Below are 57,671 nucleotides of genomic sequence, written 5' to 3'. Positions count from 1 at the left end.
GAAATACCTTGAACACCTTGACGTAATACGTTATCAGCTTCACGGAATGCTTCTAACATTGGCGTATTTTTATCAACAATCTCTAATAAGCGATCGTTTGGAATTACAATAAGAGTATCTACATTTTCTTTAAATGCTGCAATACCAGATGCTGCTTGCGTCGCACGCTTACGTCCTTCAAAAGTAAATGGACGTGTTACAACACCAACTGTTAAAGCACCTAATTCTTTTGCAACTTGAGCAACAACTGGAGCTGCACCAGTTCCAGTTCCACCGCCCATACCGGCAGTTACGAAGACCATATCCGCACCACGAAGTGCTTCTTGGATCTGTTCTTTACTTTCTTCTGCAGCTTTTTTCCCTACTTCAGGGTTTGCGCCTGCACCAAGTCCACGCGTTAATTTTCCACCAATTTGCATTTTTGTTTCAGCTTTTGATAGATTTAATGCTTGTGCATCAGTGTTCACAGCGATAAAGTCTACACCTTGTACACCGTGTTCAATCATACGGTTTACAGCATTGTTTCCGCCACCGCCGACACCGATAACTTTTATATTCGCTAATTGATCTTGAGTAGTATCAAACTCTAACATGTCGAAATCCCCCTAGAACCTCATTTTTCGTGTCCAATTTTAATCCCATAAATAACGGAATACACGTTTTACTTTTGACATCATGCGGTCATCATTTTGATTATTATTGTTTTGATTACGAGTTTTTTGTTTCGCGGGTTGCTGTTGTACCGGCGTTGGTGCTGGTGCTGGTACTGGTTCAAAATGCTCTTGCTTTTCCTGCACATTTTTCCCACGTAATTTAGCTTTTTGATAAGAATGTTTAATTAATCCAACTCCACTTGTATATTGGGGCTCACGCACACCAATATAATCAGGAGTTGCTACACGAACATTTTCATGTAAAATATCATATGCAAGATCAAGAACACCTGGCATAGAAGCAATTCCGCCAGTTAGTACATAACCAGAAGCCACTTGCTTTACTCCTAACTTACGCACTTCATCTTGAACAAACATTAAAATTTCCTCTACACGAGCCTCTATTATATCCGATAATTCCAACTGAGAATATTGTTCTGTTTGATCACTTCCCATAATAGGAACCGTAAACATCTCTTCTTCAGATGCTGTATCATAAAAAGCATGTCCATATTTCAACTTAATTTGATCTGCATTTTCTGTTGAAGTTTTCAACCCAATCGCAATATCTTTCGTTATATGGTCTCCACCTAATGGTAATACGCTCGTCGCTTGTAACTCTCCATCTTTAAAAATAGATAAAGTTGTAGATCCTCCCCCCATATCAACAAGGGCTACTCCTCTATTTTTTTCATCTGAAGATATAGCAACTGTTGCAGCCGCTAAAGGTTGAAGACAAATATCAACAATTTCAAGACCTGCTTTTTCTACACAACGAAGTAGGTTATGTAGTAAAGTTCTCGAGCCTGTAATAAGTGTACCTTCCATTTCTAATCTTACACCGATCATCCCGCGTGGATCGTTAATCTCGTCAAGACCGTCTACGATGAACTGTCGAGGTACCACATCAATAAACTCACGCTCTGGAGCAATTGACACAACTTGTGCTGCATCTAGAACGCGTAAGACATCTTCATTCCCGATTTCACGATCTTCATTTGAAACAGCGACTACTCCGTGACAAGGAAGTAGCTGTACCTGGTTTGCATTGACACCTACTACAACTTGCTCAATGTGGATTCCCACCATGCGCTCAGCTTGTTCAATTGCTTTTTTAATTGATCGAACAGTCTCGTCTATATCAACTATCGATCCCTTCTTTAAACCATTTGATTTTACATTTCCAACACCAATAATGTTTAAGCTGTCATTAACCATTTCACCAATGATGACTTTAACATTGGATGTACCGATGTCAAGACTAACATATATTTCATTGCTGTTCATTCTTTGGCACCTCCTTCTTTATTTATACCATACAACTCAATATATGGAACAACAATCGCAACTTTACTATTTATAAGAAAAATATTCAACGTCTTTATACGTTTCCCTTTTTTAACCCTATATTTTTCTTATTTTTATTTAGCATTCAATTAAGAATATCGCAGTAAACTATGAATAACTGCTTATCTTGAAATAATTCTATTTCCAGTGTAAAGTTTACCGCCAAGTATAAGTCTACACTAAGATGTACTCATAGAAAAGTGAAACTTGTACCAATACTAGTATGAATCTAAGAATTTTTACATATTTTTCATCAAATGAACCATTCTTCTAAATTCGTATACATATAATAGAACATTCGTTTCGTTTTTTCTGCTATAAGCAACGAAAACTACCATTCTATTCTTTTTTGTCTTCCGCACCTAATTCTTTCGTATATGCACCTACTTCTAAGTCAATTAATACCTTCTTACCTGGCTCAATTGTTTTTAAAATAAGTGGATAGGCTTCCATACGTTTTGCGAAATTTTGAATCGTAGTGCTCACTTCATAACCTTCATTCATATATAAAGTAAGATGATCTTCATTCGCATTCGTTGGTGAATAGCGAATCTCCGAAATAGATTTTAAAATAGCTGGTGTTAATTTTTCTAGTTCAGCGATTAACTCCTTCATTTTCTCTTCTTTAAAAGGTTCGAAAATCGGTGCTGCAACAGGAAGTTTTCCATTAGGTAGTACATCAAGCGTTTTTCCATTTTCTAATAACGGTTGTAGTTTTCCCTCTTTATTTATATAACCAATCGTTAAATATTCTTCGATATGAATATCAATCTTGTTTGGAAAACGTTTTTTTACATTTACTGCTTTAATTTCTTTTCGCTTCGTTAAGTTTTCTTCAGCTTTATGTGCTGTCACTCGGAAATAACTTGTATCATATGTCACGCCTGAATCCTTCATTACTTGCTCATCCGTCATATAGTGATTTCCAAACACACTAATCTTTTTTATATTACTAAGCGGAGACCGAAAATAAATTAAAAAGAGCACTAATAAAAATAAAATTGATATGTATAAAATCAATCGATGATTAACATTTTTTTTGTTTTTTTTCTTTTGATTTTTCAATTTTGGTACACGATCTTGTAGTTTAATCACTTTACTATTATTCATGTACGATCCCCCTATGTAACATAAAGAACGGCATGTTCCTCATGCCGTTCTTATCTTCTTATTATAACATAAATGATAATGAGCGGAACGAATAACCGTTATCTTCCAATGATTTCTACTTCTGTGTGCATATCTACATCAAATTTATCCTTAATTGTATGTTTTATTAATTCAATTAAAGACAATACATCTTGCGCTGAAGCTCCCCCGGTATTAACAATAAAATTGCCATGCATTTCAGAAATTTGAGCTCCACCAATCCTATAACCACGAAGCCCTGCTTTTTCTACTAAATCTCCTGCAAAATGTGGGATTGGATTCCGAAATATACTTCCTGCACACGGATGATTCCATGGTTGCGTTTCACGGCGATAGTCTTTATTATTTTGCATGCTACGTACAATTTCTTCACGTTTTCCCGCCTGTAATTGAAACTCCGCTTCTAAAACAATACCAGGACGTTTCGTTTGCAATACAGATGACCGATAAGAAAACTCCAGTTCTTTATTCGTTAACCAGGCAATTGTACCGTCTTCAAACAGAATGAGAGCCTTCGATAATACACTCGATATATCCGATTTATGTGCACCTGCATTCATATATACTGCACCACCGACACTTCCTGGAATACCGCTCGCAAACTCCAATCCAGCTAACCCTTGACGACTAAGTAAAGTTGACAATTTAATAAGAGGATATCCACTACCAACTCTTACCTTATGTTTTTCGACCTCTAAGTGATCTAATCCTTCTCCTAAACGAATAACAACACCTTCTATGCCTTGATCAGATACAAGAAGGTTTGAACCGCGACCAATTACAGTCCACTTCGTTTTGTATTGCTTTACTAACTGTAATGTTTTTTCAATACCGGCTACATGCTTTGGCACAATTAAAATGTCCGCTGGTCCACCTATTTTCATAGTTGTATAACGTGCTAACGGCTCGTTAACTAAAACACGACCAACGTCTGCTTCTATAAGCTCATTTACTAATTGTTCCATAGACAATCTCCCCCATATTAAGTCTCCTTATGACAATAATATGCAGGGCGTTCATCTAACGTTATCCCGCTATTTACGGGCAGTACAGCTCTTAAATCAAAATTCGGCGATAACAAAGAAATTAGGCGGAATCAGGATGTCAGTAAACATCCGATTAGTGAAAGATAATAATCAACGAGAGAGAATCACTCCCCACTGATTAGAGCCTCACTTTATTTTTTTACAAGCTTATTCATTACTTCATACAGCTTATTTGCTGCATCTGGAATACCTAGTTGCTTAGCCGCTAGCTTCATATTTTGTAATGTTTGTGCATTCAATAAAATCTCATCAATATCACGAATAAGCGTTTCAGCTGTTAAATCTTTTTCAAGTAACATTTTTGCCGCTCCTTTATCAACAACTGAACGTGCATTCTTTTCCTGATGATTATTTGTTACATATGGACTCGGTATTAACACACTTGGTTTTCCTAACGCTGTTAATTCTGCAAGTGTTGTTGCCCCAGCCCTTGAAACAACAAGGTCTACACCAGTTAGTACCTCTGGCATATTATGAATGAACGGCTTAATAATAACATTGCTTGGGTTCCCTTTTTGCTTCACGGCTTCCATCACTTTATCATAATGTACTTCACCCGTTACATATAGTATTTCGTAGCTTTTGTTCCCAAACTGTTCAATTGCTTCAACGAAGGCATCGTTAATCGGTCTAGCCCCACGACTTCCACCAAATATAAGTACAGACTTTTTAGGAAGAGAAAGCCCAACTGAACGTTTCCCCTTCATTCCATTTTGATCCATTACCTCTGATGCTCGTGGATTACCTGTCATTACCACTTTTGACTCTGGAAAATGCTCTATAGCTGCTTCAAAACAAACAGCAACTTTATCAACATAACGGCTTAAAAACTTGTTCGTTACACCTGGTACACTATTTTGTTCATGTACAATAGTTGGAATACCTAATTTGGCTGCAGCGTATACAACTGGTCCACATACATATCCACCCGTTCCAATTACAATATCCGGATTAAAACGACGAATATATCGTTTACTATCCTGTACACCTTTTAGAAAACGCATTACTGTTTTCACATTATCTAATGATATTTTTCGTTTAAATCCACTTATAACAATAGATTGAAATGGTATACCTGCTTTTGGAACGATTGTACTCTCTAGTCCATTTTCCGTACCAATATATAAAAATCTTGCTTCTGGATTTAACTTTTTTATTTCTCTAATTAAAGCAAGAGCTGGATAAATATGACCACCAGTACCCCCACCACTCACTAATACACGCACTACTAACTCCTCCGCTTCTCTTTTCTTATTTCCATTATATTTATTTCTATATACATATTGCATTTTTACACACATACGAAAAACCCTGTCTTATAAACAGGGTTTAGTAGCGAGAATGGCGACTTATATTTAATAATACACCTACTGCCATTAACATTAATGTCAAACTTGATCCACCATAACTTAAAAACGGCAAGGTAATACCCGTAACAGGCATCAGTCCTGTTACAACACCAACATTAATCATTACTTGAATCGCAATCATCGCCACAATACCTACTGCTAAAAACGTACCATATAAATCTGGCGCTCCTAATGCGATACGAATCCCGCGCCATAATAATAGACTAAATAATAATAACACAAATGAACCACCAATAAAACCTAATTCCTCGGATAAGATCGCAAATATAAAGTCAGTTTGCGGTTCAGGTAAATAAAGAAATTTTTGTCTACTTTGTCCAAGTCCAAGCCCAAATAATCCACCAGGTCCAATTGCAAGTAATGATTGGATAATTTGAAATCCACTTCCGAGCGGATCTGACCACGGATCTAAATATGATGTAATGCGTTTCATTCGATACGGTGCTGATGCAATTAACCCTACAAATCCTGCTACACCAATCAAACCAAACATTGCAAAGTGAAAGACCCTCGCTCCCGAAATGAATATCATAATGATACATGTCCCAACCATTACCGTTCCTGTCCCAAGGTCTGGCTGTAACATAATCATCCCAAAAGCAAGAAAAACAAAACTAAGAGCCGGTAATAAACCACGTTTAAAAGATGTAATCAATTTTTGACGTTCTGCTAAAAACTTTGCCAAGAAAATAATCATCGCAAACTTCATAAATTCTGACGGTTGAATCGAAAATGCTCCGATTCCAATCCAACTTCGTGCTCCTCCTCGAACAAGACCTACTCCAGGAATAAGAACGAGAATAAGAAGAATGAAGCAAACTAGCAAAATCACTTTTGAATACGTACGCCACACCCAATAATCAATTTTCATAATAAAAAACATAGCTACTACACCAAGACCCGCAAACAGTAATTGTCTTTTTGCAAAAAAGAATGAGTCCCCCATTTTATAAGAGGCCCAAACTGCACTCGCACTATAAACCATAATCATTCCGATTGTCAACAATGAAAGTGTTACGATGATGAGAATAAAATCAGGCGTTTTCTTCATTACCCACAAACACCACCTCTTTAGGCAGAACCTTTTGCCCTATGTAACAAAACATCAGTAGGTGTTAGCCTACTGATGTTTTGATTTACTTTATATAAGTTTATGCACAGCTTGTATAAAAATGTCTCCTCTTTCTTCAAATGTTTTAAATTGATCCCAGCTTGCACACGCTGGAGAAAGAAGAACGACATCGCCATCTTTAGAATGAGCATAAGCCTTCACCACTGCTTCATCTAAAGTATCGACACTTTCAATTATATCTAATCCCGCTTTTTCTGCCGCTCTTACTAGTTTGGGAGCTGTTTGTCCAAATGTTACAATCGCTTTTACATTTTTGAAATACGGAATTAAATCATCGAATTCATTTCCGCGATCAAGCCCACCTGCTAGTAACACAATCGGTTGTGTAAACGCAGATAGTGCTTTCTCAGTCGCTAACATATTCGTTGCTTTTGAATCGTTATAAAACTTACGGTTGTTAATCGTTGTTACATATTCTAAACGATGTTTTACACCCGTAAAACGTTTTAACACGACCGTAATTGCTTCATTAGAAGTACCTAATAATTTCGCAATACTCATCGCAGCTAAAATATTTTCTAGATTATGTTGACCAGGTAAAACGATATCGCTTACTTCAACAACTTTTTCACCTTTGAAATAAAGAGCGTTATCTTTTATACACGCGCCATCTTCAATTTCTTTCGTTGTCGAAAACAGGATTTTTTGACCTTTAGAATACGCAGACAAAGCCATCACATCTGCATCATCCGCATTTATTACACTATAATCATTTTCTGTTTGGTTTTTAAAAATATTTGCTTTCGCTAAACCATATTCTTTCTTCGTCCCATGATAATCTAAGTGGGCCTCAAATAAATTTAAAAACGCAGCAATTTTAGGTTGGAACAATTCTACTCCCATCAATTGAAACGATGAAAGTTCTGTAACTACAACTTCATTTTCTTTTGCATCCTGTGCTACTTCACACGCTACAGTTCCAATGTTCCCTGCAATTACAGGATGCTTTTGTCCTTCTTTTAGCATTTCAAATGTCAGCATTGTCGTCGTCGTTTTACCGTTAGACCCCGTAATCCCAACAAATGGTGCTTCTGAAATACGATATGCTAATTCAACTTCCGTAACAATCGGAATTTGCTTTTCTTTCGCAGCAACTAATATTGGATTAGAATACGGGATTCCTGGATTTTTTACTACAAGAGAAATATTTCTCTCTAATAATTCTAAAGGATGACCACCGCATACAACGTCCATTCCTTTTGCTTGTAATTCTGCAGCAAGTACATTCTCTGCTAAAGGCTTTCCGTCATTTACAATAACATTTGCCCCTAACTTTTGTAACAATGTAGCTGCTGCATAACCACTTTTTGCAATGCCTAATACAAGAATATTCTTATTTTGAAATTCAGTTACAGTTTTCAATTACATCCACACCCCGATATAAATTCCTAACACAGCTAATAAAAATCCTGCAGACCAAAACGTCACAACAACACGCCACTCTGACCAACCACATAATTCATAATGATGGTGTAATGGACTCATTTTAAAGACACGTTTTCCTGTTGTTTTAAATGAAATGACCTGAATGATAACCGATAAAGTTTCCATTACGAATACTCCGCCGATAATTACAAGTAGCAATTCTTGTTTTAATAAAATCGCTACAGCTGCAATGGCTCCACCTAAAGCTAATGAACCTGTATCTCCCATAAACACTTTTGCTGGATTCGCATTGAATACTAAAAATCCAAGTACAGCTCCTACAACTGCCATACAGAATATCGCCACTCCAAATTGCTCTTGTGCCACAGCAATAATACTAAATGCTCCAAATGCAATAGCAGCTGTTCCTGATAATAAACCATCTAAACCGTCAGTTAAGTTAACTGCATTTGATCCACCAATAAGCATAAATAGTACAAGTACGAAATACGCCCAACCTAATTCAAACTTAACATCCGTTCCCGGAATCATGATGTATGTGTGGAACGCTTGCCCTTTTCCAATTAAAAAGAATGCAATAGCAATAACAAGCTGACCTACTAATTTTTGTTTTGATGTTAAACCAAGATTTCTCTTCTTAACTACCTTTATGTAGTCATCTAAAAATCCAATCAAGCCGTAACCAAACGTCACTAATAGTAATAACGAAACCTCTGCACCTAAATAATTAAACTTAATCGCCATAATAAGTGAAGTTACCATCATAGATACGTATATGACGATACCACCCATTGTCGGTGTCCCTGATTTTTTTTGATGTGACTTTGGTCCCTCATCACGAATACTCTGTCCGAACTTTAATTTTCTTAAAAATGGAATAAACAATGGCGAAAGGGCAACAGAAATTAAGAATGCTACCCCAGCCGTTACTAATAAACCTTGCTCAAGCACATGTAGTCCTCCTCTCACGTTGTTACTCTTCGTTGCTTAAACGCCCTTTAATTGCTTCTTTAGCAACTTCACGATCATCAAAATGATGAACTTCTTTACCAATAATTTGATACGTTTCATGACCCTTACCAGCAATAATAATGATATCATCTGCTTTCGCTTTAGTGATTGCATGGTGTATCGCTTCTTTTCTATCAATAATCACTTCATAATTTTTCCCACTTGCACCATGTACCATATCATCTAAAATAGCCGCTGGATCTTCACTTCTTGGATTATCTGATGTGTAAATTGCATGAGTTGCATATTTTGTTGCAACACTTGCCATTATCGGTCTCTTCGTTCGGTCCCTATCGCCGCCACAACCAACGATACAATACACATCACCTTTTGCAAATTGTTTTGCAGTTTTTAATACATTTTCTAAACTATCCGGCGTATGTGCGTAATCAACAATAACTGTATAATTTTGTCCTCCATCAACAACTTCAAAACGCCCTGGAACCCCAGCTAGTTCTTTTATAACAGCAATGATTGTTTCTAATTTCACACCCGAAACAAGTCCTGCTGCTGTTGCTGCAAGTACGTTATATACATTAAATTTACCTATTAATTTCATCGTAACATTTACACTTTCATATGGTGTGACAAGCGTAAATGTAGTCCCGCCACTCGTCATAACGATATTTTTTGCCATAATGTCACTTGTTGTATCAATACCATATGTTACAACTGTTGCTGCAGTACTTCTCATATACTCTTCTGTTACATTATCATCGCTATTCAGCACAGCGTACTTTTCACGATTATGATTATAACTATTGCCAAGCTGTGCAAATAGTAACCCTTTTGCATGTTTATATTCTTCCATCGTTTTATGATAGTCTAAATGATCTTGTGTTAAATTCGTAAACACCGCTACATCGTAATCACATCCGTGTACACGACCAAGATCTAACGCATGTGACGAAACTTCCATTACCGTGCTGTCCACACCTTGTTCAACCATTTTTGAAAACGTCTGTTGAAGTGTTAGTGCATCTGGTGTTGTATTTTTCACCTCAAATGTTTCATCACCGATTTTCATATTAATCGTTCCAATTAGCCCTGTTTTATGACCATGTGCTCGCATAATCTCATCCATAATATGCGATGTTGTTGTCTTTCCATTTGTACCTGTAATTCCGATTAAATGTAACTTGTGTGTCGGTTGACCATAAAAATAATCAGCTAAAACCGCTAACGAACGAAAAGTATTTTTCACAAGTACAACTGGAACGTCAACATCAATTGGTCTTTCCGCAACAATAGCAGCCGCTCCTTGTGCCGCTGCTTGCTTAGCAAAATCATGGCTATCAACCGTATATCCTTTCATACATACAAATAAGCTTCCCTCTTTCACTTTACGTGAATCAGCTTCTATAGATGTGATTTCTGGATTTTCTTTTGGAACAACTGGAAAATCATGCAAACATGATACAAGTGTATGCAACTTCATTTCACTAAACCCTCTCTACATTGTTTATTTATCTTTTTTCAGTAAGCAACACATTACCTCCTATATAAGGAGGTAAGTGCTACTGACCTATTTATGAATGAGACACTTACTGTCTCAAATTAAGTAACTGTTCTATAAAGAACTCACTTCCACCAATTGTACCATAAAACGTACTATGTTACCTTTAATTCCCGAAGTAAATTCTAATTTTTGAGCCTTCTTTTACTTTAGCTCCCGCTTCTGGTGATTGTTTAATTACTTTCTCTCCATCTCCACTTATATCAAGCTTCAAATCGACGAGTTGTGTTTGTAAGTCTTTCTTTTTCATTCCAATTAAATTCGGAACTTCCACAGTTGGTGTATCGCCCCATTTATATTCTTTCTCAACTTGTTCTTTTCTCGGTTTCACTCCCATAACAGGAAGCGCATCTCGAAGGATATTCCCGACAATCGGAGCTGCTACCACTCCACCAAACTGTGTAACCCCTTTTGGATTATCAACAGCTACATACACAACAATCTCTGGATCATCCGCTGGAGCAAATCCGATAAAAGATACTATATAATTATTCTCTAAATATTTACCATCCTTCACCTTTTGAGCAGTACCCGTTTTTCCACCTACGCGATATCCATCAATATAAGCACCTTTACCAGAACCTTTCGCTACAACATTCTCTAATGCATAACGAACTTTTTCTGAAGTTTCCTTGGAAATAACTTTTCTTTTCTCAACAGGTGTCTTTTTACTAACAACTTGATTATTTTTCGGATCAATAAACTCCTTAGCTATATACGGCTGATACAATGTTCCACCATTTACAGCCGCCGCTACAGCTGCTACTTGTTGAATCGGCGTAACAGAAACTCCTTGGCCGAATGAAGTTGTTGCTTGCTCTACTGGACCAACTTTATCTAAATTAAATAAAATCCCACTGCCTTCACCTTGCAAGTCAATTCCAGTCTTCTGCCCAAAACCAAAATTACGAATGTATTTAAATAATCGGTCTTTACCAAGGCGATCACCAAGTTCAATAAATCCCGGGTTACATGAGTTTTGAACGACTTCTAAAAACGTTTGACTGCCATGACCTCCTGCTTTCCAGCATTTCAATCTAGCTCCACCTACTTCAGCTGCTCCATCATCATAAAACGTATCCTTCTCTAAGTCTACTAAATTTTCATTCAATGCTGCAGCTAATGTAATGATCTTAAATGTTGAACCAGGCTCATACGTACTCCATACAGGTAGATTTCTGTTATACACTTCTGGAGAGACACTTTGAAAATCCGCTGGGTCAAAACTCGGTCGACTAGACATCCCTAAAACTTCACCATTTTTAGGGTTCATTGCAATCGCAATCATACCGTCAGGATTATAAGTTGACTCCGCAATATTCATTTCTCTTTCCATAATCCTTGTAATACGCGCATCGATTGTTAATCCTAAATTTAAACCGGCTTCTGGCTTTTTGAAATCATCACCAACATTAGGCATCCTTTGTCCTTTCGCATCTGCAAAAAAACGCACATGACCTTTGTCCCCATTTAGCTCTTTATCATAATATTTTTCTAGTCCCATAAGACCTTGGTTATCGCTACCTGCAAAACCTAATACATGTGATAAAAAGTTTCCAAATGGATAGTACCGGATAGAATCCTCTGCGATATACACGCCCTTCAGACTTAATCCTCGTACTTCTTTCGCTTTGTCATGTGATATTTTCCTTCCGCCTTTATCTAACCTTACAATCGATTCTTTTTTTGTAATCCTTTTATAAATCTCATCTTTTTCCACACCTAATACTGCAGCTAACTTCTCTGCAGTCTCCGCTGGTTTTTCAATTTGCCTCGGTACAACAAAGACAGTTGGAGCACTTTTATTCGTGGCAAGTTCCACACCATTTCGGTCTAAAATTTTCCCACGTTCGGGTTCGAAAGTAATATTACGACTCCATGAATCTTTCGCACGATCCGTTAACATATTCCCAAGAAAAAATTGCACATATCCAAGACGAATATCGATAATCGTGAAAATAAGTATACCTGATATAAGTATAAAAATAAGTCGTTTTCTAACTGTTACATTTGATACACGCATATTGGAACAAGCCTCCCTTACGCCTAGCTTGTTCCAATATATGCTTGTACTTATTTAATTAGAACTTATTCTCTTTTACCATTACGGCTTTTCTGCTTCTTGCTGTGGTTCGAGTGGCGGTACGAGTGTGACACCTAATTCTGTACCAGGTTGTAATAATGTTCCTTCCGCCACACTTTGTTCTGTTACGTATCCTGTACCAGAAGGTTTCAAGTTAAGCTGTAATGTCTTCGCTAAATTCATAACATCACGCAGTGCCCATCCTTGTATATTTGGCATTGTAGGCTTATCTCCTACCAAGAAGACTCGGTCGCCTTTTAATGTTTGTTCAGTCGCTTTTGGTACTTGTTGCTGTACTTTCCCTTCACCTAGTACGATTGGACGAAGTTTTGCTTTATCAATCGCTTTCCCCGCTTCAGCCATCGTTTTACCATTTACATCCGGAACAGTAGTTTGTTGTTCTTTCAGATGTTTTTTCGGATCTTTAACTTCATTTGGCTTAATCTTTAAATACTCTAAACTATTTTTTGTTACATATTTAAAAATATCAGCTAACGGTTGTGCACCGTTCTCATCATCTTTTAATTTAGGCTGTTTAACAGCTACATACACAACAAGTTGTGGATCGTCCATTGGTGCCATACCTAAGAATGAGAATATATAATTCTGTCTCCCTGTCATATAGCCGCCTTTTCCATCCGGAATTTGCGCTGTACCTGTTTTACCACCAACTGAATATCCATCAATTTTATAAGCTGTCCCTGTACCTTTCGGAGATGTAACAACACGTTCTAATAATTGTCTTACTTGCGCTGCTGTTTCCTTTGTAACAGGTTTTCCTACTTCTTCTGGCTTATGTTCTAATTTTACTTTGTCTGTTATCGGATCTACAATTTTATCAATTGCATAAGGTTTCATCATTTTCCCATCATTTGCAATGGCCGTTGCAGCTTGTACAAGCTGAATTGGTGTTACAGTGGAACCTTGTCCAAAAGCTGTTGTCACTTGTTGTATTTGCTGATCAAATAAAATTGTATTCGATCCTTCACCTGATAAATCAATGTTCGTTTTTTCATCTAATCCAAAACTATGAATATATTTTCGGAAACGTTCTGGACCAAGTTTTTGATCTCCTAAAATTGCAAACGCTACGTTTGAAGAACGCTCTACCCCTTCATCAAACGTGATAGAGCCCCAACCAGCACCACCGTTATGATCTTTTATTTTCCTATTTCCGACTTGATATGTCCCGGACTGATAATAATCTTGGCCTTTGTACACACCTTCATTAATAGCTGCCGCTAACGTGAAAATTTTCATTGTTGATCCAGGTTCAAATGCATTGGCAATTGCGTCATTGAAGAAATATTTAATTTGACGATCATTAGGGTCATAACTAGGTTTAGTAGACATCGCTAATATTTTCCCAGTTTTCGGATCTGCAACAATCCCTATTAAACTTTCTGGCTCATATTGCTTACTTGCTGCTTTCATCGCGTCTTCTAAATAACTTTGGACACGTTGATCGATTGTTAAATAAGCGTTATCTCCATTTTTAGGTGCCTTTACATTAACTTTTCCCCCATCAAGGGACACACCTTTACGATCACCTGTATATGCTACTTCTCCGTTCGAGGCACTTAAGTATTTATCCAAGCTTTTCTCTATGCCAAATTGACCTACCGAGGTTCCATTCTCATTTGGTTTTGCATGACCTATAACGTAAGATGCAAAATCACCGTTTGGATACACCCTTGCATTTTCTGTAATAAAAGATATTCCCGGCAACTTCAACGCTTCTATTTGTTCCTTCTTTTCTTTCGTCAAATCCTTGCCTAACGTTCCAAATTCGACTTGACTTCTACCTTCCTTATTTAAAGAAGCTAAAATATCCTCTTCGCCTTTTCCAAGTACTCCTGCAATTTTCTTTGCAGTATCTTCTTTATTCTCAACTGAGTTAGCACCTTTTAGTGCAGCTACCATTTTGTAAGAGTTTGCGTCTTGCGCTAACACATGACCGTTTTGATCATAAATGGTTCCTCGGTTCGCTTCAAGAACTCCTTTTTTACTATGCTTTTGTTTAGCAAGTGCATCTAAATCCTGATTATGAACTGTTCCTGTTGATTGTATGTAAAAAAATCGGGCTAATAACAGCAAAAAGAGCAGGAGGAAAAATATCATAAAATAACCTGCTCCCTTATTGGTATGAAATTTAGTCATATTCTTCTTCATCGTTCCTTCACACCTATTGCCTTATTTGAGGCCTTTCACATTATTCGCATTAATTTCTAGCCCGTGTTTTTTTGCAACTTCAGCGATTCGTTCATAGCGACTTAGCTTCTCTACTTCAGCTTGTAATTCTTGATTTTCTTTTTGCTGCTGTACAATTTTTTCTTCTATCGTCGCTGCTTCTACATTAACTTGATAAAGGCCTGCTTTATTTCCAATAAACGCGACACAGGCATACAATAAAAAGCCAATAAACGCTACATACAACAGTTTTTCGATTCTTGTAATTTTCGCTTTAACCTTCGGCTTAGCCATCTGCTGTGGGGGCGTTTGAATTTGCACCTCTTCTTGCGCTTGTTGTTTGTACTTTACAGCTAAATTAGTCATACCTCTCTCTCCCTTTTATCGTTTTTCAGCGATTCTCAACTTCGCAGAACGCGCACGATTATTTTCTTCTAGCTCTATATCAGAAGGTAAAATCGGTTTTCTTGTAATAAGCTTTAATTTCGGCTTAAATTCATCAGGAATAATCGGTAATCCTGGCGGCAATTGTGGCGTTGTACTATTTCGCTTAAACGTTGTTTTACAAATACGATCTTCTAATGAATGGAATGTTATAACACTAACTCTTCCACCTGGCTTAACCATCTCAATAGCAGATTCCAATGCTTCTTCAAATACTTTTAATTCATCATTTACAGCTATACGAATTGCCTGAAACACTCGCTTAGCAGGATGCCCACCCGTTCTACGAGCTGGAGCCGGAATACCTTCTTTAATTAGCTCTACTAATTCTCCTGTCGTTTCAATAGCTTTATTCTCACGATAAGCTTCAATTTTTCTTGCAATTTGTTTTGAAAATTTCTCTTCACCGTATTGGAAGAAAATCCTTACAAGTTGTTCATATGACCAGCTATTTACAACATCATACGCTGTTAATGGGGCATCTTGATCCATCCGCATATCTAGCGGTGCATCATGATGATAACTAAAGCCTCGTTCTGGTGTATCTAATTGTGGGGATGAAACACCTAAATCAAATAAAATACCATCTACTTCTGTTATACCTATTTCCTGCAGTTTTTCAGCTAAATAACGGAAGTTACTCTTTACTGTTATAAACTGTTCACCGTATGAAGAGAACTTTTCTTTCGCGTTTTGAATCGCTATCTCATCTTGATCAAACGCTATTAATTTTCCACCTTCAGTTAATTGGGATAATAAATAAGAACTATGTCCTCCTCCCCCCAGTGTACAATCTACATATGTACCATCTGGCTTTATATCTAAGCCGTCTACTGTTTCCTTTAAAAGCACTGTTACGTGTTTAAACATTGTTGCACCTACTCTTTTTCCAATTAATTATGTTGAATGTATCCCTTCCTCTAAACACATATTTCACGCTTAGAGAATGAAATAATACGAAAGAACGACTCATTTAACTTACCAACAAAGGCAACATACTATACAAATCGCTATTTTCTTTTATTATATACTAAATTTTATCATCTTTTGCGGGAATTTAAATAAAAAACTGTCGAAAAAGCGAATAATACGTTTACATTTTGTGCTATTTTGTCATATATTTAAGTATCCAACACAATTGCCATATCTAACATTTTTTGATTGATAATTCAGAAAAAAATCACTTCACAGTAAATTCAACGGAATAAAAATAAAATCCTGCTCCAAAGAGCAAGATTTTATAGTTTTATAACATGATGTTTTCCGTCCCAAGAAAAAGGGTTTTCCATTACACGATCAACGAAATCCAAACCAAACTGATTTAAATAATAACATACATTCCACACACGTTCTTGCGGCGCACCTAATGGACGAAGTGCGAATTGTATACGGCGGAATTTATTTAGCTGAACCTCATACTTTTTCTCAACATTTCTTTTCAACATTCTTTCCAACAGTTCAATTTGTTCATTAATTTTCAATTCGTTTTTCCCTGCAAACGCACCTAACCCTGGCTCTATTTTCTTTACAAATTGCTGTAAAGATGTATGAATATCGGCAATTTCTTTTTTCGCCTTTTCAAAATGATCATCAATCGGTTCCTCTATTTGATTAGACAACCAGTTTTCACGCAGTTTATCGACATCATTTAAAAACGGATCAATTTCTCTCAATTGCAGATCGAATAAATCTGTCGCTATATCTCTCTCCACATAAGTAATTGTAAGACGAGGAACGACAGGTGGCATTTGAAAACCGACAGTATGGAATACTTGTTGTAATTCACTCCAATAAGCTAATTCCCCTGGACCTCCAATAAATGCGAGCGTAGGAAATACATACTCTTGCATAAGAGGACGTGTTACAACATTATTACTAAAACGTGCCGGATTTCTCTCCATCTCTTCAATCAACTCTTCGTATGAAAAGGAATGCGCCCCATCCTTTCCAACAAACTTACCTTGATGCTCTTCAAGCAATACTCGTTCATTATCTATTTCCATGAATATATGCACTGCATGAGACTTCGTTTCAATAATCGGTTTGTATCCTAGTTCTTTAATTACTTCCTGCTGATTACGAAGGCCCTCTTGTACCTCTTTATACTTACTTATAATTCGCTTGAAAAATGGAATTTCTAACTTTCTTAATTCAGGATGATGTGAATCAACAAGGATTAAACCAGAATTAGCAAAGATTTTCGTAATAAGATGAGCAAAGAAATCTACATACGTATTCGATTTTTTCAAAGCATCATCAACAAATTTTAATACATCTTTTGTAAAATTTGTTTCTGGGTATGTTTTAAAAATCTCTTCAATCCAATTTCTACAATCTTCAACAGAAAGTTCAGACTCAGAAGCACTTGCCTTTTTCGGATTACGGTCATAAAAAATAGTTTTTTTCATCTTTTTATTTTTCGCTACAAAAGTATGATTAATCTCATCCATATCATGGTCTTCACCCGCAATCCAGAAGACAGGGACAACTTTAACTCCTAAACTTTCTTCCTTTTCCTTTGCAAGCTGTAAAATTGAAATAACTTTATGAATTGTATAAAGCGGTCCAGTTAATAACCCCGCTTGTTGTCCAGCTATAACAACATATGTATTTTCATCTCCAAGCGCTTTTACATTTTGAAGTGTAGATTCTCCCGCTTGTAATTTTGTATTATATTCTAATAAATGCGCTACTAAATCTTGGCGGAAAAACTCCCTTTCACGCAAATCATGTAAACGTTGTTTAAAAGCATCTTCTGTTAACATATAATCAAAACATGACTGTATCTCTTTTTTACCGTTCATATAGTCCGCTACAATACCTTGTTGCGGAACAGAGATTTCTTTTATCTCCATATAATTCTTCCTTTCGTATCCAGTTCTCTCACCAATCCACATTGTAGTCAATGTTTCACGTAAAAGCAAAGAATAACACTTATACTCTTGTTTCTAAACCTTTTATTGCATCGAACAAAAATTGAAGTGTCGGAACTGGTCGTTGCTGTTTCTTAGCTTCTTCTAATACATATCCAACAATCGCATTAATTTCCGTCTTTCTACTCGCTCTTACATCCGCTAGCATAGAAGATGTATTACGAGACGTTCCTTCACACACATTTCGTACCATTTGCCATACCATTTCTTTTTCTCCTCTAATAAGAAATGCTGTCTCCTGAAACACTTGCTCCATCATTTGATAAAAAAAACGATTCGTGATTAATTCACCATTCTTAACTCCCAATAGTGCTGTCAACGGATTGATACATACATTTACTACTAATTTTTTATGCATAATCTCTTCCCAATCCGTTTCTATTTGAACTGGAAAATAAGCAACAGGAAAATAATTGAATATTTTTTTAAAATGTATAGATTGACCACAAACCACTCCAAATTTTGTTACCCCTATCCCAGTATGATGAACGATATGCCCTCCCTCTTTTTTCGCACCATGTTCTACAATACCAACAGCTATATTTTTACTCCCTATGTTCAGCATCTTTTGAAGATGCGACATTCCGTTTTGCAAAAAGATTAATGATGATGCCCCTTCCACAAACGGTAGTACGTCATCTATATGATATTGCTTCACAGCAATAAATATATAATCTAAATTTTGCGCTACCATACTTTCTATCGGTAAAACAGATGGATATACTGTTTCACATCTTCCATCTCTAATACAAGTTACACCTGTTTCATTTAATTCTTCAGCTTGCTTAGCTGTTCTTGTAAACAACGTAACATCTTGGTTATTTTTTTGTAAATAAAATGTATACAATAGACCAATAGCACCTGGTCCGACAATTCCAATTTTCATTTTCACACAAGGAATTCACACTAAGTGCCCTTGCCTTCCCCCCTTTATATCTTTTTAAAGCACCTGAGCACGCCCTATAATTCCGCTGTCCTCTGCCCAACAAATATACTCTCATTTTTCACTATGTATGTACCACCTATTAATACGCTTCTACTCTTAGTTTAGCAAATCCTCAAAAAAATAAAAAAGAAATATACTATCTTCTTCATAAAAATAAAAAAATGAGTTATACTATTATTATAAATATTTTTACTTTTCTGCATTCAACAAGACAAGAAAAGGATGTGATGTAATGGGATTCCCAAAAGTTGAGCGCTTGCTCATCAATTATAAAACGTTAGATGAATTCAAAAAATTTAAAGGGTGCGGAGCCCAGGAACTATCTATGCTGGAAGAATTACAAGCAAACATTATTGAAAACGACAGTGAATCTCCATTTTACGGTATTTATTATGGCGGATCACTAATCGCACGTATGAGTCTATATATGAAAAGAAACGGCGGAGAACCATTCGAAATTACAGGTCCCTACCTAGAACTTTATAAACTTGAAGTATTACCAACTTTTCAAAAACAAGGATTCGGGCAAATGCTTGTAAATCATGCGAAACAAATGCAATTTCCTATTAAAACGATAGCACGTATTCATTCAGCTGGTTTTTGGGATAAATTAAATTTCAACCCCGTATCAGTAACTGATGGAGATTTTTATATTTGGCATCCAGAAGCAAATTTGAATGCGGTTACAAACGAAGAATCGGCTTAAGAAATAAAAAAACAGCTGTATAACAGCTGTTTTTTATTTCTTAAGCTTCTCTAACTTCTCATTCGAGCGAGCATTGTTTCTTTCCGCTACCATTACACTTCTTTTTTGATCGATATAATCAAGTAGTGTTCTATACTCTTCTTCATATACTGATAATCGCTCCAGAAGACGCTCTCTTTCTGTTTGTAATGATTCAACTTGTTGTTGCAACACCGTTAAAGAGTTTTCATCTTTATAATTTTGCAAGAAATCAATAACATCATTCAACGTAATTGACGTAGGTTCTAACACCTTTGTCTCTTTCACTTCATAATTTTCTACTTTACGAAGTTGCTTTGCTTCCTCAATACGTTCTTTATATTGCTTTCTTACGTAAGAATTCCATCTAAACCCACATGCTGCTGGTGTACGAGATAAATTTTTCCCCACTTCCTTAAAGGCAGAAAGTTGTGTTCCACCTTCTCGAATATGCCGGAGTACTACTTCTGCCAGAAGCAAATCTTCATCATCAGTCCAAGCATCTTGTCTTGTTGTCGCCATCTCTCTAGTCCTCCCTATGCATTTTTTATTAAGCATATGCAGTTACTAGAAAAGATAGAATACAACAACTAAAGATTAAGACAAAAAAAATAAACGCAGAAGATATCTTCTGCGTTTATTTTCCCGCAATTACTTGCTGATTACTTCTTTACCTTTGTAAGTACCGCATGCTTTACATACACGGTGAGCTAATTTCGCTTCACCACAGCTTGGGCACTCTACCATACCAGGTACTGATAATTTGAAATGCGTACGACGCTTTCTTTTTACTGTTTTAGAAGTTCTTCTAAAAGGTACAGCCATTCTTCCCACCTCCTTAAAAGAAATAGTTATTTTCATATGAAGGCCTGAACCAGTCTTCCGATTATTTGTCAAAAAACTTTGCAAGTCCTGCCAATCTTGGATCAACAGTCTTTTCTTTGTCTTCTTCCGAAATCACTTGCCAGTCTTGACCTTGCGTCGGTGCTCCACCAGAAACATCATCACTGAAAATTTGCATTGGAATCTCCAAAAGTATATTTTCCTTGATTACGGGCAGTAAGTCAAGTACTTCTCCTTCTAAAGAATGAATTTCAGCTTCAGTTTCAAATTCTTCTTGTGAAGTTTGGAACACCTCAGTTGTTTTAATGTCAAATGGTAATGTCACATCTACTAAAGAGCGAGAACATGGTAAAACCATGCTTCCAGTTATATGTAGATGAAACGTAAACTTACCGGAGCCAAAATCAACTCTTCCCGTTACATGAACAGGATTAATTTCACGAATATCTTTCTCGACCTCTTTTAGCTCACTTACATCTACCATCTCATCCAATGTCAATCCTTTATTTCTCAATTTATTCAATTGATGGATGGACCATTTCATATCATATCACCTCAAGGCAACAAACAAAATTATAGCTAGCCATTTTATATTTGTCAATGTTTTTTCTTTACACTATAATGAAGTCATCATAGTAAATAATATATAGAGTATCACGTTTTTCAAAAAGATGCTACATCGAAAGGAGAGATTACCATAAAAGCTGGTGGTATTGTTGTTGAATATAACCCTTTTCATAACGGTCATCTTTATCATGTGCAACAGACAAAAAAGTTAACACAATCTGATATAATAATTGCCGTTATGAGTGGTCCTTTTTTACAGCGTGGTGAGCCCGCACTCATTTCCAAATGGTATCGCACTAAAATGGCCTTAGCAAACGGCGTAGACCTTGTTGTAGAGCTTCCATACATCTTTGCAACACAAAAGGCTGAAACCTTCGCAAATGGTGCTATTTCCATTTTAAATGCCCTACGTGTTTCTGAAATTTGTTTCGGTAGTGAGGATGGACAAATCGAAAATTTTTATAATACCATCTCCGTACAAAAAAACGAAGAAGAGACTTTTAACTACCTTGTAAAACAATTCATGGACGCTGGTAATAGTTATGCAAAAGCAACATCGGATGCTTTCTCACACATTTTAACATCTGAAAAAAACATAGATATGTCACAACCAAATAATATTTTAGGCTTCCAATATATGAAAGCAATTCTGTCACAAAATAGCTCTATACAAGCTCAAACTATAAAAAGATTTGCCTCTCATTATCATGATGAAACATTTAATGACCAACATATTGCAAGCGCGACAAGCATCCGAAAACAACTCTTTAGCGAAGAAGGATCATTTACAACAATTGAACCTTTTCTCCCACAGGCAACCACTTCGCTTTTAGCAAATTACAAACAAAATTACGGGATATTACATAATTGGGAACAATACTTTTCATTTTTTAAATATAGACTCATGACGATGTCTCCAGGGGACTTACGACATATATATGAAATAGAAGAAGGTTTAGAGCATCGTATTTTATCAAAAATACAAAACAGTTCCTCCTTCTATTCATTCATGGAAGCATTAAAAACAAAACGTTATACATGGACTAGATTACAAAGAGCTTGTACACACATTTTAACAAACACAACAAAAGAGGAAATACGTAGCGCAAATATAGAACAACACGCACCATATATTCGCCTGCTAGGTATGTCACAAAAAGGACAAACTTACCTTTCAAAAAACAAGAAAAAAATCGAACTTCCAATCCTTACTCATACAAAAACATTCGACCATGCCGCTTTAGATATAGAGAAAAAAGCAAACTCTGTATATTTCTCCATCATGCACGAACCGTTACGCACACAACTATTAAAACAGGATATAACACACCATCCTGTTCGCTATGATGAAACAACTACAAAATTCCTATAAAAAAACCTCTCTATTTCAGAGAGGTTTTTTCCTTATCCATCTTTTCTAAATATGTTAACGCATCATCCAGCGTATCTACTGGTACAATTTTCATTTTTGTTTTAATATCCTTTGCAGTCTCAAGTGCATCTTTATAGTTCGATTTCTCCGCACCTTTTTCATTTGGCGCAAAGAACACTTCAGCCCCGGCATCGCTAGCAGCCACCACTTTTTGATTTATACCACCAATTGGGCCCACTTCTCCTTTTTCATTAATTGTACCTGTTCCAGCTATTTCATGTCCTTTCGTTAAGTCTTCTTCCACAAGTTGATTATATATTTCTAATGTGAACATTAAACCTGCGGATGGTCCACCAATTTCATGAGAATTAATTTTCACTTTCGGATCGACCACTAATTCTCTTTCCGTAACGATAGAAACACCTATGCCGACACGCCCATTCCCATTAGGAATCGTCTTTACATTTAAATTCTCTTTCAATTGTTTTCCATTTCTCATGTACTCAATACTTACAGCATCGTTTTCTTTTTTCCCTGTCATATATTCAATAAATTGCTCCGTCTTTTCAAATGTTTTTCCGTCAACAGCTATAATAACATCACCAAGCTTAAGCTTTCCTTCTGACGGCATTCCTTTTGCCACACCAGCAACTAATACACCTTTATTTTCAAAAGATACTGAGCGATTTGCACGTTTATATGCATTATAAATTGCTGCATTTTGCGAATCTTTCATCGCATAATTTTGGCGAAATTGATATTCTTCATCACTCTCACCTTTTTGCAATATTTCTTCCGCTTTCGAAATATGTGTATATTTATTAAACTGTGCCGCTATTAAATTCACCACATTTGCTGGTCCCATTGAAACCGTAACAAGCATAAAATCACCAGATTCTTTCGTTCCACCCTCAACTTGAACATAAGGCTCTAATTTGGCAGCCATTCCTGGTTTTGTTATATAATACGGTAAACGTACGTAAACAAGTAACATCGCCAATATAACCCCTATTAAGATTGCATATATAAACCGAAAACGCTTAAACATTATGTTTCTCCTTCCACTGCTCAATTAATAAATAAATATTTGAAACATGTTTTTCTGCTTCTACTTCTCCAACTCGAATAATGTCTTCAATGTTTGTAAAAGCACGTGAACTAAATTGCTCTACAGCTGGTCGCATCATTAAATCCGATGCAATTTGCCGATTCATTACAAGCTCATGCTGCATAATTTCAATACTTTGCATGATTACGTCATAAATGGACGTAACATCGCCATTCACCTTAATTGGAGATACATCAACAGCGATAACAATATCGGCCCCTAACTCTTTCACAACCGATACTGGGATGCGATCAATGACTCCACCATCCACTAATAATCTTCCATCTATTTTTTCTGGTACAAACACTCCAGGAACAGATATGCTAGCCCTCACCGCATCTGCAACTGGCCCACTTGTAAAAACCACTTTTTCCCCCTTCAATATGTCAGTAGCCACAACAGCCGTCGGGATATCTAACTCTTCTAAATTTTTATTATATGTAAACATTTTAATCATATCTTTGACACGTTTTCCAGCAATAAATCCCATTTTCGGTACCGTGAAATCTAAATAATACTTCCGCTTAAAAACAGATGCCAATTTATACAATCTTTCAACGTTACTACTTGCCGCATAAAACGTACCTATTAGCGCCCCCATACTACTTCCTGCAATCATGTGAATAGGGATACCAGCTTCCCTTAAAACCTTTATTACACCAATATGAGCAAACCCTTTGGCTCCTCCAGACCCAAGTGCTAAACCAATCTTTGGTTCTTTCATTTTTCTCACCCTTTAATTTTTTTCATTCCTTTTTCATACTTATGGTCTAAATTCACTACGTATCCACGTATACTGAAATGAACGTTTTTTGGGACAAAGGGGGATTTACTTACATGTATGAAAAATGGAAAACCGCTTTCCTTACCATATCAACGCTATTTTTAACCTTTTCTCTTGTACTCCACCCCCAAGCCGCTTTGCAAGCTTCTATTCGCGGGTTAAATATATGGTGGGAAGTTGTATTCCCTTCACTACTACCGTTTTTCATCATTGCGGAACTTCTAATTAGTATCGGTGTTGTAAAATTTATTGGCGTTATATTAGAACCACTCATGCGCCCACTTTTTCGCGTTCCAGGGATAGGCGGATTTGTTTGGGCGATGGGAATGGCTTCTGGTTTCCCTGCAGGCGCCAAATTAAGCGCTAGACTACGAAAAAGCAATCTTTTAACTCAGATTGAAGCAGAGCGCCTCGTTTCTTTCACAAATTCTTCTAATCCACTTTTTATTTTCGGTGCTGTGTCTATCGGTTTTTTTAATAATCCGAAATTAGGAATTATATTAGCCGCTGCCCATTATTTCAGTAACTTTGCTGTCGGATTAATTATGCGTTTTTACGGCGATAATACCGCTTACAAAAATAATACACACACTACAAAAAAACGTCGCTTTCAAAACCCTTTTTTAATTCTTCACGAGACACGCTTACAAGAAAAAAGACCAATTGGTAAATTACTTGGGGATGCCATTGTTTCTTCTATTCAAACATTACTTATGATTGGCGGATTTATTATTTTATTCTCTGTGTTAAATAAAATGATTACTGTATTCCACATTACAGCAGCTCTTTCTTTTATTATGCAACATATTTTATCATTCTTCCAACTAAGTACAGATTTTAGTATACCTATATTATCAGGTATTTTCGAAATGACACTCGGAAGCCAAATGATTAGTCAAATAAATGAAACACCGCTCTTACAACAAGCTATGGTAACAAGCTTCATTTTAGCATTTAGCGGTCTTTCTATTCAGGCACAAGTTGCTAGCATATTAGCTGAAACAGATATCCGATTTAAACCCTATTTTTTCGCACGAATTATTCAAAGTATTCTTGCCCCTATTTTTACATTTGTATTTTGGACACCATTTTATGAGAAAGTGAGTTCTTTCTCACCTATGCCAAAAGATATTCCTGTATTTTTATCCGAGCATCCTTCTATACTACATGAAATTTGGACATCTTTTATACATTATGGACCAATTTTTACATTATTTTGTCTATACTTATATGTTATTTTATTATTTTTGCGCACGTATAAAGAAAAACCCCGTTCACTTTAACGGGGTTTGAAACTTTTCTTTTAAAGCACGCTCTACAATAGGAGGTACAAGATCCACTACACTTCCTCCATACCTCGCAACTTCTTTTACAATACTCGAGCTTAAAAATGAATATTGGTTGTTTGTCATAATAAAAAATGTTTCAATATTTTCATCTAATTTTCGATTCATAGAAGTAATTTGCATCTCATATTCAAAATCAGAAACTGCTCGTAAACCACGTAATATTGCATTTGCATTACGCATTTTTGCATACTCTACTAATAGCCCACTATGCGAATCTACCTTTACATTCGGGATATCCTTTGTCGCTTCTCGAATTAGTTCTAATCGCTCTTCAACTGAAAAGAATGGTTTTTTTGATGAATTGTTTAAAACGACTACGTACACCTCATCAAATACTTTTGCTCCCCTTTTAATAATATCCAGATGCCCAAGGGTAATTGGATCAAAACTTCCTGAAGAAATAGCTATACTTGTCATTCTGTCCCCTCACCTTCATACTTATAAATCGATATTGCAGTAATCCCATAATTCTCAGCTCGTACTTTTACAAGCCTTCCTATTGAATTAGGTAAAACTACATCATTACCATGCTCTGCCATAATTAATCCATCACTATGTAGCAATCCATGTTGATCCATTACACTAATTAAAGATACAATTTTTTGCTCTTTATATGGAGGATCTATTAATATAAGATCGAATGACATTTCACGTTTTATTAACGCCTTTACTGCACGTTCAGCATCATTTCGATATACTTCAGCTTGTTCCTGTACTCTACAACTTTCTAAATTTTGATGAATTACTTTTATCGCTTTACTATCCCGATCAACAAAAATTGCTTTATCGATCCCTCTGCTCAAAGCCTCAATTCCAAGACCACCACTACCACCAAATAAATCAAGGGCGATACCACCATCAAAATAAGGACCTATCATATTAAAAATAGATTCTTTTACTTTATCTGTCGTTGGACGTGTTGTATTACCAGGAACCGCTTTAAGTGGGTGTCCTTTACATTTTCCTGAAACTACTCTCATCTGTTGTCACTACCTTTATTTCAATCTATCGAGCGATTATAGAAAGCCATTCCCACTTCGGTAACCGTTAACAAACCACATTCACCTAACTATAGAAAAACTCGGCCTCAAATAACCTCTCGTTATTTTTATGTATTCATCTCATCATTCACTAATATGAACCCAATATGTATATTAGTTCCACTTTATCTTTTTTATCCTATCACAAAATAAAAAAAAGAAAAATAAAAAGCCCAACATAAAATTTAATTTCATTATGTATATCTTCATTTAGATTGGACATAAATAATTATAACAACATCACCTTCGATGTTGTTGCCAACCGCGGAGAAGACTTACGTTTCCCCATAAGTTCTTCCTCCGGTTTCTCCTCTCCCTTTGCCTTCTTACTAGTACATGCTAGTATAAGAAGGGCCCTGCTATGCAGGGTTTTTTTTCTTTGTGTGCTTTTCATTTAAAAAGTGAAATGGTACAGTAAAAGAAAGAGGAGGAAAAGATATGATTCAACGCTTTATAGAACTTGGAGAAGGCTACTCTGATTTATATGAATTACTTGAAATTGCCAAAACAAATCAAGAACGTATAGCACATATGTTACAATTTGAAACGATAAAAAACGATAAAAAAGTGTGTTCGCTTGTTGTAATATTAAAACCAACTACTACTGGTGATTTCCAACCATTATACATATGTCGTGAAGGCATTCCTGTATTTGAAAATAAAAAAAGTAAACGTGTCATTTTATTTGAAGAAACGGCAGAACAACTCGGGAAAAAAGTGGCTACCTTTACTGTAAAACCATCTACAACTTTCCCAGAAAAAGAACTATTTTTTAATCATTTAATTGGTATTTTACGAATGAACAATTTCATTCCTCCGATGAAATAACACGTTATTTCAAGTGAAAAATCCCCCGCTAAATTTAGCAGGGGATTTTTTCTATTAGCTATAATCGTATTCTTTTGCTCGATCAGGACGGGAATTTTCAAATTCCGTTTTTAAATACGGGCGATACGACTGTTCTATCTTTTTCACAAAAGGAAGTTTGTTCAACTTATGCATCATATGCTCAATTTGTTCCATATCACAATATACTACAGCATATTTTAATCGTTTTGATATGTAATGTATGTTACCATATTTCCTTAAAATCTTGGCATGTTTCAATGAATGTAAATAAACAATCATACTTTGTCGTTGCCCGAACATAATCTTCTCCATCTTCTCCTTTTAAAAACATATATTTTATATTCTATGAAAACCAATCAGAAATTTATAACATTACAGGACAAACTCTGTATACGTTTTCTTCCAACTTCTAAAAAACGGGGTACATCACCCCGTTTTTTTACAACCACAACCTCCGCCAGTACCACAACCTCCACCACAGCCACCAGCATCAAAGAATGGATTTCCTGTTGGCACTTTAATGGAAGAAGACACTTCCGAACCGATTGCTACACTAACTTCGTCTAATAACTTCTGCAAAGCAGTTTCTGCTCTTTTAAAAGCTGCAACCTTATCATGTAAGTCCACAGAACGCTTTAATTCTCTCATTTTCATCGACACGGTAGTATAGTCAGGATGGTATTTTCCAAAACGCTGTACTTCCTCATACCGTTCTTTCATCGCTGTAAATTGCTGAATTAGCGTCTGAAGTTCCATATCTTCATGTAATTCTCTATAATACTTACGATAATCTTCTGCTATATCTGAACAGATAATCGCTTTTGCAAGCTGCTCTGCCTTATCTAATATTAATACGCTTTCTAGCGTCGCTACAATCATGAGAGACACCTCCGAGTATCCATCATACCACATTTAGATTAGAACTACTAATTGAAGTGACTTACTCAAAAGAAAGATATAACGTAACTATTTTTACACTATATCCGTACACACTTATACATTAATATGTTCCGCTATATTATATTTAAGAACATCCCATTTTCCACTATTTTGTTTCACATAACTAATACACGCATTTTTTAATGGTGTCTTAAATGTAATTTCATCTGGTTCAATGGCATGTAAAATCGCTTTTATCGCGTGTGAGTGAGCAACAATAATAATACGTTTGCCAAAATGAGTTGTCGCAACATCTTCTAAAGCAGCAAAGCAACGAGCTACAATCTCTTCATCTCGCTCCATACCTTCTACTTTACCCTCAGCAATCAACTCTCTAACAGCCGCAACCGGCTTCCCTGAAGCTTCTCCAAAATTCCGTTCAACAAATCGCTCATCTAATAAAATCGATTGTAATCCAACTGCCGTTGCGATTTCATTAGCCGTTTCTTGCGCTCTAATTAACGGGCTACTTATAATGATATCCCACGTTTCTTCTTGTAAAGCAGCTGCACTTTGACTCGCTTGCTTCTTACCAACTTCATTAAGCGGAATATCTTCTCGCCCCTGAATAATTTCTTGAAAATTCCAATCAGTTTGTCCATGTCGTACTAAACAAATTTCCGTCATGCTGCAACTCCTTTTTAAATAATCAACTTCTATTGTAACAAAAGTTCTGCATGACGGACATATTTTTCACTTCCAATTAGGTTGCGTTTTGTTGCTTCATATACTGAAACATATCAATCATGATCGAAGCAACGGCCAATTGATTTTGAAACTTTTCCACTTTATCTGGTATCGTTTTTTTGAAATGTTGCATCGCCGCTAACTCAAAAGCCTCTTTTTCTTCAGGATTTCGTGTTAATTTTCTATACCAGTACGGTTGCTCTCTAATATAACGAGATAAATCCTCATCAGCCTTTATAAACTCCATAATTTCTGCTCTCATCATCTTTCCCCCTAATCCTTTTGAAAGAAAAACGGGTTATTTTCTGAAGTACTTTGCTCTTGCTGCGTACGGTTACCTTGAAATTGCTGAATAACTTGTTGCACGCTCCCAATTGCACTCGTCACATTGGCTAAATGGTTCTGCATTTGTTCCACGTCCAACTTTTTAAAAAAAGAAAGCATTTGCCCCATCACATCAGCAGTTTTTTCCTCTTCAGTTCGATTATCTTTTTCTTTTTTATTTTCTTTTACCGAAGAAAAAGCAGGCGCTCCATCCGGTCTATAAGTTGCCCATATTGGATCTTCTTCACCAAGTAAGTACCATTCTTCATAAAATTGTTGCCATGTTTTATGACCACTTCTAACCTCATGAACCATTTTAGGGTGATGGTTTACAAATTCTTTAAACTGTTGAACCGATGGATGTAACGGTCCTTTTGTTGTTGGCATAATCCTCACCTCTCCATGTATATCTACTATATAGTAAGAAAAAAAAGGCGCATGGTTCGCCTATTTTTAGACGATTCATGCACCTTTTTTTCTGCTATTTGCATACGGTCAGATTCCCACCTACAATTCAGTGAATACGAAGTAACTAATTAGGTGATGTAACACCCCACCGCTTACAGTTTCGCTTTATTTTCGAATAAAGTTTTGTGTATAAAATTTATCGTATACACCAACACCTAATCCTGTAAATTGTTCATTTAATAAATTCTTTCTATGCCCCTCACTATTTAACCAACCTTGCACTGCCGCAATTCCATCACTATGTTGCGCCGCTATGTTCTCACCAGCAAGTTGAAATCCTACTTTCCCGCGCTGCAAACGATCTCCTAGTGTACCTAATGTAGGTGAGTCATGAGAAAAATAATTATTGTCTTTCATATCTTTACTGTGACCAACAGCAACATCTGCTGTTTCCTGATCCCATGTTAATAATGGTAATTTATGACGACTTCGAATGATATTTGTTAAATCAAAAATTTGTTGCATATTCCCATTTTCTACTTGTTTTATTTTTTCTGGAGTCAATGGTTGTTCTGCTATTAATTCACCTGAATAAACGAGCTGATACGGTCTTTGGCGTAATAAAGTTTCATCATCCATATAACGAACACCAACAAGCTCATGTGTAAATTGATCAAAATACAATTGCGCCCATCCATCTTCTACAGGTATTAACGGTTGTTCCATGACTTCGGTATCAGATAGCTCAAATTGATAACTATTTTTCCCTCTTTTTAATGAAATTTCATGCGAAAGCGGACTTTTTTTATATACTTCTTCATATTTTTCATTTATATAATAAGGTGGAACCTTAACTTGTTCACCAGCTGCGTATGCCGTTACAACTTTACGTTCAGAAACTCCAAATTGAACATACTGAGTTAAATCCTGGTTGTATACCCACCATTCATATCCGTATGCAGATGGCTCTATTCGAGAGGGTTCTCCCCACTTCGCTAATAGGTTTTCAGAGTCTTCACCAATCATATTTAAAACAGTGTCTGAGGAGTCTTCCTTAATTTGCTTTTTCTTTTTCACAATTTTATTTTCTTGCTTTGATTGAGATGGGGTTAATATATATTGTGAAACGAGTAATTTCCCGTATAAATCAACAGCTAAAATTAAAAATGTAATCATTACGATACGCAATAATTTCTTCAAACGATATACCTCCTGAACAAAACATAAAATTGAGATATACACAAATCCTTTTCTTTCTTTTTGTGTGTACCGTACTCTTTTCACTATATCATATTTTTGTGAAAAAAGTCTGGATTATCCCTTTTCTCTCAATATGAATTGCACTTTCTTATTATTCATACTATTATAAAAATAATGGTGTAACATTAAAAAAGGAGGTATTATATGCAATTTACAAATACGAAATTTAATGGAGCCGTCGTTGAATTAACTCTTTTAACTGAAATCATGGAAAACAACCACTTCGTACTTGCCGGACAGTGGGATTATGAACGAGTTACATACGATTATAAATTTGAAATATTAAAGGATGTTTATTATTTACGAGTGCAAGGAGTTGCTGTTGAAGGTGACATTGGCAGTAGACACGCTGAAGTAAAACTACTCCCCCCCTTATTAGGAAAACATTATTATCCTCACGGCGTTGAATATGGTGATGATGAGACTTTCCCAACGAATGTACTTCAAAAAAGCGAACAACTCCTACAAAATGTCGAAAAAGAGTTAAAAGAATTTCAAATTATTGATTAACAAAAACAAGCGCATCAATATGATGCGCTTGTTTCATTTCCCTTCCCTAAGAATGAATCGTTTTTTTTACTGGATATCCATAAATAGATCCATCTTTTACTTTAATCTCATCTTCCCAAGGGACCTTATATTTACCTTCAGCTAAATCTTTTACAAACGTATATGGATTTTCTTTCACCCCACCAGGAGTTGCTACATATCCTCTTGAACCTAGATTATATATATTATTTTCCAATCCCCATCCTAATCTAGCCTGATCTGCTAGTTCTGGATATACTTCAGCAGTAACAATCTCCCAAGGATTTCGATGACCCTGTACTAAAGTAGTCCCATCAAAATTACATACTTGTCCTTCACCAAAGTAATAAAATACACCATCATAACCCGCTAAGTTTACCGACAATGTATACATTAAATTTTGCCATGCATTTGAACGATTCGTTAGCATCCATTGTTCACTAACTTGTGTACTATATCCAGAAATACGAATTAAGACATTTGCACCTTTATAGGCCGCTTCACGAGCTACTTCAGGGAACATGCCATCATGACAAATACAAACAGCTAATTTACTTCCTCCAGGTCCATCACAAACAGGTAAGCCTAAATCTCCAGCTTTCCAAGGCTCGACTGGCACCCAAGGATTTAGCTTACGATACTTCAAAATCATTTCACCTTGTGGATCAATAATAACTGCTGTATTATACGGCTCTCCACCATCAGGATTTTTCTCCATTATTGAAAAAACACCATATACTTTAGATTCTTTACATGCCTCAGCAAATAAGTCTGTTTCTGGCCCAGGCACTGTGCATAAAAATTCTTCTGTAGTCCATTTTTTTGTATTGAGCCCTTGTGTACTATATTCAGGAAATACTATCAATTCTAAACCAGGGTAACCTGATTTGGTCGAATGAATTGTTTTTATGATTTGTTGAATTTGTTTATCAATGTCTGTACGCGATTCTACTACTGGTACTGGATATTGAATTAGTGCTGTCAAAAAACCACTAATCGGCTTTACCATACTTCCACTACTACCCATTTAAACTCCCCCTTAAAATAGTTCGTGTTTATTAAAGATAACAATATATATTTGTAACTCTCTAAAAAACTTGCACTACATATGGAATTATTACGCATGAAAGCTAGTAGTAAATTTTATCTCCACTTTTAGTACACGCCTACACTAACTTAACATAAAAAGTTAGAAAATTCAATCTTTTTAAGGTAACTAAAAAAGAAAAAGCGCATGGAATCCCATACACTTTTTTACTTAATCTGTAAATACGGCGGCAATTGTTGCAACTGCTCCTTATCCTTTTCACGTTCTCTACGTGCCCATCTAAAGAATACATAACCTATAATTGTACCGTACACTATTTCCTGGACAATTTTCATTATGATACCACCAGTTTGCTGATCTTGTACGACTGGCATCCAGTGCAAAAATTCTGGTCCCGTTATATTTAAATCTGATAAAGTGCCCGCTGGTACACATAGTTCCATCGCTTTCATCCAAGCAGCCGGATCCGTATACGTTGCAAATAACGGGGCTGTCGCAAAAATGATTAACGCACATGCAGGCGTTAATAATATGCCGTTAGCAAACATATAACCAAGTTTCTTTATATCACTTAACGTTTGATATTCTGGTAATGGATTTAACATCGGCCACCACATCATGATTGCTGTAAAAAACAATATAGCGAGACAAATAGGATGAGCTATTTGACTTTGTTTTACTGTATCAAAAACAACTGGTAAATGATAAAAAGAAAACAGGCCGTTAAATACAAACAACGCAATAAGTGGTTTAGCAAATGCCTTTAATATAATTTGAACGAACTTAAAAGAAGTAATGTAACGATATAACCAAATTGGTATACCAAGCAACAGTAACGGTGGAACTGCAATATACATGACTGCCATTTCAAACATATGAGCACTAAATATAATATGGCCAATTAAATCAATAGGCCCTCCCTTTACAAAATACAAAAGAACAATACCAGTCGTAAAATAAAAAATTTGCTTCTTACTTACCTTCGTCGCATTTTCAAATCGCATTCTATATGGTCCAATAATTAAGAAGTACCCAATAAGAATCGAAAGCATAAATAATAAAAAGATTGGACTCCATAAAGCCTGAAAACCAAATATCCACAAGTTACTCATTTTCACACCTGCCTTCGTAAGGTTATCTCATAATATGAAGAGGGAGCTGTGACAACACAAGCTCCCTTATTTTTCACTTTTCAAATCCACACGATTGTCATAAAAGCTAAAATTGTAATTAACCCTATTAGCAGACCAGAGTAAAGAAAGAAACTTGCTGCTTCATGTCCTTTATGACTCATATGCATAAAATAATACAATTGAAAAATTACTTGTACCACTGCTAATAGTAAAATAAACGGTACAGAGAAAATCGGACTAAAAGTTTTTGGATACGCCACTGCTACAAATGCAACTAATGTTAAAAAAATCATTAATGCAAACGTAATAACTTGATGCCTCATTTCCTCCGCACTTTTTCTCTTCCGATAAACAAGATCAACTTTAGGATTATTCGTTTGCTTTATCGCCATTGTTTATCCCACCATTCCCATTAAATATACTACAGTGAAAATAAACACCCAAACTACGTCAATAAAGTGCCAATAAATCGATGCAACATAAAACTTCGGTGCATTGTATAAATTTAGACCTCTCTTCGCATTTCTAAAGATTAATGTTAAAATCCAACATAACCCAAACAATACGTGGAGTCCATGTGTACCAACAAGAGCATAAAACGCAGAGCCAAAGGCACTACTTCTCATAGTATGCTTAAATTCATGTGTATAATGATAAAACTCATATATCTCAAATCCTAAAAACCCTAAACCTAGCAATACTGTTACTAGTAACCAAAGCTGCATTTTCTTAAAGTTAAAGTTTTTCATGTGATACATCGCATATACACTCGTTAAGCTACTCGTTAATAAAAGCATCGTCATAATGAAAACGAGTGGCATTTGGAACATCTCTTGAGATGTTGGTCCACCATTTGTAGAATTCTTTAACGCTAAATATGTTCCGAATAAGGAAGCGAACAACACTGTTTCGCCTCCAAGAAATAACCAAAAACCGACAAACTTATTTTTCCCTTCAAGGGTTGCTTTTTCAGGCTCTGCTGGAAATGTTTCATTCGTTAATTTTTCATCTACATGCATTATGCCTTGCCCCCCTTATCCTCTAAATCTTCTTTATGAATATGATACCCATGATCATCAATTACTGAACGTAGGAACATTGTGCCAAATGTAATGATTAAACCAATAATTGCTACTAATAACCAGAACTTATCTTTTCCGCCCTGCATATACATCGCACCAAATGCCGCTATAAACAATCCGAAAGAAATGACAAATGGTGAAAACGAAGGATTTGGCATATGAATATCACCAACTGGTTCCGCTGCTGTCATTTCTTTATTACCTTCACGTTTTTCAATCCAAAACGGATCTAATCCGCGAACAAATGGTAATTGTTTAAAGTTATATTCTGGTGTCGGTGCTGGCATTGTCCATTCTAATGTACGTGCATCCCACGGATCACGACCAGCTTTTTCTTTTGATACTGTCGTTTTAATTACATTGAATAGAAGAACAATCGTTCCAAGAGCCATAAACACCGCTCCGATGGAACTAATCATATTCCCCATTTCCAACCCTTGCCCTTCAAGATATGTGTAGTAACGGCGTGGCATACCAATCAAGCCAAGGAAATGCTGAATAAAGAAAGTTAAATGGAAGCCGATAAAGAATAGCCAAAACGTTATCTTTCCTAATGTTTCATTTAATACTTTATTAAACATCAGTGGCCAATAATAATGAGCTCCTGCAAGTAAACCAAATACAACACCGCCAACGATTACATAATGAAAATGTGCTACTACGAAATAGTTATCATGAAATTGATAATCAGCTGGTGCAGATGCTAGCATAACCCCTGTAACTCCACCCATTACGAATGATGGAATGAAAGCTACTGCCCACATCATTGGTGTCGTAAAACGAATACTTCCGCCCCACATTGTAAAGAGCCAGTTGAATATTTTGATACCAGTCGGAACCGCAATCGCCATTGTTGCAACTGAGAAAATAGCATTAGCAACTGGACCAAGTCCAACAGTAAACATATGGTGCGCCCATACCATAAATCCTAAAAATCCAATTAATACAGTCGCAAACACCATCGATGAATAACCAAACAATCGTTTTTTCGAAAATGTTGCGAAGATTTCTGAGAATATTCCGAAAGCTGGGAGTATAAGAATGTATACTTCTGGATGACCGAAAATCCAGAATAAATGCTCCCATATAATTGTATTCCCGCCCAATGCCGGATTAAAGAAACTTGTTCCAAATAAACGATCTAACATTAAAAGTCCTAATCCTACAGTTAACGGCGGAAAAGCGAATAATATAAGCGAAGATGTTACAAATGTTGTCCATGTAAACATCGGCATACGCATATACGTCATTCCTGGAGCGCGCATATTAATAATGGTTACAAGGAAGTTAATTCCTCCAATTAGTGTACCAATACCTGAGATTTGCAAGCCGAGTACATAGAAATCAACACCATGACCTTTAGAGGCTAAAGCTAAAGATGCATAAGATGTCCATCCTGCATCAGGTGCTCCACCTAAAAACCAACTTAAATTTAAAAATACTCCACCAAAGAAAAATAACCAAAATCCGAGTGAATTCAAAAACGGGAACGCTACATCACGTGCACCAATTTGAAGTGGTACAGCGGCGTTCATAAATGCAAACACGAGTGGCATAGCTGCGAGGAAAATCATTGTTGTACCGTGCATCGTTAATACTTGATTATAAGCATCCCCAACAAGAAAAGCGTTGTTAGGAATCGCTAATTGAAGGCGAATAAATAGAGCTTCTATTCCGCCTATTACAAAAAACAATCCACCTGCAATTAAATAGAGAATGGCAATCTTTTTATGGTCTACTGTCGTTAAATAATCCCATATGACAGCACCCATCCCCTGTTTTTTTGCTACAGAACTCACGTTTTCAACCTCCCCTTCGCGAATAGTCCCTCTTTACTTTTCAACTTTTAACGTTTGTAAGTATGCATTTAATGCATCAATTTGATCATCCGTTAAGTTGCCATATTTGCCAGTCATTTTGTTTCCTGGCTTCATATTTTCAGGATCTTTCAGCCATTTTTTTAAGTTTTCTTCATTGTTTTCGGCAATACCGGCAACCATATCGCGATCCGCAAAGTTTGCTAAGTTTGGTGCGATACGAGCGGAAGGTGGTCTACTATCATTAGATCCAACTGCGTGACAACCAATACAGCTTTTATTAAATATTTCTTGGCCCTCTTGCGCCTTTGTTGAAGCTACTTCTTTCTTCCCATCAATCTTCTTCATATCAGCAAGCCATTTTTTGTACTCGCTTTCATCTAAAGCTTTCACTTTAAATTGCATTAAAGAATGTGATGGGCCGCAAAATTCTGTACAAAAACCATTATAAGTGCCCGATTTATCTGCCTTTAACCACATTTTGTTCACATTGTCTGTATTTGTATCCATTTTCCCTGCTAAAGATGGAACCCAAAATGAGTGTTTAATATCGGCACCCTTCAAATTTAAATACACTTTCTTACCTGTGGGGATGACCAAATCTTGCGAAGTTACTATCTTTTCTGATTTATAAGAAAATTCCCACCAATAAAGATTCGCTGTTACATCAACAACGATAGTATCTTTATCAATATTCTTTTTCTCCATCGCACTTACATCAGCAAGTTTGAATGTATATGTAACTGTTGGAACAGCTAAGATTAGTAAAAGAATAATCGGAATAACTGTCCATATAATTTCTAGCTTGTGATTCCCTTCAACTTGCTCTGGAATATAATCTTCCTGACCTTTCTTTTGTCGGAAACGCACAATTACATATAAGAAAATAATAGTAACTACTAGTACTACTCCTACCATGATTGCACTCGCCAGTAGAAGTAAATCATATTGCATTTTTGCTACTTCTCCTTGCGGAATTAAAGTAGATTGAAAGGCTTTACCGCATCCCCCTAACAGTAAAGCCAGCAGTGAAACGAACGAAAGCAGTCGCCACTGTTTCTTCATACAAACAACCCCCACTTTCCTTGTGAATTAGATTGTACTTTATAGTTAAGTAAAGTAAATCTCAACGTAAAGAAATCCAATTATGTCGTTGTCTTAGAAGAATGTAACTACAATCATTGATACAAATAAGATTGTTAAATAATTTAGGGAATAAACAAACATTTGCACGGACCATTTGATGTCATCTTTCTTACGGAAGCCATAAAATCCTAAAACGATCCATCCGATGTTAAGCAGTGTTGCAATTACCATAAATGTTATCCCTAGTCCACTCATATAAAATGGTAGTGGTAATAAACATACTGTCCAAATCATAATTTGGCGTTTCGTAATTTCAAATCCATGAACTACAGGAAGCATTGGAATTCCTGCATTTCGATATTCATCAACACGTTTCATTGCTAATGCAAGGAAATGTGGGATTTGCCAAATAAACATAATTAAAAATAACATCCAAGCAATTGGATGGCCTAAAGATGGATCGATTGCTGCCCATCCAATTAAAGGAGGAACTGCACCAGATATACTACCTACAACAGTATTTAGTGTATACTTTCTCTTTGTCCATAAACTATATAGAACAACATATGTGAAAGCACCAATAAATCCCATTAAGACTGCCATTGGTGTTGTTAATAATAAAAATACAAAACCAAGAAGTAATATGACTAGTCCAAATGTAAGTGCAAATCCTGGTTTATACTTTCCAGTAACCGTTGGACGGGTCTTTGTTCTTTCCATTAATGGATCGATGTCTCGATCAATGTAGTTGTTTAAACAACATACCCCTGCCATAATTAATCCTGAACCAACGATTGTAAAGAATAACTTATCCAGATTATCCATTACACTTAATCCATTAAAGTGTAATGCCAACCAAAATCCTGTAAATACAGTAAGTGTATTTGAGTTTACAATCCCCATTTTAACGAGTGCTTTTAAATCTTGTAACCGAGTTGTTTCCGGTACACTTGTAACAGCGGACTCATCATGCAGCTCACTTGTTGCATGGTTCATCACTCTAACCCCCTCTTAAAACTTTCATCTTTCTTTTTGCGCCTATTTCAAATGAAATAATTCGCTTCTATATAGCAATATTATTACAGTAGAAACATTGTTAACCCATTCTACTACTAATCTACGCCCATACTCCAATATATTAAATCATATTTCCCGAACATTTTGTGAAGAAAACATGAACTTTTTGTGTCGAATATAAAAAACTTCATTCTGACTTGTCCTTATCATAACATGATGTTACCTTCTATAATAAACTATTTTGTCCTATTTAACACGTATTCTCCCCATTTCTTTTCAAAATAGCCTATTTTTCACCCAAAATTTTCCTTGCGAACCCTGTTTTTACACCTATTTTCTCTCCCTTTCCTTCCCCCTCCATTTCTTTGCTATTTTATTATTTTTTATATATCATAGGAACTAGCGCGTTTTATTCTATACATAATGGAATGAAAATATTTCGCAATAACTTCATAGCAGAAAGATGGTGAAAGAGATTGCAACGCTTTATTAAATGGTTAGCAGTCATTACAAGCCTTGATTTATTAATAGTTTTATTAGGAGGCGCTTTAGTTACAAAAACAGGTTCTGGTCAAGGTTGTGGTAAATCATGGCCACTTTGTAACGGTGAATTTGTTCCATCTAATTTATCAATGGAAACTATTATTGAACTTAGCCACCGATTAACATCAGGATCAGCTGGAATTCTTGTCACTCTACTTTGTATTTTGTCCTGGAAATATTATAAACATGTGCGTGAAACAAAAACGTTAGCAATTTTATCCTTCGTATTTTTAGTTGCACAAGCATTAATGGGAGCAGCAGCAGTTGTTTGGGGACAAATGCCAGCTGTACTTGCTATCCATTTCGGTATTTCCTTAATTTCATTTGCTTCTGTCATTTTATTAACGTGTCTTATCTTTGAAATTGACCAAAAATTTGATGCACGTTCACTTATTATGGACAAAAAAATGAAATTTCATATTTATGGTGTAACAATTTACAGTTATATCGTCGTCTACACAGGTGCTTTAGTACGTCACGAACGAGCTAGCTTAGCCTGTCCAGACTTTCCTTTATGTAGCAAAAACAGACCTATGCCAACTCAACTACATGAATGGGTTCAAATGGGCCATAGAGTTGCAGCGATGTTAATTTTCGCTTGGATACTATACGCGATGATTCTCGCTATTCGCCATTACAAGCAGCAATCTGTAGTATATTGGGGATGGATTATTTCATTTATCCTTGTTACACTTCAAGCTGTAGTAGGAGTTTTAGTTGTATTTACAAACGCTAGTTTAGCAATGGCATTGTTACATTCTCTATTCATTTCTTGCTTGTTTGCCGTACTATGCTATTTAGTTATGCTAGGAACAAGAAGTAAAGTGAATGCCAAAGAAGCCGAATCAACTTCTAAACAAACAAAATAATTTAAAACTAAAATCCCTTGCCAATTCGGCAAGGGATTTTTTGCAATAAAAAAAGAGCTGTATTTACACAGCTCTTTTCTTATTTTAGTGATCTAATTCAATAAGTAAATCACCCGTTTGAATCGCATCACCATCGTTAACATATACTTTCTTCACTTTACCATTGAACGGCGCTTGAACTGTCGTTTCCATTTTCATCGCTTCTGTAATTGCCATAGAATCGCCTTTTTTCACTTCGTCGCCTTCTTTTACAACTACTTTAATTACCGTTCCTGGCATCGTTGCACTAATATGATTTGGATTCTCACGGTTTCCTTTCACACGTTGTGCAACTGTTGCTTTTACACTCTCGTCTTTCACGATAATTTCACGTGGTTGACCGTTAAATTCCAAGTAAAGAACACGGTTTCCATCCGGCTGAGGTTCTCCAATTGATACTAGTTTAACCATCAATGTTTTACCCTGTTCAATTTCTACATCAATTTCTTCACCTAGTCTCATACCATAGAAGAACGTCGGTGTATCAAGTACAGATACATTTCCATAAAGCTCAGCAACTTTTTCATAATCCATAAATACTTTTGGATATAAAGCATATGCTACTACATCAAAAATCGTTACTTCGCGTCCAAGTTTATGGAATAATTCTTCTTTTAACGCTTCGAAATCTACTGGCTCTAGTAATTCACCTGGTCTTACTGTTAATGGCTCTTTCCCTTTTAAAATAATCTTTTGTAATTCTTTCGGGAAACCACCGTACGGTTGACCTAAATCACCAGAGAACATTTCAACAACAGACCCTGGGAAGTCCATCGCATGTCCACGCTCTAAAACATCTTGTTCTGTCAGATGGTTTTGAACCATAAATAATGCCATATCACCAACAACTTTTGATGATGGTGTTACTTTTACAATATCTCCAAACATGTCATTCACACGGCGGTACATTACTTTCACTTCATCGAAGCGATCTCCTAAACCAACCGCCTTCGCTTGTTGCTGAAGATTACTATACTGCCCACCCGGCATTTCATGCATATATACCTCTGTATGAGGGGCATTCATACCACTTTCAAACGGTGCATAGTATTTGCGTACATCTTCCCAATAGTGAGATAGTTTTTCTAAAGAATCTATATTAACATCTGGTTGTCTTTCGTTTCCGCCTAACGCATAGTATAGCGTGTTCGCACTTGGTTGTGACGTTTGACCAGCCATAGAACTCACTGCTACATCGACGATATCAACACCTGCTTCAATTGCCTTCGTATACGTTAATATACCATTTCCACTCGTATCGTGCGTGTGCAGATGAATTGGAATCGACACTGTCTCTTTTAATGCAGAAACTAAATCATATGCTGCATTTGGTTTTAGTAAGCCCGCCATATCTTTAATACCTAAAATGTGAGCTCCTGATGCTTCTAACTCTTTTGCTAAATTTTTATAATAATTTAAATCATATTTACTACGCAGTGGATCATGAATATCCCCTGTGTAGCACATTGTTGCTTCTGCAATTTTACCAGTGTCTCGTACAGCGTCAATTGCAACTCTCATGCCTTCCACCCAGTTTAAACTATCAAAAATACGGAATACATCAATGCCTGCTTGAGCAGAACATTCCACAAATTTTTGAATTAAATTATCTGGATAGTTTTTGTATCCAACTGCGTTTGAAGAACGAAGTAACATTTGGAATAACACGTTCGGCATTTTTTCACGAAGATCTAGTAATCGTTCCCATGGATCTTCTTTTAAGAAACGATACGCAACATCAAACGTTGCACCGCCCCACATTTCCGCTGAGAATAGGTTCGGTAACATTCTCGCTGTTGGCTCCGCAATTTGATGTAAATCTTTTGTACGAATACGAGTTGCAAGTAATGACTGGTGTGCATCACGGAATGTTGTATCCGTTAAAAGTACACGTTTTTGATCCTGTACCCATTTTACTAATCCGTCCGCTCCACGCTCGTCCAAAATTTGTTTCGTTCCATTTTGGATTGGCTCTGAATGTTTTAAACATGGAATACGAGCATCTGGGAATATTGGTTTTTCTTTTTTCCCTACTCCTGGGAAACCATTTACTGTTACTGTACCAATGTAATTTAACATTTTCGTTCCACGGTCTTTACGTTTCGGGAACAAGAACAATTCAGGTGACGCATCGATAAATGAAGTATCATATTCTCCTGATAAGAAGTTTTTATGCTTTACTACATTCTCTAGGAATGGAATATTTGTTTTAATACCACGAATACGGAATTCTTTTAAGTTACGTTCCATTTTTGCAGCAGCTTGCTCAAAAGTAAGTGCCCAAGTTGTAACTTTTACAAGTAAAGAATCGTAGTACGGTGTAATAACTGCACCTTGGAAGCTATTCCCTGTATCAAGACGCACACCAAAACCACCACCTGATCGATACGCCATAATTTTTCCTGTATCCGGCATAAAATTATTTAGCGGATCTTCAGTTGTTACACGAGATTGAATTGCAAATCCATGTACAACTACTTCCTCTTGCTTCGGAACACCTACCATTTTGCTATGTAATGAATGTCCATCCGCTATTAAAATTTGTGATTGAACAATATCTACTCCCGTAATCATTTCTGTAATCGTATGTTCTACTTGAACACGTGGATTTACTTCAATAAAGTAAAACTCATCATCTTTTACAAGGAATTCTACTGTTCCTGCATTTAAATAGTTTACATTTTTCGTTAACTTCACAGCAGCATCACAAATACGCTGACGCAGATCATCTGAAAGTGATACACTCGGTGCAATTTCTACAACTTTTTGATGACGACGTTGTACAGAACAGTCACGCTCGTATAAATGAACAACATTGCCTTCTTCATCTGCTAAAATTTGTACTTCTATATGTTTAGGTTTTTCAACGAATTTTTCGACGTAAACTTCATCATTACCAAAAGCTGCTTTCGCTTCTGATTTCGCTCGATTATATGATTCTCCTAATTCCTCACTAGTACGCACAATACGCATACCACGACCGCCACCCCCAAGGGATGCTTTAATAATAATCGGGTAATCATACTTTTCAGCAAATTTTTCGACTTCTTCTAATGAATTTACTGGACCATCACTACCAGGTATAACTGGAATTTGTGCTAGCTGCGCTTGTGTTCTTGCTTTCACTTTATCTCCAAACATATCTAAATGCTTACTTTTCGGACCGATAAAGATAATTCCTTCTTCTTCACAACGTTTAGCGAATTGAATATTTTCTGACAAGAAACCATATCCAGGGTGGATTGCATCTACATGATTACTTTTTGCAATCTCAATAATGCCTTCAATATCTAGATAAGCATCAATTGGTTTTTTTCCTTCCCCAACTAAATAGGACTCATCGGCTTTATAGCGATGATAAGAACCACTATCCTCTTTAGAATAGATTGCAACTGTTTTTAATCCAAGTTCCGAACAAGCTCGAAACACACGAATTGCAATCTCTCCACGGTTAGCTACCAATACTTTTTGAATACGTTGCAGCTTTGTCATGATTTTCCCCCTCTACTTTCCTACCACTCTAGAGATAAAATATATACACACCTTAAAAAGCGTGAAGTTCTTCACTTTCCACATTATATTATACTTAGAAAGCTTCACTTTATTTTTATCCATCATACCTTATTTTCTAACAAATGATAAGTTTTCTGTGCAATTTGTTTCACAAAAATAGTATAGCATACCTCTTCCTTTTCTAACAACTTAATTGTATATCACATTTAAGTTAATGTGATATATCTTTTTAACTGAAAGAGAAATTAGTACATCATATTTAAAACTACTTAAAAATAAAAAACACATCATGCTCTAAAGCACAATGTGTTTTTATTTTACAACTACAAGATGTGGTCCATTTTGTTCTCTTTCTTTCATTAGACCATTCTGTTGTTTCTCTTGTCGTTTCACGTGACTAGCAATATTGAGTAGTATTCCCATTGCAAGTAGATTAGCTAATAAAGAACTTCCGCCGTAACTAACAAACGGTAATGGTACTCCTGTAAGTGGTATTACTCCAGACATACCACCGACATTGATAAACGTTTGAACTCCAAACAAGCTTGCAATTCCGATAGCTATTAAACTTCCAAATGGATCTGTACACTTTTGCGCAACTCTAAATGACCGAATAATAATAAGTAATAAACAGATTAAAATGATAGCTACACCTATAAAACCAAGTTCTTCAGATATAATTGCCATTATAAAATCCGTTTGCGGTTCTGGTAAATAACCATATTTTTGTACACTATTCCCTAATCCTCTACCATTAAGCCCTCCAGAAGCGATTCCAATAAATGAATTCACTAATTGAAACCCATCCTTTTGAGGATCATTAAACGGATCAAGGAAAACAGAAAAACGTGCCTTTTGATATGGATTTAATGCATAATTACCAAGAAGATATAGTGCCGGAATCCATACTATAGAAGTTAAAGCAATTCGTTTAATCCATAAGTTAACCTGTACTCCCGAACAAAGAAACATAATTCCTACTGTTCCTGCAATTAACAAATCAGTACCTAAATCATTTTGCTTTAATATTAAAAACATGATTATTCCAACACCAATAAGTACTGGACCTGACCCTTTGAAAACAGGTGTATTCGTTTCTTGTCTTTTCGCAAAAAAATGAGCTAAGACGAGAATAACTGTTATCTTAACAAATTCTGCAGGCTGTATTCCAAATATCCACCCGTTTGCACCGTTTACTGACTTAGTGAAAAAGGCAGCTGCAGCTAATAAGGCAACACTAGCACCGTAACTCCCCAACAAAAAAATTCGTTTTCTCCAAACTTTATATGGGATAGTAGCAATAATTATTAATACCATTGTCCCAACAACTAAAGTAATTAATTGTCTTTTAAAAAAGAAATTTGCTGGTTTATCAAATCTCGAAATCGCAACAATGGAACTCGAACTATATACCATTATTACCCCCAGCACACATAAAATAACAAGAGGAAGTAACAATGAATAATCCATTGATTTCCATACTTTTTTCATTTCATTTCCTCTTTCTGTTTCAATTTAATTATTGTTGTATTCCATATGTACATTGATTCTTCCTGCTTTATTATACAAATAAAAAGCTCAAACTAATTTAGTTTGAGCCCCCTTATTTGAACCCGTTATTGTTGTTTGTTTGTAAATGCTTCATGAAGTGCAGATAACTCACGTTCGAGCTCACCTAACATTGCTTTCCCTTGTTCTTCTGCAATAAGACCAAGGCGAACCGCAAAATCGACCTCGCGGGATAGTCCAAACATTTGTGTGTCTAACACTTCTTCATATAATGGACATTGCGGCATTGTAAGATGGTCCATTTGCACCTTAATAAGTCTTAAAATCTTCTCTGCATCCGCTTGTAGAAGGGCTAGTGCCTTTTCCTGATGATTTGCTACTGTCTCAGACGCCAAATTGATTCCCTCCGTTTCCGTCCTACTCTCCTCTATCCTATCTATTAATATTAGCGATAGTTTTAATAAATTGCAATAGAAACATTTTTTGTGACAACAGTGTCTAATACTATTATACTGAAAAGTGGGAGTATAACACAAATGGGGGAACAACAATGAGCGAAATTTTATTTATTAACGGAAAAGTACGTTTTCCAATCACTATTGATCCAACTGTTTGGATCTTTGATGATCGAAAAGTAGATTTGACAACTTACTTTGATGAAACTAGAGAAAACACGTCTGAACTAGAAACTTATTTAAAAAACACTTCAGAACATTGGGATCGCGAAATCCGTGATGGTGCCGCTTTTCCTCCAATACAACAAAGTGTGAAGAAATATAAAAAAGAACAGCTGATTACTGGAACATTTGGTATACCATTTCATCCATTCCTTGCTAACGCTGAAATTTTAGAGGACGCTACGCAAGTTAAAATTGAAACGGTAGATCATACAATGACACTTCCATTAGAAACTGTCAAAAATGCTATACTAGGCTTTTCAAAAGAAGGAAAACCATTAAAAGAAGACGGGCCTGTTCATCTCTATTTCAATGATGGATCTAATCAACAAAATCCAATCCGTAACATCCGTAAATTTACAATTATTTAAAGAAAAGGAGTGAGCTTAAGCTCACTCCTTTTTACAATAAATCTGCTGCTAGTTGAGCTAAATTAGATCGCTCCCCTTTAACAAACTTCACATGACCACTAATGCGCTGTTCTTTAAACTTCTCTACAACATATGTTAAGCCATTATTATATTCATCTAAATATGGGTGATCAATTTGCTGAGGATCTCCCATCAATACAATCTTACTCTTTTCCCCTACCCTAGTTAATATCGTTTTCACTTCATGCTTTGTTAAATTTTGTGCTTCGTCAATGATAATGAACTGATCTGGAATACTTCTCCCGCGTATATAAGTAAGGGCTTCTACTTCAATCGAACCCATTCCAGCTAAAATAGCATCTAACTCTCCTGGCTTTTTCGTATTAAATAAATACTCTAGGTTATCAAAAATTGGCTGCATCCATGGTCTTAACTTTTCTTCTTTTTCTCCTGGTAAATAACCGATATCTTTTCCGACTGGAACAATTGGTCTTGCCACAAGTAATTTTTTATATAACCCTAAGTCTTCTGTTTGCATAAGTCCCGAAGCTAACGCAAGTAACGTTTTTCCTGTGCCGGCTTTCCCCGTTAACGTTACAAGCGGAATATCTTCACGAAGCAACAATTCTAATCCCATAATTTGCTGCACATTTCGTGGTCGTATCCCCCACACTTGTTCATTGTGAAAAATAAGTTTCTTTACCTTCTTACCTAAGTGATCCACAATGCCAAGAGCAGAACTAGAGCCCCCTAATGCATCTTTCATCACTACAAACTGATTTGGGTAAAAAGGATGATTCGCAATTTCAGATAGAGGCAATTCACCTTTCTCATAAAAATAATCCAATTGTTCTTTTGATATATATCCTTCTAAAAAGCCAGAATATATATTTTCTACTTCAATTACGCGATCACTTAAATAATCTTCAGCCTTCAAACCAATTGCATCAGCTTTTACCCTTACGAGTACATCTTTACTTACCAAAATAACAGACTTCCCGTCCTCTTTTTCCTGTTCTTCTAAAGATAGATTTTTTGCTACAGCTAAAATTCGATTATCATTTGTTTTTTCTACAAAAATATCTTGTAGTTGAACAAATGAACGATGGTTCAATTCAATACGAAATGTTCCGCCGTTTTCTAGCGGGATACTTTCATGCAGCTTTCCTATTTCACGAAATTTATCTATTAACTTAGATACATAACGAGCGTTTCGTCCTACTTCATCCATATAACGTTTTTTCGAATCAACCTCTTCTAATACAACTGCTGGAATCACTACTTCATTGGTTTCAAATGAAAAAATAGATAAAGGATCCTGCAAAAGTACATTCGTATCTAACACATAAATTTTATCCAACCTGTTACCCCCTGACTCCACTTTTAAATTTGTAGAACAAGGGTTTCATCCATACAATATGGACGAACCATTGTTATAATTATATGTACCGTGTAAACGAGGTAGAATCGAAAATCATAGTCATTAAACCTTTTATTTATTCTTTATTCATTTCTATTCAATATATTACTTTTTATTATAATTATTAACGTTAAATCACAATAACCGATTACAAAAGTGAATAAACGAATTTCCTATTTAGCATCTTTATAATTCTCTTATCCCTACTAACACTTCATTATCCAGCTTTTTCGCTGCCCGAAGATCATATGTTTTTTCATATGTTGGTTCAATTGCAAGTTTCGCTCCATAAAACATAACATCACGCACTTCTTGCACATTTACTTCTATTACAGTTAATTTTAGAGAAATACCTTCCATTCTATCTGTCAAAATTTCACCTGCACCACTTATAGAAAATACGGATTCATTCGCCATTATAGTCAATACCACACCTGTATTATGCCGTATATTTTCCACAATACGTGAACGTTGATCTACTGCAAATCGAATACTAGTTTTACTCACTGCATACACCCAAGAAATAGCACTTACGTTAGGAACTTGCTTTTCGAAATCTGTCGTTGCTATCATAACAATACACTCTTTACGCAACGTTTGTACTAAATCCTCTGTTAAGGTAGGCTCTACTACATTCGCCATATTTTCACCTCCAAACATACTTGGTATATCCTTATCATAACTTATTTTTTGAATTGCGAAAATATTATTTTTTCCCACTATTATTCAAAAACATTATACTTCCATGATATACTTATACTGATAGAATTCGTATTGAGGTGACGAAATGAGAGTCAAATGTATGATTTGTGATAAAAAAGATATGTTAGATGATGAAAATCCTATGGCAAAAAAACTGCGTAATCGCCCTATTCATACATATATGTGCATGGAATGTTCGGAACGAATTGCAGAGCGTACAATGGAACGTCATGCAAGTGGTAATTTCCGATTATATCGTGATAAAAAAATCGAAGATGATTGGTAAAATGTAAATAAGTCCTTACTCATATAGATAAGGACTTATTTATATTTTTCTGGTTCACGATTCATCTGATCCAAAAAACAATCAATGGCTTCTAACGGAAACCTTGCAGATTTCCGTTCTCCATTCATTTCATATGTAATTAAATACATTTCCTCGTTCTTTTCGACTTCCACATTTCTTAATTTATGTTCTTCATATATCATATTTTGAAATAACAAATATGTTTCTTTTGCAGCACTATCATCTGGGCGTGCTTCCGCAACTGTTTTAATTGTTAACCAATTATATAGTGCATCTTGTACTGAACGCATGAAAACTCCCCTTCCTTATCCTGCTTTTTGTTGTTTCGCTTGACGCAAACGCAATCTATAAATTCCAAGTACAATTGCCGCTACAACAAGTCCTTCTCCAACAGGTAAAAACACAGCAAAAAAGGTTAATACTGTGCATCCAATTGCTAATGATATGTATATCACAATATTTTTTAGTACAGACAACTTTCTAGCAAACCCTAAATTATAAACGAGAGCACTTAATATAATAATCGTCCCATAAAGTAACCACATTCCTAACTCTGGATTTTCATCTACCTTACACAATTTTGCAAAAAAAGACATCCTTTCTAACACACTCTTCCCCCCTAGCAGTAAAATGCAATTTTCTTTATACACTTAATACAAGAGTAACTCGCAAAAAAAATACTGTCCACAAAAATGAGTAAATATTCTAAAAAATAAACAAAATAAAAAAACAACGCCCTTTATAAAGGGCGTTGTTTTTTTATTTTTACGCTTCGACAGATTTCTTTTTCTTAGCAGCTCTTTCGCGCTCACTCTTATCAAGAATCTTTTTACGTAGACGAATTGATTCTGGAGTTACTTCACAGAACTCGTCATCGTTTAAGTACTCTAATGATTCTTCTAAAGTCATTAGGCGTGGTTTCTTCATTGTTGAAGTTTGATCTTTCGTCGCAGAACGAATGTTAGTTTGTTGTTTCATTTTCACAACGTTAACTGTTAAGTCATTCTCACGAGTGTGTTCTCCTACAATCATACCAGCATATACTTCTGTACCTGGTTCAACGAAGATTACACCACGGTCTTCAACTTGCATAATACCGTATTGTGATGCTTTTCCTGTTTCAAGTGAAACTAGAACACCTTGACGACGTCCACCAACTTGTCCAGCGTGTACTGGTTGGTAGCAATCGAATGTATGGTTTAAAATACCGTAACCACGAGTTAATGTTAAGAATTCTGTTGTGTAACCAATTAAACCACGTGCTGGAACCATGAAAGTAAGGCGAACTTGACCGTTTCCGTTATTCACCATATCTAACATTTCACCTTTACGTGCACCCATAGATTCCATAATAGAACCAGTGTATTCTTCAGGTACATCGATTTGTACACGCTCTACAGGCTCACATCTTACGCCATCAACTTCTTTAATGATTACTTCTGGCTTAGATACTTGTAATTCATAACCTTCACGACGCATGTTTTCAATTAAGATAGATAAATGTAGTTCCCCACGTCCAGATACGATCCACGCATCAGGAGAATCTGTATTATCTACACGTAAACTTACATCTGTTTCTAATTGTGAACGAAGACGCTCTTCAATTTTACGAGATGTAATGTATTTACCTTCACGACCTGCAAATGGGCTGTTATTTACAAGGAACGTCATTTGTAGTGTTGGCTCATCAATACGTAATAATGGTAACGCATCTTGATGTTCAACTGGACATACTGTTTCACCTACGTTAATGTCTTCCATACCAGAAACGGCTACTAAGTCCCCTGCTTTTGCTTCTTCAATTTCTTGACGTTTTAATCCCATGTAACCGAATAATTTCGTTACGCGGAATTGCTTCACGCTTCCGTCTACTTTCATTAAAGCAACTTGTTGTCCAACCTTCATTGTACCGCGGAATACGCGACCAACTCCAATACGTCCAACGTAGTCGTTGTAATCAAGAAGTGCTACTTGGAATTGAAGTGGCTCTTCGCTGTTATCAATTGGTGCTGGAATATGTTCGATAATTGTATCGAATAATGATTTCATATTCTCTTCTTGATTTGCTGGGTTTGAATCTAAGCTTGCTGTTCCGTTCATTGCTGATGCAAATACAACTGGGAACTCTAATTGATCTTCGTTTGCACCAAGCTCAATGAATAAGTCGATTACTTCATCAACTACTTCATCTGGACGAGCGAAGTCACGGTCAATTTTGTTTACAACTACGATTGGAGTTAAGTTTTGCTCAAGAGCTTTCTTTAAAACAAATCGTGTTTGTGGCATACAACCTTCATATGCATCAACAACAAGTAAAACACCATCAACCATTTTCATGATACGTTCTACTTCTCCACCGAAGTCAGCGTGACCAGGTGTATCTAAAATGTTAATTCTTTTATCTTCATAGTGAATCGCTGTATTTTTCGCTAAAATTGTAATACCGCGTTCTCTTTCTAGATCATTTGAATCCATTGCGCGTTCTTCAACGTGTTCGTTCGCACGGAAAGTCCCCGCTTGACGTAATAACTGGTCAACAAGTGTTGTTTTACCATGGTCAACGTGGGCAATAATTGCTATATTACGTAAATCTTGTCGTTTTTTCAACATGTCCAACTCCTAATGTCTTTTTAATCCTTCTCTATTATAAGAGCGAAGGGGATACAATAGCAATTAAAATAAAAGCAAGAATGAAAATATAGTTGTATTCTTACTTTTGTGAAAGTAAAATGAGATTGGAGGGTGAAGAAATGGAACACATTCAATATCGCTTTTTATTAACTGCAATTATCGGTGTTATTTTCTTAATCGGTATCGGCATTATGATTGCTGAAAATAGTCCAATCGGTATTATTATTTGCATTATCGGCACATTTGTTACAGTTGGATACGGTTTTGTAACAAAAAGAAAAATGCGCAAATCACAATAACGCTAAAAAGTAAGAAGCTTATACACAGCCTCTTACTTTTTTTGTTGCTCTCATATAAACGATAACACTTCTTCATACACTCCTGGTTTTGCAACTAACACACTGCTCTTCTCTATGATAGAAAGTGGCGCTCCAGAGAATGTCGTCACCTTACCTCCAACTTCTTCTACAATTATCTTTCCTCCGCCAAAATCCCATGGTGATAATCTCGGCGTTACATATGCATCTATTCTTCCTGTTGCAACGTATACCATCTCTAACGCTGCACAGCCATATGATCTTGTGCCTCTTGCTTTCTTAACAAGTGCCATCATACTTTCCATATTAAGCAATGGATTATCTGTAAGCCATATCGCATTTAAAGCTACAATACCTTGCTCTACAGTTCCTTTTTTCAGTGGAGGAATTGATATATCATTACAAAAAGCTCCATATCCCTTGACTGCATGATATAGTTCATCATGCACTGGATCATATATAAGTCCAATCTTTCCGATACCGTTCTCATAAATCCCAATTGAAATCGCAAAATTTCTTTTTTGATGAACAAAGTTCATCGTGCCGTCAATTGGATCAATTAACCAAACAACCCCGTCAGAAGACGTTATCTCGTCTCCATAACCCTCTTCTCCTAAAATATTATGATTCGGGAATGTTTCTTTAATTTTCCCAATTAAAAACTGTTCTATCTCTCGGTCCATATTTGTAACTAAGTCAGCTGCATTTGATTTTGTTTCTATAATAAGTGCTTTTTTCATTGATGCCATTAAATGCTCTCCTGCATCCCGAATCCACCGTTTGGCGTGTGCATCAATGTCTTTCCATACTTCTTGCATGTTTAAACACTCCGATCTATACTGTTCACAGAAAAAACGAACCCTTTATAAGGTTCGCACCAACTAATTTTTTATACATATACTATTATTACGCCTCTAAACGAATCATTTCAAGTCTTAACACTTCTAACTTTTGTACACACTCTTCTTTTTTCTGTTTGTCATCTTCCATCATCGCATCATATAAAGTTGCTAATTCATAATCTAGCTCCAAACGTAGCACCGGTATTCTCTTTTCAGCATCTGTTCTCTTTAACGCATTAATCACCTGTCTCATATTATTTGCCTCCTCCCAATATTCGTCTGCCCTCGGACTAGAATTAATTCAATTTTCTGATTTTTTGTTTTATACTATACTATGTTGGATAAATCATCTATGCAACAAAATTATATTTTTTTATTTAAATTTTTTTGTGCTGTTTTTTTTATGAATAGTACAAGCTATGCTAAAATAAAAGCAAAATAGGAGTTGGAGGAACAATCATGACAATACAAACATTCAAGTCAACTGATTTTGATGTCTTTACAGTTGATGGTCTCGAAGAACGAATGAGTGCAATTAAAACGAACATTCATCCTAAGCTAGAAGCTTTAGGGGAACAATTTGCAGAATACTTATCCAAACAAACTGATGAGAACTTTTTTTATCATGTTGCAAAACACGCACGCCGCAAAGTCAATCCACCAAACGATACTTGGGTTGCTTTTTCAACAAATAAACGAGGATATAAAATGCTACCGCATTTCCAAATCGGCTTATGGGGTACTCATGCCTTCATATACTTTGGTTTAATCTATGAGTGTCCACAAAAAGTTGAGACGGCTCATGCCTTCTTAGAACATTTAAATGATTTAAAAACAAATATTCCAAATGACTTCGTTTGGTCCATTGACCATACTAAACCAAGTGTGAAATTACATAAAACACTTGAAACCGAAGACTTACAAAAGATGATTGAACGATTAGCTACTGTAAAAAAAGCAGAATTATTAGTTGGTATTCATATATCACCAGAGGAGTTTTCAGCAATGACCAACGAACAATTCCTTGCTAAGATTGAATCTACGATGCAATCACTCCTTCCTTTATATGCACTGTGTAATCGATAGTAGAAAACGGACAATTTATATTGTCCGTTTTTAGTTGTTATCACATTATATCACTTCAGTTTTTATTTTTCAAAATATTTTTTACATTTTTACGAGCTTTTGTTCTTCGACTTCTTTTGCCCTTTGAATAGCACGATATATAGAGTATCCACTTACTTCTTGAAATTCTTTATCAATTTTCTTTTCTTCTGCTTTCGATGGAACAATCTCTTTAAAACGACGATATAAACCCATTAACTCTTCTCTTATAATCCCTTTTTCATAAGCTTTCTCAATCGCTTCATAAAACTTAACAATTGTAACCATTTCCTCATTTGACCAATCATAATCTAACGGATATTGATATTCCATTTCGCACCTCATTTATCATTTCTTCTTGTTTCATTATGCTATCTTAAAGAGAATATTTTATTCTTCATTATAGCCACTCTGCATTATACACTATTTATTCATTTTAATGGAATTGTCTTCCTCTATTCATTAGTTGAGGCTAACTATTAAACATACTCACCTTAAAAACATTTTTTTCTATACATCTATAATTATTGGTGATATAATGCTTTTGTTTTATAGAAAATAAAGTGAAGCTACCATCTCAAAAACGATTTTTTGAATGGCAGAAAAACAAGCCTTATTCTAAAAAAGGCTACACTTTTTTAGAGCAGGATTATATAAAACAAATTACACTAAATATTATGAAGAAGAAGGGGTGTATAGATTGTCCCAATACGAAACACCATTGTTTACCGCTTTAGTTGAGCACAGTAAGCGAAATCCAATTCAATTCCATATTCCTGGTCATAAAAAAGGACAGGGCATGGATCCTACATTTCGCGAATTTATTGGGCATAATGCATTAGCAATTGATTTAATTAATATTGCGCCACTCGATGATTTACATCATCCAAAAGGTATGATTAAAGAAGCACAGGATTTAGCAGCCGCTGCATTCGGTGCAGATCATACTTTCTTTTCTATTCAAGGTACAAGTGGCGCTATTATGACAATGGTGATGAGCGTTTGCGGTCCTGGTGACAAAATCCTAGTACCACGAAACGTGCATAAATCAGTAATGTCAGCTATTATTTTCTCAGGTGCAAAACCGATTTTCATGCATCCTGAAATCGATCCGAAGCTCGGTATTTCTCATGGAATCACAATTCAATCTGTCAAAAAAGCACTTGAAGAGCACTCAGATGCAAAGGGCTTACTTGTTATTAACCCAACGTACTTTGGGTTTGCTGCAGACTTAGAACAGATTGTACAATTAGCACATTCTTATGACATCCCTGTACTAGTCGACGAGGCTCATGGTGTTCATATTCATTTTCACGATGAATTACCTATGTCAGCGATGCAAGCTGGTGCGGATATGGCAGCAACAAGTGTTCACAAATTAGGAGGCTCTTTAACTCAAAGTTCTATTCTTAATGTGAAAGAAGGCTTAGTGAATGTAAAGCATGTCCAATCTATTATTAGTATGCTTACAACTACATCAACTTCTTACATCTTGTTAGCATCCCTTGATGTTGCGAGAAAACGTCTTGCTACAGAAGGAACAGCACTCATAGAACAAACAATACAATTAGCTGAGCATGTTCGTGATGCTATAAATTCTATTGAGCATCTTTACTGTCCTGGAAAAGAAATGTTAGGTACAGATGCTACCTTTAACTATGATCCTACAAAGATAATTGTATCTGTAAAAGATTTAGGTATTACCGGCCACCAAGCTGAAGTATGGCTTAGAGAGCAATATAACATTGAAGTAGAACTCTCAGATCTATACAACATACTATGTCTTATCACTTTGGGAGATACAGAAAGTGATACAAATACACTTATTGCAGCTTTACACGATTTAGCAGCAACATTTAGAAATAGGGCAGATAAAGGTGTTCAAGTACAAGTAGAGATTCCAGAAATTCCAGTGCTAGCACTTTCTCCTCGAGATGCTTTTTATTCGGAAACAGAAGTCATCCCATTTGAAAATGCAGCGGGTCGTATTATAGCTGATTTTGTTATGGTTTATCCGCCAGGGATTCCAATCTTTACTCCGGGGGAAATTATTACACAAGAAAACTTAGAGTATATTCGGAAAAACTTAGAAGCAGGTTTACCTGTACAAGGTCCTGAAGATATGACATTACAAACATTACGTGTTATTAAAGAGTACAAGCCTATCAGTTGATAGGCTTTTTTTTCACCTTTTTTCCTTTTCTTCATACGATACTTAAGAATGTAACGTATAGGTGGGGATACTATTATGATTGTAATAGGCCGTTCTATTGTACATCCTTATATTACAAATGAATATGAGCCATTTGCAGCAGAGAAACAACAAATTTTATCAATAATGGCAGGAAATCAAGAAGTTTATTCCTTCCGAACAGCTGATGAACTCAGCTTTGATCTCAATTTACGAGTTAATATTATTATCTCTGCACTAGAGCTTTTTCAAAGTGGATTTCAGTTTCGCACATTTCAACAATCCTTTTGCAACCCCCAGTATTGGAAAAGAACATCCCTTGGAGGATTCGAGCTTCTTCCAAACATACCATCTTCTATTGCCATACAAGATATTTTTAAAAATGGAAAACTATATGGAACTGAATGCGCAACCGCTATGATCATTATTTTTTATAAAGCTTTACTATCATTGTATGAGGAAGAAACTTTCAATCGTCTATTTGCAAATCTTTTACTTTATACATGGGACTACGATCAAGATCTAAGGCTCATAACAAAAAACGGTGGCGATCTTGTTCCAGGTGACCTCGTTTACTTTAAAAACCCACAAGTGAATCCAGCTACGATTGAGTGGCAAGGAGAAAACACAATCTATTTAGGAAATTTCTTTTTTTACGGACATGGCGTGGGCGTAAAAACAAAAGAAGAAATTATTTATTCATTAAATGAACGAAGAGTCCCTTACGCTTTTATTTCAGCTTTCTTGACCGATACTATTACCCGTATCGATAGCCGTATAATGAGCCAATATGCTTCTTCTAGTACACCACAGACATCCATAAGCTTTATTCCAATTAGAGATGATGCAATCGTTGCAACAGTTGGTCATACAACTACAATTTATTAAAAAAGCGCCTACACATGTAGGCGCTTTTTCTTATTATTAAGCTTTTGTATGTTCTTTATGGTCACATTCGCAATGAGATCCACATTTCCCGTATAGTACTGTTGATTTTTCATCTTCAAAATGTCCAATTGTTCCTTCACATACTTGGCATACGATTGTTCCCATTTTCATTTCCCCCTGAGTTTTAATAGTAATCTATTTATTTATCATTAAGCTTTCGCATTATCTTTTCTAGCACAGTCACAATTTGTTCCACATTTTCCGTAAAGTACCGTCGTTTTCTCATCTTCAAAATGTCCGATTGTTCCTTCACATACTTGGCATACGATTGTTCCCATTTTCATTTCCCCCTAAGTTTATGGTCCTAAAAACTTTTAGCTGTCCATTTCCTATCAATTATTGGGCTTTTGTATGCTCTGTGTGATCACATCCGCAAGATCCACATTTCCCGTAAAGTACCGTTACTTTCTCATCTTCGAAGTGTGCAATTGTACCTTCACAATCTTGACATACGATTGTTCCCATTTTTCATTTCCCCCTAAGTTTATAATCCCAAAAACTTTTTGTAACCGCTTAA

Annotated in this window: 61 protein-coding genes (1 of these 61 running past the window's edge); 12 read left to right on the top strand and 49 right to left on the bottom strand. The window is 35.9% G+C overall.

Translation table 11 applies throughout. The annotated features are described in order from the left end of the window. From ftsZ to panE, 15 genes are all read right to left on the bottom strand, one after another. Positions 1 to 593, bottom strand: the 5' portion of a protein-coding gene (gene ftsZ / locus ACQGSG_RS02985; protein WP_000888984.1) for a cell division protein FtsZ. 562 nt of this gene lie to the left of the window's left edge; only the first 593 of its 1,155 coding nucleotides appear in the window; the start codon lies at positions 591 to 593; the stop codon falls past the left edge of the window. Positions 594 to 632: 39 nt separating this feature from the next. Next, the gene (ftsA, locus tag ACQGSG_RS02980) at positions 633 to 1,940 is read right to left on the bottom strand and encodes a cell division protein FtsA (RefSeq protein WP_001087557.1); all 1,308 of its coding nucleotides are present in this window, start codon (positions 1,938 to 1,940) and stop codon (positions 633 to 635) included. A gap of 399 nt (positions 1,941 to 2,339) precedes the next feature. Beyond that, positions 2,340 to 3,110: a cell division protein DivIB gene (gene divIB / locus ACQGSG_RS02975; protein ID WP_001065788.1), complete on the bottom strand. Its 771-nt coding sequence runs from the start codon at positions 3,108 to 3,110 to the stop codon at positions 2,340 to 2,342. Between the two features lie 98 nt (positions 3,111 to 3,208). Continuing rightward, positions 3,209 to 4,114 (bottom strand): UDP-N-acetylmuramate dehydrogenase, encoded by a 906-nt coding sequence (gene murB / locus ACQGSG_RS02970; RefSeq protein ID WP_000437021.1) that lies wholly within the window; start codon positions 4,112 to 4,114, stop codon positions 3,209 to 3,211. 212 nt (positions 4,115 to 4,326) lie between these two features. Beyond that, entirely contained in the window at positions 4,327 to 5,421 is a 1,095-nt protein-coding gene (gene murG, locus ACQGSG_RS02965) for an undecaprenyldiphospho-muramoylpentapeptide beta-N-acetylglucosaminyltransferase (protein WP_021728036.1), read from the bottom strand. Positions 5,422 to 5,524: 103 nt separating this feature from the next. Beyond that, positions 5,525 to 6,616, bottom strand: a complete 1,092-nt coding sequence (spoVE, locus tag ACQGSG_RS02960) for a stage V sporulation protein E (protein ID WP_000753520.1) — start codon at positions 6,614 to 6,616, stop codon at positions 5,525 to 5,527. 90 nt (positions 6,617 to 6,706) lie between these two features. Further along, positions 6,707 to 8,059 (bottom strand): UDP-N-acetylmuramoyl-L-alanine--D-glutamate ligase, encoded by a 1,353-nt coding sequence (murD, locus tag ACQGSG_RS02955; protein ID WP_000860116.1) that lies wholly within the window; start codon positions 8,057 to 8,059, stop codon positions 6,707 to 6,709. Then, positions 8,060 to 9,034: a phospho-N-acetylmuramoyl-pentapeptide-transferase gene (gene mraY, locus ACQGSG_RS02950; protein WP_000893060.1), complete on the bottom strand. Its 975-nt coding sequence runs from the start codon at positions 9,032 to 9,034 to the stop codon at positions 8,060 to 8,062. 22 nt (positions 9,035 to 9,056) lie between these two features. Continuing rightward, on the bottom strand, positions 9,057 to 10,532 hold the full coding sequence (murE, locus tag ACQGSG_RS02945) for a UDP-N-acetylmuramoyl-L-alanyl-D-glutamate--2,6-diaminopimelate ligase (RefSeq protein ID WP_000766316.1): 1,476 nt from the start codon (positions 10,530 to 10,532) through the stop codon (positions 9,057 to 9,059). Between the two features lie 184 nt (positions 10,533 to 10,716). Then, positions 10,717 to 12,633 carry a stage V sporulation protein D gene (locus ACQGSG_RS02940; RefSeq protein WP_001266237.1) on the bottom strand — a complete coding sequence of 639 codons (1,917 nt, stop codon included), beginning with the start codon at positions 12,631 to 12,633 and terminating at the stop codon, positions 10,717 to 10,719. An 81-nt stretch (positions 12,634 to 12,714) separates the two neighbouring features. Next, on the bottom strand, positions 12,715 to 14,814 hold the full coding sequence (locus ACQGSG_RS02935; RefSeq protein ID WP_001987238.1) for a penicillin-binding protein: 2,100 nt from the start codon (positions 14,812 to 14,814) through the stop codon (positions 12,715 to 12,717). A gap of 72 nt (positions 14,815 to 14,886) precedes the next feature. After that, positions 14,887 to 15,249: a cell division protein FtsL gene (gene ftsL, locus ACQGSG_RS02930; protein WP_000182804.1), complete on the bottom strand. Its 363-nt coding sequence runs from the start codon at positions 15,247 to 15,249 to the stop codon at positions 14,887 to 14,889. Positions 15,250 to 15,264: 15 nt separating this feature from the next. Then, on the bottom strand, positions 15,265 to 16,197 hold the full coding sequence (gene rsmH, locus ACQGSG_RS02925; protein WP_000472508.1) for a 16S rRNA (cytosine(1402)-N(4))-methyltransferase RsmH: 933 nt from the start codon (positions 16,195 to 16,197) through the stop codon (positions 15,265 to 15,267). Between the two features lie 368 nt (positions 16,198 to 16,565). Then, the gene (gene bshC, locus ACQGSG_RS02920) at positions 16,566 to 18,182 is read right to left on the bottom strand and encodes a bacillithiol biosynthesis cysteine-adding enzyme BshC (protein ID WP_000403027.1); all 1,617 of its coding nucleotides are present in this window, start codon (positions 18,180 to 18,182) and stop codon (positions 16,566 to 16,568) included. A 79-nt stretch (positions 18,183 to 18,261) separates the two neighbouring features. Beyond that, the gene (gene panE / locus ACQGSG_RS02915) at positions 18,262 to 19,146 is read right to left on the bottom strand and encodes a 2-dehydropantoate 2-reductase (protein WP_325842612.1); all 885 of its coding nucleotides are present in this window, start codon (positions 19,144 to 19,146) and stop codon (positions 18,262 to 18,264) included. A 292-nt stretch (positions 19,147 to 19,438) separates the two neighbouring features. Between panE and ACQGSG_RS02910 the strand changes: the two genes are divergently transcribed. Beyond that, positions 19,439 to 19,912, top strand: a complete 474-nt coding sequence (locus ACQGSG_RS02910; protein WP_000506692.1) for an N-acetyltransferase — start codon at positions 19,439 to 19,441, stop codon at positions 19,910 to 19,912. Between the two features lie 33 nt (positions 19,913 to 19,945). Here ACQGSG_RS02910 and ACQGSG_RS02905 read toward each other — a convergent pair whose 3' ends face one another. The 3 genes from ACQGSG_RS02905 to ACQGSG_RS02895 form a co-directional block, all read right to left on the bottom strand. Continuing rightward, positions 19,946 to 20,452 (bottom strand): RsfA family transcriptional regulator, encoded by a 507-nt coding sequence (locus ACQGSG_RS02905; RefSeq protein ID WP_000246468.1) that lies wholly within the window; start codon positions 20,450 to 20,452, stop codon positions 19,946 to 19,948. A 129-nt stretch (positions 20,453 to 20,581) separates the two neighbouring features. After that, positions 20,582 to 20,755: a 50S ribosomal protein L32 gene (gene rpmF, locus ACQGSG_RS02900; RefSeq protein ID WP_001984764.1), complete on the bottom strand. Its 174-nt coding sequence runs from the start codon at positions 20,753 to 20,755 to the stop codon at positions 20,582 to 20,584. A gap of 61 nt (positions 20,756 to 20,816) precedes the next feature. Then, positions 20,817 to 21,317 carry a YceD family protein gene (locus ACQGSG_RS02895; RefSeq protein WP_000872149.1) on the bottom strand — a complete coding sequence of 167 codons (501 nt, stop codon included), beginning with the start codon at positions 21,315 to 21,317 and terminating at the stop codon, positions 20,817 to 20,819. Positions 21,318 to 21,530: 213 nt separating this feature from the next. Between ACQGSG_RS02895 and ACQGSG_RS02890 the strand changes: the two genes are divergently transcribed. Continuing rightward, positions 21,531 to 22,712: a nucleotidyltransferase gene (locus ACQGSG_RS02890; RefSeq protein ID WP_002103536.1), complete on the top strand. Its 1,182-nt coding sequence runs from the start codon at positions 21,531 to 21,533 to the stop codon at positions 22,710 to 22,712. A 10-nt stretch (positions 22,713 to 22,722) separates the two neighbouring features. Here ACQGSG_RS02890 and ACQGSG_RS02885 read toward each other — a convergent pair whose 3' ends face one another. Beyond that, positions 22,723 to 23,760 carry a SepM family pheromone-processing serine protease gene (locus tag ACQGSG_RS02885; RefSeq protein WP_000476280.1) on the bottom strand — a complete coding sequence of 346 codons (1,038 nt, stop codon included), beginning with the start codon at positions 23,758 to 23,760 and terminating at the stop codon, positions 22,723 to 22,725. Then, entirely contained in the window at positions 23,753 to 24,544 is a 792-nt protein-coding gene (locus tag ACQGSG_RS02880; protein ID WP_000662590.1) for a patatin-like phospholipase family protein, read from the bottom strand. The genes ACQGSG_RS02885 and ACQGSG_RS02880 overlap by 8 nt, the downstream gene beginning before the upstream one ends. Before the next feature lie 113 nt (positions 24,545 to 24,657). Here ACQGSG_RS02880 and ylbJ point away from each other — a divergent pair, with 113 nt between their 5' ends. After that, a complete protein-coding gene (gene ylbJ / locus ACQGSG_RS02875; RefSeq protein WP_000273083.1) occupies positions 24,658 to 25,887 on the top strand; it encodes a sporulation integral membrane protein YlbJ in 1,230 nt (409 codons plus the stop codon). Here ylbJ and coaD read toward each other — a convergent pair. Together coaD and rsmD are read right to left on the bottom strand one after the other, a co-directional pair. Beyond that, a complete protein-coding gene (gene coaD, locus ACQGSG_RS02870; RefSeq protein WP_000200601.1) occupies positions 25,879 to 26,370 on the bottom strand; it encodes a pantetheine-phosphate adenylyltransferase in 492 nt (163 codons plus the stop codon). The genes ylbJ and coaD overlap by 9 nt on opposite strands. Beyond that, positions 26,367 to 26,933 carry a 16S rRNA (guanine(966)-N(2))-methyltransferase RsmD gene (rsmD, locus tag ACQGSG_RS02865; protein ID WP_001266979.1) on the bottom strand — a complete coding sequence of 189 codons (567 nt, stop codon included), beginning with the start codon at positions 26,931 to 26,933 and terminating at the stop codon, positions 26,367 to 26,369. Before rsmD ends, coaD begins: the two co-directional genes overlap by 4 nt. Before the next feature lie 498 nt (positions 26,934 to 27,431). On the opposite strand from rsmD, the gene ACQGSG_RS02860 reads away from it, so the two are divergent. Continuing rightward, positions 27,432 to 27,821, top strand: a complete 390-nt coding sequence (locus ACQGSG_RS02860; RefSeq protein WP_000616017.1) for a DUF7147 family protein — start codon at positions 27,432 to 27,434, stop codon at positions 27,819 to 27,821. 54 nt (positions 27,822 to 27,875) lie between these two features. Here the strand turns inward: ACQGSG_RS02860 and ACQGSG_RS02855 are convergent, their stop codons facing one another. The 6 genes from ACQGSG_RS02855 to ACQGSG_RS02830 all read right to left on the bottom strand — a co-directional run bounded on the left by ACQGSG_RS02855 (position 27,876) and on the right by ACQGSG_RS02830 (position 31,400). Further along, positions 27,876 to 28,142 carry a YlbG family protein gene (locus tag ACQGSG_RS02855; protein WP_002082261.1) on the bottom strand — a complete coding sequence of 89 codons (267 nt, stop codon included), beginning with the start codon at positions 28,140 to 28,142 and terminating at the stop codon, positions 27,876 to 27,878. 126 nt (positions 28,143 to 28,268) lie between these two features. After that, on the bottom strand, positions 28,269 to 28,721 hold the full coding sequence (locus ACQGSG_RS02850) for a YlbF family regulator (RefSeq protein ID WP_000634366.1): 453 nt from the start codon (positions 28,719 to 28,721) through the stop codon (positions 28,269 to 28,271). 114 nt (positions 28,722 to 28,835) lie between these two features. Beyond that, positions 28,836 to 29,408 (bottom strand): histidine phosphatase family protein, encoded by a 573-nt coding sequence (locus ACQGSG_RS02845; protein WP_000134947.1) that lies wholly within the window; start codon positions 29,406 to 29,408, stop codon positions 28,836 to 28,838. A gap of 76 nt (positions 29,409 to 29,484) precedes the next feature. Continuing rightward, entirely contained in the window at positions 29,485 to 29,730 is a 246-nt protein-coding gene (locus ACQGSG_RS02840) for a YlbE-like family protein (RefSeq protein ID WP_001200990.1), read from the bottom strand. 11 nt (positions 29,731 to 29,741) lie between these two features. After that, a complete protein-coding gene (locus ACQGSG_RS02835; protein WP_001143346.1) occupies positions 29,742 to 30,179 on the bottom strand; it encodes a YlbD family protein in 438 nt (145 codons plus the stop codon). Between the two features lie 186 nt (positions 30,180 to 30,365). Next, entirely contained in the window at positions 30,366 to 31,400 is a 1,035-nt protein-coding gene (locus ACQGSG_RS02830; protein WP_000735378.1) for a CAP domain-containing protein, read from the bottom strand. Positions 31,401 to 31,604: 204 nt separating this feature from the next. On the opposite strand from ACQGSG_RS02830, the gene ACQGSG_RS02825 reads away from it, so the two are divergent. Further along, positions 31,605 to 31,970 (top strand): YugN family protein, encoded by a 366-nt coding sequence (locus ACQGSG_RS02825; protein WP_001160947.1) that lies wholly within the window; start codon positions 31,605 to 31,607, stop codon positions 31,968 to 31,970. A 46-nt stretch (positions 31,971 to 32,016) separates the two neighbouring features. Here the strand turns inward: ACQGSG_RS02825 and ACQGSG_RS02820 are convergent, their stop codons facing one another. From ACQGSG_RS02820 to ctaB, 7 genes are all read right to left on the bottom strand, one after another. After that, on the bottom strand, positions 32,017 to 33,015 hold the full coding sequence (locus ACQGSG_RS02820) for a formamidase (RefSeq protein ID WP_000535813.1): 999 nt from the start codon (positions 33,013 to 33,015) through the stop codon (positions 32,017 to 32,019). A gap of 227 nt (positions 33,016 to 33,242) precedes the next feature. After that, on the bottom strand, positions 33,243 to 34,148 hold the full coding sequence (gene ctaG, locus ACQGSG_RS02815; RefSeq protein ID WP_000069022.1) for a cytochrome c oxidase assembly factor CtaG: 906 nt from the start codon (positions 34,146 to 34,148) through the stop codon (positions 33,243 to 33,245). An 80-nt stretch (positions 34,149 to 34,228) separates the two neighbouring features. Further along, positions 34,229 to 34,561, bottom strand: a complete 333-nt coding sequence (ctaF, locus tag ACQGSG_RS02810) for a cytochrome c oxidase subunit IVB (RefSeq protein WP_000985706.1) — start codon at positions 34,559 to 34,561, stop codon at positions 34,229 to 34,231. A 3-nt stretch (positions 34,562 to 34,564) separates the two neighbouring features. Beyond that, a complete protein-coding gene (ctaE, locus tag ACQGSG_RS02805) occupies positions 34,565 to 35,188 on the bottom strand; it encodes a cytochrome c oxidase subunit III (protein ID WP_000557861.1) in 624 nt (207 codons plus the stop codon). Further along, on the bottom strand, positions 35,188 to 37,023 hold the full coding sequence (gene ctaD, locus ACQGSG_RS02800) for a cytochrome c oxidase subunit I (RefSeq protein ID WP_153578907.1): 1,836 nt from the start codon (positions 37,021 to 37,023) through the stop codon (positions 35,188 to 35,190). Before ctaD ends, ctaE begins: the two co-directional genes overlap by 1 nt. Before the next feature lie 60 nt (positions 37,024 to 37,083). Next, on the bottom strand, positions 37,084 to 38,133 hold the full coding sequence (gene coxB / locus ACQGSG_RS02795; RefSeq protein ID WP_000745268.1) for a cytochrome c oxidase subunit II: 1,050 nt from the start codon (positions 38,131 to 38,133) through the stop codon (positions 37,084 to 37,086). A 93-nt stretch (positions 38,134 to 38,226) separates the two neighbouring features. After that, the gene (ctaB, locus tag ACQGSG_RS02790; protein WP_001015056.1) at positions 38,227 to 39,150 is read right to left on the bottom strand and encodes a protoheme IX farnesyltransferase; all 924 of its coding nucleotides are present in this window, start codon (positions 39,148 to 39,150) and stop codon (positions 38,227 to 38,229) included. 497 nt (positions 39,151 to 39,647) lie between these two features. Here ctaB and ctaA point away from each other — a divergent pair, with 497 nt between their 5' ends. Beyond that, the gene (gene ctaA / locus ACQGSG_RS02785; RefSeq protein WP_001188747.1) at positions 39,648 to 40,583 is read left to right on the top strand and encodes a heme A synthase; all 936 of its coding nucleotides are present in this window, start codon (positions 39,648 to 39,650) and stop codon (positions 40,581 to 40,583) included. A gap of 84 nt (positions 40,584 to 40,667) precedes the next feature. Here the strand turns inward: ctaA and pyc are convergent, their stop codons facing one another. The 3 genes from pyc to ACQGSG_RS02770 form a co-directional block, all read right to left on the bottom strand. Beyond that, positions 40,668 to 44,114 carry a pyruvate carboxylase gene (gene pyc, locus ACQGSG_RS02780; protein WP_000164087.1) on the bottom strand — a complete coding sequence of 1,149 codons (3,447 nt, stop codon included), beginning with the start codon at positions 44,112 to 44,114 and terminating at the stop codon, positions 40,668 to 40,670. 333 nt (positions 44,115 to 44,447) lie between these two features. Further along, entirely contained in the window at positions 44,448 to 45,626 is a 1,179-nt protein-coding gene (locus ACQGSG_RS02775; protein ID WP_000758406.1) for an FtsW/RodA/SpoVE family cell cycle protein, read from the bottom strand. Positions 45,627 to 45,751: 125 nt separating this feature from the next. Beyond that, positions 45,752 to 46,039: a YlaN family protein gene (locus tag ACQGSG_RS02770; RefSeq protein WP_000135694.1), complete on the bottom strand. Its 288-nt coding sequence runs from the start codon at positions 46,037 to 46,039 to the stop codon at positions 45,752 to 45,754. A 155-nt stretch (positions 46,040 to 46,194) separates the two neighbouring features. Between ACQGSG_RS02770 and ACQGSG_RS02765 the strand changes: the two genes are divergently transcribed. Continuing rightward, a complete protein-coding gene (locus tag ACQGSG_RS02765) occupies positions 46,195 to 46,692 on the top strand; it encodes a hypothetical protein (RefSeq protein ID WP_001289811.1) in 498 nt (165 codons plus the stop codon). Between the two features lie 31 nt (positions 46,693 to 46,723). Here the strand turns inward: ACQGSG_RS02765 and ACQGSG_RS02760 are convergent, their stop codons facing one another. Beyond that, positions 46,724 to 48,052, bottom strand: coding sequence for a PhoH family protein (locus tag ACQGSG_RS02760; RefSeq protein WP_000358083.1), 1,329 nt, complete (start codon positions 48,050 to 48,052; stop codon positions 46,724 to 46,726). Positions 48,053 to 48,298: 246 nt separating this feature from the next. Then, the gene (locus tag ACQGSG_RS02755; protein WP_000024597.1) at positions 48,299 to 48,754 is read right to left on the bottom strand and encodes a pyridoxamine 5'-phosphate oxidase family protein; all 456 of its coding nucleotides are present in this window, start codon (positions 48,752 to 48,754) and stop codon (positions 48,299 to 48,301) included. A 145-nt stretch (positions 48,755 to 48,899) separates the two neighbouring features. Here ACQGSG_RS02755 and ACQGSG_RS02750 point away from each other — a divergent pair, with 145 nt between their 5' ends. Beyond that, entirely contained in the window at positions 48,900 to 49,100 is a 201-nt protein-coding gene (locus tag ACQGSG_RS02750) for a YlaI family protein (protein WP_002082250.1), read from the top strand. Between the two features lie 35 nt (positions 49,101 to 49,135). Here ACQGSG_RS02750 and ACQGSG_RS02745 read toward each other — a convergent pair whose 3' ends face one another. The 3 genes from ACQGSG_RS02745 to typA all read right to left on the bottom strand — a co-directional run bounded on the left by ACQGSG_RS02745 (position 49,136) and on the right by typA (position 51,731). Further along, the gene (locus ACQGSG_RS02745) at positions 49,136 to 49,411 is read right to left on the bottom strand and encodes a hypothetical protein (protein ID WP_001258147.1); all 276 of its coding nucleotides are present in this window, start codon (positions 49,409 to 49,411) and stop codon (positions 49,136 to 49,138) included. Between the two features lie 15 nt (positions 49,412 to 49,426). Then, positions 49,427 to 49,729: a YlaH-like family protein gene (locus tag ACQGSG_RS02740; protein WP_000893662.1), complete on the bottom strand. Its 303-nt coding sequence runs from the start codon at positions 49,727 to 49,729 to the stop codon at positions 49,427 to 49,429. 157 nt (positions 49,730 to 49,886) lie between these two features. Further along, positions 49,887 to 51,731 carry a translational GTPase TypA gene (typA, locus tag ACQGSG_RS02735; protein ID WP_000914762.1) on the bottom strand — a complete coding sequence of 615 codons (1,845 nt, stop codon included), beginning with the start codon at positions 51,729 to 51,731 and terminating at the stop codon, positions 49,887 to 49,889. Between the two features lie 140 nt (positions 51,732 to 51,871). On the opposite strand from typA, the gene ACQGSG_RS02730 reads away from it, so the two are divergent. Further along, positions 51,872 to 52,051, top strand: a complete 180-nt coding sequence (locus ACQGSG_RS02730; RefSeq protein WP_000400127.1) for a DUF5325 family protein — start codon at positions 51,872 to 51,874, stop codon at positions 52,049 to 52,051. Between the two features lie 50 nt (positions 52,052 to 52,101). On the opposite strand, the gene ACQGSG_RS02725 is transcribed toward ACQGSG_RS02730, so the two are convergent. After that, on the bottom strand, positions 52,102 to 52,887 hold the full coding sequence (locus ACQGSG_RS02725) for an inositol monophosphatase family protein (protein WP_001158704.1): 786 nt from the start codon (positions 52,885 to 52,887) through the stop codon (positions 52,102 to 52,104). A gap of 88 nt (positions 52,888 to 52,975) precedes the next feature. Next, the gene (locus ACQGSG_RS02720) at positions 52,976 to 53,164 is read right to left on the bottom strand and encodes a hypothetical protein (protein WP_001250164.1); all 189 of its coding nucleotides are present in this window, start codon (positions 53,162 to 53,164) and stop codon (positions 52,976 to 52,978) included. 206 nt (positions 53,165 to 53,370) lie between these two features. Between ACQGSG_RS02720 and ACQGSG_RS02715 the strand changes: the two genes are divergently transcribed. Next, positions 53,371 to 53,997, top strand: a complete 627-nt coding sequence (locus ACQGSG_RS02715; protein ID WP_000155317.1) for a YktB family protein — start codon at positions 53,371 to 53,373, stop codon at positions 53,995 to 53,997. 81 nt (positions 53,998 to 54,078) lie between these two features. Here ACQGSG_RS02715 and ACQGSG_RS02710 read toward each other — a convergent pair whose 3' ends face one another. Beyond that, positions 54,079 to 54,348: a UPF0223 family protein gene (locus ACQGSG_RS02710; RefSeq protein WP_000456552.1), complete on the bottom strand. Its 270-nt coding sequence runs from the start codon at positions 54,346 to 54,348 to the stop codon at positions 54,079 to 54,081. 367 nt (positions 54,349 to 54,715) lie between these two features. Here ACQGSG_RS02710 and speA point away from each other — a divergent pair, with 367 nt between their 5' ends. Then, positions 54,716 to 56,188, top strand: a complete 1,473-nt coding sequence (speA, locus tag ACQGSG_RS02705) for an arginine decarboxylase (RefSeq protein ID WP_000084898.1) — start codon at positions 54,716 to 54,718, stop codon at positions 56,186 to 56,188. 75 nt (positions 56,189 to 56,263) lie between these two features. Next, positions 56,264 to 57,094 carry a protein-glutamine gamma-glutamyltransferase gene (locus ACQGSG_RS02700; protein ID WP_000635342.1) on the top strand — a complete coding sequence of 277 codons (831 nt, stop codon included), beginning with the start codon at positions 56,264 to 56,266 and terminating at the stop codon, positions 57,092 to 57,094. Positions 57,095 to 57,130: 36 nt separating this feature from the next. Here the strand turns inward: ACQGSG_RS02700 and ACQGSG_RS02695 are convergent, their stop codons facing one another. The 3 genes from ACQGSG_RS02695 to ACQGSG_RS02685 are packed head-to-tail and all read right to left on the bottom strand — an operon-like array spanning position 57,131 to position 57,619. Next, positions 57,131 to 57,259, bottom strand: a complete 129-nt coding sequence (locus ACQGSG_RS02695; protein WP_000536796.1) for a GapA-binding peptide SR1P — start codon at positions 57,257 to 57,259, stop codon at positions 57,131 to 57,133. A gap of 44 nt (positions 57,260 to 57,303) precedes the next feature. Continuing rightward, positions 57,304 to 57,432, bottom strand: a complete 129-nt coding sequence (locus ACQGSG_RS02690) for a GapA-binding peptide SR1P (protein WP_000536803.1) — start codon at positions 57,430 to 57,432, stop codon at positions 57,304 to 57,306. A 58-nt stretch (positions 57,433 to 57,490) separates the two neighbouring features. Beyond that, complete coding sequence (locus ACQGSG_RS02685) at positions 57,491 to 57,619, bottom strand: GapA-binding peptide SR1P (RefSeq protein ID WP_000536778.1); 129 nt, start codon at positions 57,617 to 57,619, stop codon at positions 57,491 to 57,493. Between the last annotated feature and the right edge of the window lie 52 nt (positions 57,620 to 57,671).

This window comes from Bacillus sp. GMa5/1 (assembly GCF_050172015.1).
GTDB classification, from domain to species: Bacteria; Bacillota; Bacilli; order Bacillales; family Bacillaceae_G; genus Bacillus_A; species Bacillus_A cereus.
This window is presented reverse-complemented; position numbering and strand designations above follow the sequence as displayed.

Coding starts and splice junctions, on each gene's coding strand:
- ACQGSG_RS02860 (WP_000616017.1), top strand. CDS start 27,432: ATGATTCAACGCTTTATAGAACTTGGAGAAGGCTACTCTGATTTATAT.
- ACQGSG_RS02885 (WP_000476280.1), bottom strand. CDS start 23,760: ATGTTTAAGCGTTTTCGGTTTATATATGCAATCTTAATAGGGGTTATA.
- ACQGSG_RS02715 (WP_000155317.1), top strand. CDS start 53,371: ATGACAATACAAACATTCAAGTCAACTGATTTTGATGTCTTTACAGTT.
- ACQGSG_RS02750 (WP_002082250.1), top strand. CDS start 48,900: ATGAGAGTCAAATGTATGATTTGTGATAAAAAAGATATGTTAGATGAT.
- ACQGSG_RS02695 (WP_000536796.1), bottom strand. CDS start 57,259: ATGGGAACAATCGTATGCCAAGTATGTGAAGGAACAATTGGACATTTT.
- ACQGSG_RS02895 (WP_000872149.1), bottom strand. CDS start 21,317: ATGAAATGGTCCATCCATCAATTGAATAAATTGAGAAATAAAGGATTG.
- ACQGSG_RS02820 (WP_000535813.1), bottom strand. CDS start 33,015: ATGGGTAGTAGTGGAAGTATGGTAAAGCCGATTAGTGGTTTTTTGACA.
- ftsL (WP_000182804.1), bottom strand. CDS start 15,249: ATGACTAATTTAGCTGTAAAGTACAAACAACAAGCGCAAGAAGAGGTG.
- ctaB (WP_001015056.1), bottom strand. CDS start 39,150: ATGAACCATGCAACAAGTGAGCTGCATGATGAGTCCGCTGTTACAAGT.
- coxB (WP_000745268.1), bottom strand. CDS start 38,133: ATGAAGAAACAGTGGCGACTGCTTTCGTTCGTTTCACTGCTGGCTTTA.
- coaD (WP_000200601.1), bottom strand. CDS start 26,370: ATGACAAGTATAGCTATTTCTTCAGGAAGTTTTGATCCAATTACCCTT.
- typA (WP_000914762.1), bottom strand. CDS start 51,731: ATGTTGAAAAAACGACAAGATTTACGTAATATAGCAATTATTGCCCAC.
- ACQGSG_RS02845 (WP_000134947.1), bottom strand. CDS start 29,408: ATGACGGAAATTTGTTTAGTACGACATGGACAAACTGATTGGAATTTT.
- rsmH (WP_000472508.1), bottom strand. CDS start 16,197: ATGTTTAAACACGTAACAGTGCTTTTAAAGGAAACAGTAGACGGCTTA.
- ctaF (WP_000985706.1), bottom strand. CDS start 34,561: ATGGCGATAAAGCAAACGAATAATCCTAAAGTTGATCTTGTTTATCGG.
- ACQGSG_RS02765 (WP_001289811.1), top strand. CDS start 46,195: ATGAGCGAAATTTTATTTATTAACGGAAAAGTACGTTTTCCAATCACT.
- ctaG (WP_000069022.1), bottom strand. CDS start 34,148: ATGAGTAACTTGTGGATATTTGGTTTTCAGGCTTTATGGAGTCCAATC.
- ACQGSG_RS02700 (WP_000635342.1), top strand. CDS start 56,264: ATGATTGTAATAGGCCGTTCTATTGTACATCCTTATATTACAAATGAA.
- ftsA (WP_001087557.1), bottom strand. CDS start 1,940: ATGAACAGCAATGAAATATATGTTAGTCTTGACATCGGTACATCCAAT.
- divIB (WP_001065788.1), bottom strand. CDS start 3,110: ATGAATAATAGTAAAGTGATTAAACTACAAGATCGTGTACCAAAATTG.
- ACQGSG_RS02940 (WP_001266237.1), bottom strand. CDS start 12,633: ATGCGTGTATCAAATGTAACAGTTAGAAAACGACTTATTTTTATACTT.
- ctaD (WP_153578907.1), bottom strand. CDS start 37,023: ATGGGTGCTGTCATATGGGATTATTTAACGACAGTAGACCATAAAAAG.
- ACQGSG_RS02710 (WP_000456552.1), bottom strand. CDS start 54,348: ATGGAATATCAATATCCGTTAGATTATGATTGGTCAAATGAGGAAATG.
- panE (WP_325842612.1), bottom strand. CDS start 19,146: ATGAAAATTGGAATTGTCGGACCAGGTGCTATTGGTCTATTGTATACA.
- ACQGSG_RS02755 (WP_000024597.1), bottom strand. CDS start 48,754: ATGGCGAATGTAGTAGAGCCTACCTTAACAGAGGATTTAGTACAAACG.
- ylbJ (WP_000273083.1), top strand. CDS start 24,658: ATGTATGAAAAATGGAAAACCGCTTTCCTTACCATATCAACGCTATTT.
- ACQGSG_RS02745 (WP_001258147.1), bottom strand. CDS start 49,411: ATGCGTTCAGTACAAGATGCACTATATAATTGGTTAACAATTAAAACA.
- ACQGSG_RS02730 (WP_000400127.1), top strand. CDS start 51,872: ATGGAACACATTCAATATCGCTTTTTATTAACTGCAATTATCGGTGTT.
- ACQGSG_RS02835 (WP_001143346.1), bottom strand. CDS start 30,179: ATGCCAACAACAAAAGGACCGTTACATCCATCGGTTCAACAGTTTAAA.
- pyc (WP_000164087.1), bottom strand. CDS start 44,114: ATGACAAAGCTGCAACGTATTCAAAAAGTATTGGTAGCTAACCGTGGA.
- bshC (WP_000403027.1), bottom strand. CDS start 18,182: ATGGAGATAAAAGAAATCTCTGTTCCGCAACAAGGTATTGTAGCGGAC.
- ACQGSG_RS02725 (WP_001158704.1), bottom strand. CDS start 52,887: ATGCAAGAAGTATGGAAAGACATTGATGCACACGCCAAACGGTGGATT.
- ACQGSG_RS02685 (WP_000536778.1), bottom strand. CDS start 57,619: ATGGGAACAATCGTATGTCAAGATTGTGAAGGTACAATTGCACACTTC.
- rsmD (WP_001266979.1), bottom strand. CDS start 26,933: ATGAGAGTAGTTTCAGGAAAATGTAAAGGACACCCACTTAAAGCGGTT.
- ACQGSG_RS02690 (WP_000536803.1), bottom strand. CDS start 57,432: ATGGGAACAATCGTATGCCAAGTATGTGAAGGAACAATCGGACATTTT.
- ACQGSG_RS02855 (WP_002082261.1), bottom strand. CDS start 28,142: ATGTTCGGGCAACGACAAAGTATGATTGTTTATTTACATTCATTGAAA.
- ACQGSG_RS02910 (WP_000506692.1), top strand. CDS start 19,439: ATGGGATTCCCAAAAGTTGAGCGCTTGCTCATCAATTATAAAACGTTA.
- ACQGSG_RS02825 (WP_001160947.1), top strand. CDS start 31,605: ATGCAATTTACAAATACGAAATTTAATGGAGCCGTCGTTGAATTAACT.
- ACQGSG_RS02775 (WP_000758406.1), bottom strand. CDS start 45,626: ATGAAAAAAGTATGGAAATCAATGGATTATTCATTGTTACTTCCTCTT.
- ctaE (WP_000557861.1), bottom strand. CDS start 35,188: ATGCATGTAGATGAAAAATTAACGAATGAAACATTTCCAGCAGAGCCT.
- murE (WP_000766316.1), bottom strand. CDS start 10,532: ATGAAGTTGCATACACTTGTATCATGTTTGCATGATTTTCCAGTTGTT.
- ACQGSG_RS02850 (WP_000634366.1), bottom strand. CDS start 28,721: ATGATTGTAGCGACGCTAGAAAGCGTATTAATATTAGATAAGGCAGAG.
- murB (WP_000437021.1), bottom strand. CDS start 4,114: ATGGAACAATTAGTAAATGAGCTTATAGAAGCAGACGTTGGTCGTGTT.
- spoVE (WP_000753520.1), bottom strand. CDS start 6,616: ATGAAGAAAACGCCTGATTTTATTCTCATCATCGTAACACTTTCATTG.
- ACQGSG_RS02720 (WP_001250164.1), bottom strand. CDS start 53,164: ATGAGACAGGTGATTAATGCGTTAAAGAGAACAGATGCTGAAAAGAGA.
- ACQGSG_RS02935 (WP_001987238.1), bottom strand. CDS start 14,814: ATGATATTTTTCCTCCTGCTCTTTTTGCTGTTATTAGCCCGATTTTTT.
- ACQGSG_RS02840 (WP_001200990.1), bottom strand. CDS start 29,730: ATGAGAGCAGAAATTATGGAGTTTATAAAGGCTGATGAGGATTTATCT.
- ACQGSG_RS02880 (WP_000662590.1), bottom strand. CDS start 24,544: ATGAAAGAACCAAAGATTGGTTTAGCACTTGGGTCTGGAGGAGCCAAA.
- rpmF (WP_001984764.1), bottom strand. CDS start 20,755: ATGGCTGTACCTTTTAGAAGAACTTCTAAAACAGTAAAAAGAAAGCGT.
- ACQGSG_RS02905 (WP_000246468.1), bottom strand. CDS start 20,452: ATGGCGACAACAAGACAAGATGCTTGGACTGATGATGAAGATTTGCTT.